General features: G+C 60.3%; 51 protein-coding genes (1 of these 51 cut by a window edge). 30 read left to right on the forward strand and 21 right to left on the reverse strand.

Translation table 11 applies throughout. The features are described from left to right. Positions 1-145 precede the first annotated feature (145 nt). Positions 146-808, reverse strand: a complete 663-nt coding sequence (locus ACIOTN_RS14505; RefSeq protein WP_105657286.1) for a fasciclin domain-containing protein — start codon at positions 806-808, stop codon at positions 146-148. Between the two features lie 279 nt (positions 809-1,087). Here ACIOTN_RS14505 and truB point away from each other — a divergent pair, with 279 nt between their 5' ends. From truB to ACIOTN_RS14560, 11 genes are all read left to right on the forward strand, one after another. Beyond that, the gene (truB, locus tag ACIOTN_RS14510; protein ID WP_105661834.1) at positions 1,088-2,011 is read left to right on the forward strand and encodes a tRNA pseudouridine(55) synthase TruB; all 924 of its coding nucleotides are present in this window, start codon (positions 1,088-1,090) and stop codon (positions 2,009-2,011) included. A gap of 17 nt (positions 2,012-2,028) precedes the next feature. After that, a complete protein-coding gene (locus tag ACIOTN_RS14515) occupies positions 2,029-2,391 on the forward strand; it encodes a hypothetical protein (protein ID WP_105657288.1) in 363 nt (120 codons plus the stop codon). Between the two features lie 10 nt (positions 2,392-2,401). Beyond that, positions 2,402-2,869: a hypothetical protein gene (locus ACIOTN_RS14520; RefSeq protein ID WP_402735560.1), complete on the forward strand. Its 468-nt coding sequence runs from the start codon at positions 2,402-2,404 to the stop codon at positions 2,867-2,869. A 64-nt stretch (positions 2,870-2,933) separates the two neighbouring features. Beyond that, a complete protein-coding gene (locus tag ACIOTN_RS14525) occupies positions 2,934-3,887 on the forward strand; it encodes a bifunctional riboflavin kinase/FAD synthetase (protein WP_402735561.1) in 954 nt (317 codons plus the stop codon). Positions 3,888-3,892: 5 nt separating this feature from the next. Beyond that, on the forward strand, positions 3,893-4,678 hold the full coding sequence (locus ACIOTN_RS14530; protein ID WP_105661835.1) for a class I SAM-dependent methyltransferase: 786 nt from the start codon (positions 3,893-3,895) through the stop codon (positions 4,676-4,678). A gap of 107 nt (positions 4,679-4,785) precedes the next feature. Beyond that, positions 4,786-5,055 carry a 30S ribosomal protein S15 gene (gene rpsO, locus ACIOTN_RS14535; protein WP_013348393.1) on the forward strand — a complete coding sequence of 90 codons (270 nt, stop codon included), beginning with the start codon at positions 4,786-4,788 and terminating at the stop codon, positions 5,053-5,055. Between the two features lie 626 nt (positions 5,056-5,681). Further along, positions 5,682-6,557, forward strand: coding sequence for an ABC transporter substrate-binding protein (locus tag ACIOTN_RS14540; RefSeq protein WP_402696369.1), 876 nt, complete (start codon positions 5,682-5,684; stop codon positions 6,555-6,557). 6 nt (positions 6,558-6,563) lie between these two features. Next, positions 6,564-7,412: an ABC transporter ATP-binding protein gene (locus tag ACIOTN_RS14545; RefSeq protein WP_402735562.1), complete on the forward strand. Its 849-nt coding sequence runs from the start codon at positions 6,564-6,566 to the stop codon at positions 7,410-7,412. Continuing rightward, on the forward strand, positions 7,409-8,251 hold the full coding sequence (locus ACIOTN_RS14550) for an ABC transporter permease (RefSeq protein ID WP_402735563.1): 843 nt from the start codon (positions 7,409-7,411) through the stop codon (positions 8,249-8,251). Before ACIOTN_RS14545 ends, ACIOTN_RS14550 begins: the two co-directional genes overlap by 4 nt. Before the next feature lie 29 nt (positions 8,252-8,280). Next, the gene (locus ACIOTN_RS14555; RefSeq protein WP_133832990.1) at positions 8,281-9,609 is read left to right on the forward strand and encodes an LLM class flavin-dependent oxidoreductase; all 1,329 of its coding nucleotides are present in this window, start codon (positions 8,281-8,283) and stop codon (positions 9,607-9,609) included. 577 nt (positions 9,610-10,186) lie between these two features. After that, positions 10,187-10,744 (forward strand): hypothetical protein, encoded by a 558-nt coding sequence (locus tag ACIOTN_RS14560; RefSeq protein WP_105658233.1) that lies wholly within the window; start codon positions 10,187-10,189, stop codon positions 10,742-10,744. Positions 10,745-10,943: 199 nt separating this feature from the next. Here the strand turns inward: ACIOTN_RS14560 and ACIOTN_RS14565 are convergent, their stop codons facing one another. Continuing rightward, positions 10,944-11,675: a type 1 glutamine amidotransferase domain-containing protein gene (locus tag ACIOTN_RS14565; RefSeq protein WP_133832988.1), complete on the reverse strand. Its 732-nt coding sequence runs from the start codon at positions 11,673-11,675 to the stop codon at positions 10,944-10,946. 304 nt (positions 11,676-11,979) lie between these two features. On the opposite strand from ACIOTN_RS14565, the gene ACIOTN_RS14570 reads away from it, so the two are divergent. Together ACIOTN_RS14570 and ACIOTN_RS14575 are read left to right on the forward strand one after the other, a co-directional pair. Next, on the forward strand, positions 11,980-13,650 hold the full coding sequence (locus ACIOTN_RS14570) for an amidohydrolase (RefSeq protein WP_286172042.1): 1,671 nt from the start codon (positions 11,980-11,982) through the stop codon (positions 13,648-13,650). A 95-nt stretch (positions 13,651-13,745) separates the two neighbouring features. Further along, positions 13,746-14,966, forward strand: coding sequence for an MFS transporter (locus ACIOTN_RS14575; RefSeq protein WP_133832987.1), 1,221 nt, complete (start codon positions 13,746-13,748; stop codon positions 14,964-14,966). 206 nt (positions 14,967-15,172) lie between these two features. On the opposite strand, the gene phnE is transcribed toward ACIOTN_RS14575, so the two are convergent. From phnE to ACIOTN_RS14595, 4 genes are read right to left on the reverse strand one after another with little or no spacing between them, the layout of a single operon-like run. Beyond that, positions 15,173-16,048, reverse strand: a complete 876-nt coding sequence (gene phnE, locus ACIOTN_RS14580; protein WP_286134288.1) for a phosphonate ABC transporter, permease protein PhnE — start codon at positions 16,046-16,048, stop codon at positions 15,173-15,175. Continuing rightward, positions 16,045-16,821, reverse strand: a complete 777-nt coding sequence (locus ACIOTN_RS14585) for a phosphonate ABC transporter ATP-binding protein (protein ID WP_105658231.1) — start codon at positions 16,819-16,821, stop codon at positions 16,045-16,047. Before ACIOTN_RS14585 ends, phnE begins: the two co-directional genes overlap by 4 nt. A 2-nt stretch (positions 16,822-16,823) precedes the next feature. Then, positions 16,824-17,744 carry a phosphate/phosphite/phosphonate ABC transporter substrate-binding protein gene (locus ACIOTN_RS14590; RefSeq protein ID WP_402735564.1) on the reverse strand — a complete coding sequence of 307 codons (921 nt, stop codon included), beginning with the start codon at positions 17,742-17,744 and terminating at the stop codon, positions 16,824-16,826. A gap of 29 nt (positions 17,745-17,773) precedes the next feature. Then, a complete protein-coding gene (locus ACIOTN_RS14595; protein WP_286172040.1) occupies positions 17,774-18,973 on the reverse strand; it encodes a TIGR03364 family FAD-dependent oxidoreductase in 1,200 nt (399 codons plus the stop codon). Between the two features lie 168 nt (positions 18,974-19,141). On the opposite strand from ACIOTN_RS14595, the gene ACIOTN_RS14600 reads away from it, so the two are divergent. The 3 genes from ACIOTN_RS14600 to ACIOTN_RS14610 all read left to right on the forward strand — a co-directional run bounded on the left by ACIOTN_RS14600 (position 19,142) and on the right by ACIOTN_RS14610 (position 21,828). Next, entirely contained in the window at positions 19,142-19,900 is a 759-nt protein-coding gene (locus ACIOTN_RS14600) for a GntR family transcriptional regulator (RefSeq protein ID WP_133833237.1), read from the forward strand. A gap of 13 nt (positions 19,901-19,913) precedes the next feature. Then, a complete protein-coding gene (locus tag ACIOTN_RS14605) occupies positions 19,914-20,621 on the forward strand; it encodes a phosphonatase-like hydrolase (protein ID WP_402735565.1) in 708 nt (235 codons plus the stop codon). A gap of 109 nt (positions 20,622-20,730) precedes the next feature. Beyond that, positions 20,731-21,828: an alanine--glyoxylate aminotransferase family protein gene (locus tag ACIOTN_RS14610; protein WP_105661843.1), complete on the forward strand. Its 1,098-nt coding sequence runs from the start codon at positions 20,731-20,733 to the stop codon at positions 21,826-21,828. 91 nt (positions 21,829-21,919) lie between these two features. On the opposite strand, the gene ACIOTN_RS14615 is transcribed toward ACIOTN_RS14610, so the two are convergent. Next, positions 21,920-22,936, reverse strand: coding sequence for a S66 peptidase family protein (locus tag ACIOTN_RS14615; protein WP_105661844.1), 1,017 nt, complete (start codon positions 22,934-22,936; stop codon positions 21,920-21,922). A 179-nt stretch (positions 22,937-23,115) separates the two neighbouring features. Between ACIOTN_RS14615 and ACIOTN_RS14620 the strand changes: the two genes are divergently transcribed. Beyond that, positions 23,116-23,514, forward strand: a complete 399-nt coding sequence (locus ACIOTN_RS14620) for a DUF4282 domain-containing protein (RefSeq protein WP_105661845.1) — start codon at positions 23,116-23,118, stop codon at positions 23,512-23,514. Positions 23,515-23,583: 69 nt separating this feature from the next. Here the strand turns inward: ACIOTN_RS14620 and ACIOTN_RS14625 are convergent, their stop codons facing one another. Genes ACIOTN_RS14625 through ACIOTN_RS14640 form a run of 4 tightly spaced genes read right to left on the reverse strand, consistent with a single transcriptional unit; the run spans position 23,584 to position 27,103 of the window. Continuing rightward, positions 23,584-23,985, reverse strand: a complete 402-nt coding sequence (locus tag ACIOTN_RS14625; protein ID WP_105658224.1) for a universal stress protein — start codon at positions 23,983-23,985, stop codon at positions 23,584-23,586. After that, positions 23,982-25,568, reverse strand: a complete 1,587-nt coding sequence (locus ACIOTN_RS14630; RefSeq protein ID WP_286134293.1) for a tripartite tricarboxylate transporter permease — start codon at positions 25,566-25,568, stop codon at positions 23,982-23,984. The genes ACIOTN_RS14625 and ACIOTN_RS14630 overlap by 4 nt, the downstream gene beginning before the upstream one ends. Before the next feature lie 21 nt (positions 25,569-25,589). Continuing rightward, the gene (locus ACIOTN_RS14635; protein WP_105658222.1) at positions 25,590-26,093 is read right to left on the reverse strand and encodes a tripartite tricarboxylate transporter TctB family protein; all 504 of its coding nucleotides are present in this window, start codon (positions 26,091-26,093) and stop codon (positions 25,590-25,592) included. Further along, a complete protein-coding gene (locus tag ACIOTN_RS14640) occupies positions 26,090-27,103 on the reverse strand; it encodes a tripartite tricarboxylate transporter substrate binding protein (RefSeq protein WP_105661846.1) in 1,014 nt (337 codons plus the stop codon). Before ACIOTN_RS14640 ends, ACIOTN_RS14635 begins: the two co-directional genes overlap by 4 nt. 229 nt (positions 27,104-27,332) lie before the next feature. Between ACIOTN_RS14640 and ACIOTN_RS14645 the strand changes: the two genes are divergently transcribed. Together ACIOTN_RS14645 and ACIOTN_RS14650 are read left to right on the forward strand one after the other, a co-directional pair. Continuing rightward, positions 27,333-28,943 carry a sensor histidine kinase gene (locus ACIOTN_RS14645; protein WP_105661847.1) on the forward strand — a complete coding sequence of 537 codons (1,611 nt, stop codon included), beginning with the start codon at positions 27,333-27,335 and terminating at the stop codon, positions 28,941-28,943. 10 nt (positions 28,944-28,953) lie between these two features. Beyond that, complete coding sequence (locus tag ACIOTN_RS14650) at positions 28,954-29,628, forward strand: response regulator (RefSeq protein ID WP_400342810.1); 675 nt, start codon at positions 28,954-28,956, stop codon at positions 29,626-29,628. Positions 29,629-29,712: 84 nt separating this feature from the next. Here ACIOTN_RS14650 and ACIOTN_RS14655 read toward each other — a convergent pair whose 3' ends face one another. Both ACIOTN_RS14655 and ACIOTN_RS14660 read right to left on the reverse strand, forming a co-directional pair. Beyond that, on the reverse strand, positions 29,713-31,107 hold the full coding sequence (locus tag ACIOTN_RS14655; protein ID WP_402735566.1) for an NAD(P)-binding domain-containing protein: 1,395 nt from the start codon (positions 31,105-31,107) through the stop codon (positions 29,713-29,715). Between the two features lie 516 nt (positions 31,108-31,623). Beyond that, positions 31,624-32,484: a prephenate dehydratase gene (locus tag ACIOTN_RS14660; RefSeq protein WP_400342814.1), complete on the reverse strand. Its 861-nt coding sequence runs from the start codon at positions 32,482-32,484 to the stop codon at positions 31,624-31,626. 256 nt (positions 32,485-32,740) lie between these two features. Here ACIOTN_RS14660 and ACIOTN_RS14665 point away from each other — a divergent pair, with 256 nt between their 5' ends. Then, positions 32,741-33,835 carry a hypothetical protein gene (locus tag ACIOTN_RS14665; RefSeq protein WP_400342815.1) on the forward strand — a complete coding sequence of 365 codons (1,095 nt, stop codon included), beginning with the start codon at positions 32,741-32,743 and terminating at the stop codon, positions 33,833-33,835. Between the two features lie 32 nt (positions 33,836-33,867). Here ACIOTN_RS14665 and ACIOTN_RS14670 read toward each other — a convergent pair whose 3' ends face one another. Genes ACIOTN_RS14670 through ACIOTN_RS14680 form a run of 3 tightly spaced genes read right to left on the reverse strand, consistent with a single transcriptional unit; the run spans position 33,868 to position 38,482 of the window. Further along, the gene (locus ACIOTN_RS14670; RefSeq protein ID WP_402735567.1) at positions 33,868-34,875 is read right to left on the reverse strand and encodes an NAD-dependent epimerase/dehydratase family protein; all 1,008 of its coding nucleotides are present in this window, start codon (positions 34,873-34,875) and stop codon (positions 33,868-33,870) included. Beyond that, the gene (locus ACIOTN_RS14675) at positions 34,872-37,460 is read right to left on the reverse strand and encodes an alpha/beta fold hydrolase (protein ID WP_402735568.1); all 2,589 of its coding nucleotides are present in this window, start codon (positions 37,458-37,460) and stop codon (positions 34,872-34,874) included. The genes ACIOTN_RS14670 and ACIOTN_RS14675 overlap by 4 nt, the downstream gene beginning before the upstream one ends. Further along, positions 37,457-38,482: a 3-oxoacyl-ACP synthase III gene (locus tag ACIOTN_RS14680; protein WP_013348415.1), complete on the reverse strand. Its 1,026-nt coding sequence runs from the start codon at positions 38,480-38,482 to the stop codon at positions 37,457-37,459. Before ACIOTN_RS14680 ends, ACIOTN_RS14675 begins: the two co-directional genes overlap by 4 nt. Before the next feature lie 417 nt (positions 38,483-38,899). Here ACIOTN_RS14680 and ACIOTN_RS14685 point away from each other — a divergent pair, with 417 nt between their 5' ends. Then, a complete protein-coding gene (locus tag ACIOTN_RS14685) occupies positions 38,900-40,219 on the forward strand; it encodes a YjiH family protein (protein ID WP_402735569.1) in 1,320 nt (439 codons plus the stop codon). An 824-nt stretch (positions 40,220-41,043) separates the two neighbouring features. After that, complete coding sequence (locus ACIOTN_RS14690) at positions 41,044-42,018, forward strand: ADP-ribosylglycohydrolase family protein (RefSeq protein ID WP_402735570.1); 975 nt, start codon at positions 41,044-41,046, stop codon at positions 42,016-42,018. A 22-nt stretch (positions 42,019-42,040) separates the two neighbouring features. Here ACIOTN_RS14690 and ACIOTN_RS14695 read toward each other — a convergent pair whose 3' ends face one another. Next, positions 42,041-42,352 carry a DUF1883 domain-containing protein gene (locus ACIOTN_RS14695; protein WP_166650648.1) on the reverse strand — a complete coding sequence of 104 codons (312 nt, stop codon included), beginning with the start codon at positions 42,350-42,352 and terminating at the stop codon, positions 42,041-42,043. A gap of 473 nt (positions 42,353-42,825) precedes the next feature. Between ACIOTN_RS14695 and ACIOTN_RS14700 the strand changes: the two genes are divergently transcribed. Continuing rightward, entirely contained in the window at positions 42,826-43,428 is a 603-nt protein-coding gene (locus ACIOTN_RS14700; RefSeq protein WP_133832980.1) for a hypothetical protein, read from the forward strand. Between the two features lie 95 nt (positions 43,429-43,523). On the opposite strand, the gene ACIOTN_RS14705 is transcribed toward ACIOTN_RS14700, so the two are convergent. Beyond that, positions 43,524-44,567, reverse strand: coding sequence for an NAD(P)-dependent alcohol dehydrogenase (locus ACIOTN_RS14705; RefSeq protein WP_402735571.1), 1,044 nt, complete (start codon positions 44,565-44,567; stop codon positions 43,524-43,526). A gap of 558 nt (positions 44,568-45,125) precedes the next feature. On the opposite strand from ACIOTN_RS14705, the gene ACIOTN_RS14710 reads away from it, so the two are divergent. Both ACIOTN_RS14710 and ACIOTN_RS14715 read left to right on the forward strand, forming a co-directional pair. Further along, positions 45,126-47,357, forward strand: a complete 2,232-nt coding sequence (locus tag ACIOTN_RS14710; protein ID WP_332731277.1) for a polyribonucleotide nucleotidyltransferase — start codon at positions 45,126-45,128, stop codon at positions 47,355-47,357. Between the two features lie 620 nt (positions 47,358-47,977). Then, positions 47,978-48,859 carry a PaaX family transcriptional regulator C-terminal domain-containing protein gene (locus tag ACIOTN_RS14715; RefSeq protein WP_105658210.1) on the forward strand — a complete coding sequence of 294 codons (882 nt, stop codon included), beginning with the start codon at positions 47,978-47,980 and terminating at the stop codon, positions 48,857-48,859. Here ACIOTN_RS14715 and ACIOTN_RS14720 read toward each other — a convergent pair. After that, positions 48,836-49,579: an alpha/beta hydrolase gene (locus ACIOTN_RS14720; RefSeq protein ID WP_181148899.1), complete on the reverse strand. Its 744-nt coding sequence runs from the start codon at positions 49,577-49,579 to the stop codon at positions 48,836-48,838. The two genes, ACIOTN_RS14715 and ACIOTN_RS14720, sit on opposite strands and share 24 nt — an antisense overlap. A 73-nt stretch (positions 49,580-49,652) precedes the next feature. Further along, positions 49,653-50,141 (reverse strand): cupin domain-containing protein, encoded by a 489-nt coding sequence (locus ACIOTN_RS14725; RefSeq protein WP_105658208.1) that lies wholly within the window; start codon positions 50,139-50,141, stop codon positions 49,653-49,655. A 227-nt stretch (positions 50,142-50,368) separates the two neighbouring features. On the opposite strand from ACIOTN_RS14725, the gene ACIOTN_RS14730 reads away from it, so the two are divergent. Next, positions 50,369-51,403, forward strand: a complete 1,035-nt coding sequence (locus ACIOTN_RS14730) for an MBL fold metallo-hydrolase (protein ID WP_105658207.1) — start codon at positions 50,369-50,371, stop codon at positions 51,401-51,403. Beyond that, entirely contained in the window at positions 51,400-52,875 is a 1,476-nt protein-coding gene (locus ACIOTN_RS14735; RefSeq protein WP_402735572.1) for an MFS transporter, read from the forward strand. The genes ACIOTN_RS14730 and ACIOTN_RS14735 overlap by 4 nt, the downstream gene beginning before the upstream one ends. Before the next feature lie 391 nt (positions 52,876-53,266). Here ACIOTN_RS14735 and ACIOTN_RS14740 read toward each other — a convergent pair whose 3' ends face one another. Continuing rightward, positions 53,267-54,610 (reverse strand): aromatic acid/H+ symport family MFS transporter, encoded by a 1,344-nt coding sequence (locus tag ACIOTN_RS14740; protein ID WP_332489234.1) that lies wholly within the window; start codon positions 54,608-54,610, stop codon positions 53,267-53,269. 113 nt (positions 54,611-54,723) lie between these two features. Between ACIOTN_RS14740 and ACIOTN_RS14745 the strand changes: the two genes are divergently transcribed. The 3 genes from ACIOTN_RS14745 to ACIOTN_RS14755 form a co-directional block, all read left to right on the forward strand. Next, a complete protein-coding gene (locus ACIOTN_RS14745) occupies positions 54,724-55,203 on the forward strand; it encodes an acyl-CoA thioesterase (protein WP_402735573.1) in 480 nt (159 codons plus the stop codon). A gap of 209 nt (positions 55,204-55,412) precedes the next feature. Next, positions 55,413-56,228: a cyclase family protein gene (locus ACIOTN_RS14750; RefSeq protein ID WP_402735574.1), complete on the forward strand. Its 816-nt coding sequence runs from the start codon at positions 55,413-55,415 to the stop codon at positions 56,226-56,228. After that, a protein-coding gene (locus ACIOTN_RS14755) for a thiamine pyrophosphate-binding protein (RefSeq protein ID WP_332595227.1) crosses the window boundary here: on the forward strand, positions 56,225-57,461 show its 5' portion. It continues 416 nt past the right edge of the window; the window shows 1,237 of its 1,653 coding nt (coding positions 1-1,237); it begins with the start codon at positions 56,225-56,227; its stop codon lies beyond the right edge, outside the window. Before ACIOTN_RS14750 ends, ACIOTN_RS14755 begins: the two co-directional genes overlap by 4 nt.

Below are 57,461 nucleotides of genomic sequence, written 5' to 3' on the forward strand. Positions count from 1 at the left end.
GCTAAGCGGCTATCTGCTGTGGCGTGGCGTTTTGCGAAAAGATCCGTCCAAGGGAACCAGGTTCCCGTTGCACCGGCGAAGGTGATGCCTGGAAGGTATTCCATGCACCACCTTCATGCCAGCGGCCTTGATGATTCTTGCTGTACTACTTCTTTGCCGGTGGCATCAGGACGGTGTCCACCAGGTACACGGTTGCGTTGGCGGTCTGCACGCCGCCGCAGATAACCGAAGCCCCGTTGACTTCCAGATCGTCGCCGCTGCCGGTGACTTCCACTTCTTCGCCCTGGACCGTTGCGTGGGTTCCGGGAAGATCATCTGGTGCAATCTGGCCGGAAACGACGTGGTAGGTCAGGATGCTGGTCAGGGTGTCGGCGTCCTTGGCAACTGCGGACAGGTCATCCTTCGGGATTGCCGCGAAGGCGTCGTCAACCGGTGCGAAGACGGTGAATTCGCCGCCATTGAGGGTGTCGACGAGATCGACATCAGGATTCAGCTCACCGGAGACTGCAGAAGTCAGGGTGGTCAGCAGCGGGTTGTTCGAGGCAGCGACGGCCACTGGATCCTGGGCCATTCCGGCTACGGAGCCATCACCGGTCGGGACTGCTTCGGCGTAGGCCGCGCAACCCTTGCCCACAAGATTGCTTGCTGGATCCATTGCCGATTCACTGGCCATGGGCGAGCTGCTTTCCGAGGCGGACGCCGTGGGCGATTCCATGGTTTCCGAACCGGTCGAGCAGGCGCTCAGTCCCATGGCGGCGACTGCGATGAGCCCGAATGCTCCAGCGACTTTGCTGTATGTGCGCTTCATGATTTTCTCCTTGCTTCGCCGCGACTGATGTCGTCGGTCCTTTTCCTGTCCGTGCGGATCAGGTTGTCAATGAGCATTCGGGGCAGGTTGCCCGACGGATTGGATTCTCTTGGAAATTTTTTTGCGTCTTGCTGGCAGGCCGTGAAGCTGCCGGATCCGCGGGCTGGCGGGCCCGGTCCCGGAGCATTGCCGGCTCATGGAAATAGGCTGCAAGTGGGATCTGCCACGCTTGGAACCAGCGACAGCCTTATTCTCTGCACAAGCCATATACTGGAAGGCGTGAGTAAAGCCGGGCAGAACACGCAAGAGCAGGCCTCAGGCCTCGTATTAGTCGACAAAGAGCAGGGAATGACCTCCCATGATGTGGTCGGTCGCATCCGCAGACTTGCAGGGACTCGAAAAGTCGGCCACGCCGGCACCCTGGACCCCATGGCCACCGGCGTGCTGGTTATCGGCGTGAACAAGGCAACCCGGCTGCTGACCTACATCGTCGGCCACGACAAGACCTACACCGCCACCATCCGGCTGGGGCAGAACACCGTCACGGACGATGCCGAAGGCGAAATCATTTCCGAGCGCATCGCCGCAGCGGTCAGCGACGAAGACATCGAGCGCGAGATCGCCCAGCTGCGCGGAGACATCGAGCAGATTCCGAGCTCGGTCTCGGCCATCAAGGTCGATGGCAAGCGTTCCTACGCTCGCGTGCGCGCTGGCGAACAGGTAGAACTCAAGGCCCGCCCGGTCACCATTTCGCGGTTCGAGATCCATGAGGTGCGCCGCGAAAACGGCGGCAAGATCCTCGACGTCGACGTCACGGTATCGTGCTCTTCTGGAACCTACATCCGTGCGTTGGCCCGCGACCTGGGCGAAGCATTGAACGTTGGCGGGCACCTGACGGCGCTGCGCCGTACCGAGGTGGGCCCATACAAGATCGAGCTCACCCGCACCCTGGAGCAGCTGGCCGGGGAATTCGAGATTCTCCCAATCGAAAAGGCTGCTGCCGCGCTGTTCCCGAATCGCACGGTCAGCGTCGACGAAGCCGTGGAATTGTCTTTCGGCCGCACCATTCCCGCCTCGCATCTGGGCATGGACATTGCCGAAGGCCAGACCGTTGCGGCTTTCGCTCCCAATGGCGTGCTGGTCGCACTGCTGGAAGACAAGGGCGACAAGGCGCGTACGGCCTTGGTCTTCACCGCTAAGTAATCCCGAAAGGAACTGGCTTGATTGCCGTCAATGGATTCTTCATCGCCGGAGCGGTGGTCTGCGCACTGGCATTGCTGGTGGCAGTTATCGCAACCGCTATCCGCAAGCACCCGGATGACTGGGCGCTGATCGGTGCGGTGGCCACCGAGCTTTTCCTGATTGCCTACGGCATCGCGGCCGCGATCCGCCAGGTCGGGGGAAATGCGGTGCAAGGCGACCCGGTGGAATTCTGGGGCTACTTCATCACAGCGCTGATCATGCCGCCGGTGGCCTTCTTCTGGGCGATCAGCGAGAAGAGCCGTTGGTCCAACGCCGTGCTGGCCGCGTCGGCCGCCGTCACCTTCGTAATGGTGTTCCGCATGGAACAGATCTGGCAGTAGGAGTACTCACATGGGTGAAAACCCGCGAAATTCGCGAATCATGCAGGCCGCTCAGGCGCGCAGCACCAATAAGGCCCCCAAGCCAAGCCGGTCCACCGGACTGGGCCGGGTGATCATTGCCGTGTACGGCATCCTCGCCCTGGCGGCGAGCGTGCGCGCGGTGTACCAGATCATGAGCAAATTCGACGAAGCGCCGATCGCCTACAGCCTGTCGCTGTTTTCTGGCCTGGTCTATATCCTTGCCACATTCTCGCTGTCTTCAGCCAAGCGTGGTGCCTGGCTGGTTTCGCTCTGGGCGGTAGCCGTTGAATTGGCAGGCGTGATCGTGGTCGGCATCTTGTCGCTGACCCACCCCGAAGACTTCGCCCATCCGTCGGTGTGGAGCGGTTTCGGCGAAGGATACGGCTACGTTCCACTGGTGCTGCCGATTGTCGGCATGTGGTGGCTGTACCGTAACCGTAATGAGCGTCACGCCTAAAGACGTGCAAGAATTACCACGGTGGGTTTTCCATCCACCGCAGCAGAATTTCTGAAGGAGCAAAGTGCACTATTGGAAGGGCTTGGATGCCGTCCCCGCGGATATGGCTCCCACTGTCGTGACCATTGGCAACTTTGATGGTGTCCACCTGGGCCATTGCGAGGTGCTGGATGCAGCTGTCGCGCAGGCCAAAGCACGCTCGGCTCAATCGGTAGCGATCACTTTCGACCCGCACCCGGCGCTGGTGCACCGTCCCGAAGATGCTCCTGAATTGATCATGGGTCTGGCTGACCGCGTGGACACCTTGGCCAGCGTTGGCCTGGATGCCACGCTGATGATCCACTACACCCTGGAATTCGCGGACCAGAGCGCTGAAGAGTTCGTTCGCTCCATCATCGTAGAGAAGCTGAATGCCGTGGCCGTTGTGGTCGGGCATGATGTGCGTTTTGGCCGCGGCAATTCCGGGGACTTCAGCTACATGCAGGAACTGGGCACCAAGTACGGTTTTGAAGTCATAGGTGTCGAAGACGTAGGGGACAAGCGCCGCTTGTCCTCGACCTGGGTCCGTGAAGAACTAGCCGCCGGCAACGTCGAAGCTGCCGCCGCGATCCTCGGCCGGCCGCACCGCATGCGCGGAGAAGTAGTCCATGGCCATGCCCGTGGACGCGAGCTGGGATTTCCCACCGCGAATCTGGACACCGAAGCCACCGGCATCATCCCCGCCGATGGGGTCTATGCCGGCTGGGTGATCGACGAGGCCGAGGTGCGTTGGCCAGCAGCAATTTCCGTCGGGTCGAACCCCACCTTCGATGGCGTCTCCCGAGTGGTTGAAGCCCACGTGATTGACCGCCCCGAAGAAGGCGTGGAAGATTTCGATCTGTACGGACAGCAGATTGTCGTTGAGTTCATTTCTCACCTGCGTCCGATGGTTGCCTACCGCGGCATCGAAGCCCTCATTGAGCAGATGACCGAGGACGTTGACCAGGCCCGTGCGGTGCTGGCTATAGAACGCCACTAGGAATCATGGCTGAGATACCATCATTGCCGCAGCGGGCCTTCGTCGTGGGCGCCCAGCGCCGCGATGAATTAGCTTCCGCTTTCCAAGCCGATGCCGAAAGCTACGACAAGATCCGTCCTTCCTATCCGCAGGAAGCCTTGGAATTCACGCTGCAGCACCGACCGGTGAGTGCCATTGACATCGGCTGCGGTTCGGGGATCTTCACCGAACAGCTCATCCGTGCAGGCCTGGAAGTCAGGGCCGTAGACCCATCGGCAGAAATGCTCTCGGTCCTGTCCAAGCGGCTGCCGGCGATCGAGGTAACCTGCGCCGCAGGTGAAGCGACCGGCTTGGAGGCCGATAGCGCTGGCCTGGTGACCTATGCCCAGGCATGGCACTGGGTGGACCACCCTCAAGCCAGTGCCGAAGCGGCCCGATTGCTCCATGATGGCGGTTGGCTCACCCTGCTGTGGAATCAGCTGGATGTCGCCATTCCCTGGGTTCACCGCTTGGCACGCATCATGCATGCCGGCGATGTGCACCGGCCCGAGCTGGAGCCGCCGTTGGGACCCCAGTTCCAGAAGCCGGAGCATGGCATCTGGCATTGGTCCATGGAACTGGATTTCCACGAGATCGTCGAGCTGACCAAATCCCGCAGCTACTACCGCAAGTCTTCAGAAACTACCCGCGCCAAGGTGGAAGCGAACTTGGCCTGGTATTGGCAGGAGCATCTGGGGCACGAGCAGGACGCAAAGGTGCAGGTGCCCTATCTCACCCATGCCTGGAGGTCCCGCCGGCGCACCCGTCGGTGATATGATTGACGATGGTTCTCGCTGCAGTCCGCGGTTGCGAGTTTCCGCCGTGAGCGTCTCGACGTTCGCACCGACTTATGAACGCGGTCCAACTCTAGGAGTTTGTTATGGCATTGGATGCCACTATCAAGAACGAAATCATCAAGGCTTACGCTACCCACGAGGGTGACACCGGTTCGCCTGAGGTTCAGATTGCCGTCATGTCCCGCCGTATTTCGGACCTGACCGAGCACCTGAAGATGCACAAGCATGATCACCACACCCGCCGTGGCCTGATGGCTCTGGTTGGTCGTCGTCGTCGTATGCTCGGCTACCTGAAGAACACCGACATCGAGCGTTACCGTTCGCTGATCGAGCGTCTGGGCCTGCGCAAGTAGTCCTCTGCTTCAGAGCAAGAAATTCCCCGTCTCCGCTTCAGGAGTCGGGGATTTTTCTTTGCCTCCGGACCTTGGCAACGCCGCTCATGCGTTCGCGATTTGCCGGCACGAATCAAGATCAGTAATCGACAGAGGCAAGAATCGGATGAATTCCTGCTCTCCCAGGCTCATCCCGCAGGCAAGCACATGACGGAACAGGCGTCTGAGAGGCCTTGGACGCACCCGCTAACGTTTCCCCGGATTAAATTCCGCCCCGAATATCTCGGTATCTGACCTTCCTGTGGAGCCACATACCGTTGGGCTAAGGCTAATGAGCCATCCGCGACATCTTCCGAAACCTGAAGGTCACTTTGACCTCAGGTTTCTTCTCGTTTCTCCAGTTTTCCATGCCCTTTCCGCGGCGCCGCCCAAATGGTTGCATGGCTACCAAGCACGGAAAAAGCGCGAAATAGAGGGGAACAGGGATGAATAATTTCAAACGGTTGAACTTTCGAAGCATGGGCACGGCGGCGGGGCTGACGGCAGCAGCATTCTTTTTAGCCTCATGCACTGCGTCAGCTCACGGCACGGATCTTGAGAACCCCGACGGCACAATAACCGTCCGCTACGAAGGAAGCGCCAATACCGTGATCCTTCCGGAGCTGGCTGAAGACCTGGGCTACCTTGACGGTGTGTCCTTGGAATGGGTTGGCAACAACTCCAGCGGGCCCTCGGCGATCCAGAACACAGCCACCGGCGCCACCGAGATCGGCAGCGCGTTCTCCGGAGCAGTGGTGAAGCTGCAGGAAGCTGGATCGCCTGTCACCGCGGTGGTCTCATCCTATGGTTCCAATGCAGACTACTTTGTCGGGTTCTACACGAGCGAAGACAGCGGCATCAAAGAACCGAGGGACCTCATTGGCAAGACAATTGCAGTCAATACTTTGGGCGCTCATTCCGAAGCGGTCGTTAGCAGCTATCTGAAATCCGAAGGCCTGACGCCGCAAGAGATCGAGCAGGTGCAGCTGGTCGTATTGCCACCTACCGACACCGCACAAGCCGTTCGCACCCATCAGGTCGACGTTGGCGCTCTTTCCGGGGCTTCCCAAGTGCATGCGGTGAAGCAAGGCGGCTTGCGAGAAGTTTTCAGGGACACGGAAGTCTTCAGCAACTTTGATGCCGGAGAGTACGTCCTTCGGGATGATTTCATCGCTCAATACCCTGAAGCAGCGCATTCCCTGGCCACTGGCATTGCCAAAGCAGCGGACTGGGCTTCGACGCATCCGCGCGAAGAGGTCATCAAGAGATTCACCGCAATCGTTGAATCCAGGGATCGCGGAGACGACGTTGAAGCCCTGCAGTACTTCAACGGCTATGGCTTGGGCGAACACGCAGCCATCGAAGACGAGGACTTCAGCAGATGGGCGCAATGGCTCAATGACGCGGGGATTCTCGAAGGAGAAATCACCCCCAGCGAGTACTACACCAACGAATTCAACGACCTCGCAAACGAAGGGCAGTAATCGCGCATGTCTACCATTGAGATCAAGAACTTGGGCAAGAAATTCCTCCGCTCCGGATCAAGTGAAGATACTGCCGTCACGGCCATTGAATCACTGGATCTCCGGATCCAGGACGGAGAATTCTTCACCCTTGTCGGCCCCAGCGGATGCGGCAAATCCACTCTTCTGGATATCTTGGCCGGGTTGGCCGCGCCAACTTCGGGCGAAGTTCTCGTTGATGGCGAGCCGGTCTCCGGTCCCAGCCTGGAACGTTCAGTAGTCTTCCAGCAATACGCGCTCTTCCCATGGCTCACGGCAGTGGCCAATGTCGAGGTGGGGCTGGAGAGCCAGGCCCGTCGCGGTCGGGGACTGGACAAATCGGGAAGGCGGATCCGCGCTAACGAATATCTGCGACTCGTTGGCCTGCAGGGTGTGGAAGACAAGTACCCCCACGAACTATCCGGCGGCATGCGTCAACGCGTGGCCATAGCCCGTGCCTTGGCCCATGAACCCAAGGTGCTGCTGATGGATGAGCCGTTCGCCGCCCTGGATGCCCAAACACGCGAACAACTCCAGGACTTGCTGCTAGATATCTGGAATCGAACCCGAACCACGATTGTCTTCATTACCCACGGCATCGAAGAAGCCGTGTACCTGGGGCAGCGGGTAGCGGTGATGTCCTCCAAACCCGGACGAATCAAGGAGATCATCAACATTGAACTCGACGGGCGCCACAATGTTGATGACATCCGCTCGGCTCCCCAATTCAGCGATTACCGCCATCGCATCTGGACGCTGCTTCACGAGTCCGCTCCCAGTGCCGGCAAATCGCCGGTGAGCCACAAGTCGCTCGTTTCTCCAGGAGTACCAGCATGAGTACCCTAGCCGTACCGGACCAGCGCCTGCAGGGCTCCACCGGGGAGTCAAACCGGCCCTCTCCTTTCCTGCGTTTGGCCGGAAGACTGCGGTCAACGCTGTACCGTTCGGGTGCGATCATCGGTTTTCTCCTGGTGTGGGAGCTTGTCCCGCAATTCGTCCTGGAACCATCATCCCGGGTCTTTCTCCCTCCCTTGCATGAAGTCCTGCAGGCACTGGGGAAGATGATTGCCTCAGGGGATCTGGGCACGCACATCCTGGCAAGCCTAGGCCGGGCGGCCGTAGGATTCACGCTCGCTGTCCTCATCGGCGTGCCAGTCGGATTGGTCGTCGCGTGGTTCTCGAAAATCGGCGATTTCCTCAACCCGTTGCTGGAGGTATTCCGAAATACCGCGGCCTTGGCGTTGCTTCCGGTCTTCACGCTCCTTCTCGGTATCGGCGAAGTATCCAAGGTATCGATTGTCGTCTACGCGGCGTTCTTCCCGGTGCTTCTCAACACCATCCTTGGAGCACGCAGCGTAGATCCCTTGCTGATCAGGGCGGCAAAAACCTTGGGGCTCACCAGCTACGAGATCTTCGCGAAAGTTGTCTTGCCCGCCTCCGTACCCATCATCTTCACCGGCGTCCGCATGGCAGGAACGTCATCCGTGCTGGTGCTCATCGCCGCCGAAATGATCGGCGCCAAGGCTGGACTGGGCTTCCTGATCACCAATTCGCAAGCCAGTTTCCTGATCCCGAAAATGTACGCAGCCATACTCACTGTCGCCATCCTAGGCTTCACGGTCAACGCAGCACTTGTAGCGCTGGAGCGCCACTTCTCGCGCTGGGCTCGCGCCTAGACAATCTTCCTACCGAAGGGACTACAACCATGACACGAACTTTGACTCTCAACGCGTTCTTGATGACTACCGGGCATCATGAATCCTCATGGCGCCTGCCGCTGAGCGACCCACATGCCGGAACGGACATCGGCCACTACATCCGTTTGGCGCAGCTGGCCGAGAAAGCGAAGCTCGACGCGATCTTCCTCGCAGACGGCCCCGTGCTTCAAGGGCCGGTCGCCCAACGACCTGCAGGAATCCTCGACCCTGTGACAGTGCTTTCTGCCATCGCCCCGTTGACCCGGCACATTGGGCTGATAGCGACCGCATCAACCAGCTACAACGACCCCTATAATCTTGCCCGCCGCTTTGCAAGCCTGGATGTGATCAGCAATGGGCGTGCGGGCTGGAACGTCGTCACCACAGCAGGCGATGCAGCGGCGAGGAATTTCTCCCAATCCGCCCAATTGGACAGCTCGCAACGATACCGTCGCGCCGAGGAATTCCTGGAGGTGGTCAAGAAGCTCTGGGACTCCTGGGAGCCGGATGCAGTCGTCGCTGACAAGGGAAGCGGGATCTGGGCGGATCCGGGCAAGATACACCCCGCGGCCCACATCGGGGAGCACTTCCAGGTTGCTGGAGCGCTCAATGTCCCGCGGTCGCCCCAGGGGCATCCGGTGATCGTCCAGGCGGGAGCTTCGGCCGCCGGCAAGGAATTCGCCGGGCGATGGGCTGAAGCCATTTTCACCGCTCACCAATCATTTGAGTCTGCCAGGGACTTCTACCAGGAAATCAAAGACAAGGCAGCAGGCAACGGCCGAGCAGCGCATTCGGTCAAAGTCCTTCCAGGAATTGTTCCCATCCTTGGTTCCACGGAAGCCGAAGCCAATGAATTGGCGGATTCCCTGGATGAGCTCATTCTGCCGGAATACGCCAGGAATACTCTGGCCCAGCAGTTGCATGTGGAGCCGGCAATCCTTGACCTGGACCGAGAACTTCCCGCCGAGCTGGAGAATACCGTGGCCAAGGAGAAATCCACCTCCCGAAGAGATCTCATCTTGGATCTGGGTTACCGAAGGAAGCTCACGGTTCGCCAGATCATCCGGGAGCTAGGTCCTGGCCGGGGACACCAGACGTTCTCGGGTACGCCGGAGCAGCTGGCGGACCGGATCGAGTACTGGTTCAAAGCCGGAGCGGCCGATGGATTTAATATCATGGCTCCGGTCTTGCCGGCAGGTCTCGAAGTATTCACGGAGCAGGTAGTCCCGATTTTGCAGCAGCGCAAGCTCTTCCGTACCGAATACGAGCAGAGTACGCTTCGCGGAAACTACGGGTTGCCAGTACCGGCAAATAATCGCCTGGGCTTGGCATTCTAGAGCCTGAAAGTCGTGTACCGAAGGGCGAGAGCCATTGCTCTCGGCCTTCGGTTGCCGGTGGGATCAGGCCCCGGCGGATACCGGTTGCTGGTTCAGCTGCGTCCTCCAGGAATGCCCTGGGTGATCAGCATGGAGAAACCGCAAGGAAAGTACTGGCGAGGGGAGCCGCACGAAGTTGATTCGACAAGGCTCCCACCACGGGCAGCAGCTGGTGAAGAGCAAATCGAAGTAGCGCGATTACTACCCGGCAACGCGCAAGAGCAATAAGAGCTTCATCAGCGCCAAGGGCCTGGCCAAAACCAAGGCTGTCACCCGTGGCAAGAAGGGCAACGGCGTTTGGGCGCTTTCCAGGAACAAAGCAAAATCCCTAGCTGCAGCTACTAAGGACGGCAAGGCGCCAGTTGGACCCGAAATCAGTGGAGGAGGCAAGAAGGGTACATGTGGCACTTCCACCCCAACAAGCGGACCCCTGACATTCATCTCTTCTACGGAAGCTCGACCTGGGAAAGAACTTGCACGAAGCATTGGTGCCGCCAGCTACTGTTGGCGGCACCAATAGTGCTTGAATTGGGGAACTATGACTGACTACCAAGAACTCTTGCAGGCTGCTCGTGCACACTACGGGGTTGGCGCTGCTCCACGCGTGTCGGAAGCTGCAGCACTTCTCACCTCGTTGGGTGGCAAGACCTTCGACTACTCCAGGTTCGCCGGCAACCTCATCGATGAATATGTAGACTCGGCACGTGTAGTTGCAGCCTACGATATTTCCGACCCAGAGCTCCTTGCTTCCCGGTCCTTGCCGGTTGAACGCGAAATGATGGAATGGCCTCCCGAAGAAGATGAAGACAGCTACGACGTTGTGTTCACTAAGGATGAAGAGCTGTGGAACGTCATTCAGAACGAGCTCGGTGGGATGAGGCGAGCAATTGTCTTGCTTGAGCATGCTGAAGGGGATGCAGGCGCTGTAGGCAACTTCCGTGTAGCTGGATTCGCACAGTGGCTAAGGGAGACGCTCTGGGCTGCTACCGGTGTCGTTCCGCGAGATCCAGGCTGGCCGGATGAGAGCGCCACTCTGTATGAGAAGGCTTTTGCGATGCAGGGACGGCCAGGTTGCGAACCAGACCCAATCGATTGACGAGTATTGTCGGGTCAATCCGAGACGCTTTCCAAGCTGCTTGCATCACCAGCCACGCTTTCGGCAAGGGGTGCACGGCGTTGCATGGAGTACGGAATGCGTTATATAAAGTCCAGTAGAAGTCGAAAACGCTTGGATCCGCGAAGCTACACGGATCCAAGCGTTTTTTATGAGATTTCGGGCTGGGTTACGACTTAGCTCATTGTGCCTCGGCCTCGGACTCGGCGGCTGCGGCTTCAGCGGCCTTCTCCTGGTGGATCACTTCGGCCAAGAGCTTTTCCATTTCCTTGGCGACACCTGCGGCGGAAGCTGGGTTCTGTCCGGTGACCAGGCGTTCGGAGACTTGTACATTCTCTTCGAAGTTATCGGCGGCGATATGCGTGGCGCCTTGCTCGGTGAGCTTGTCGGCCAGGAAGAACGGAATGATCTTATCCTTGCCTACGGCCACTTCTTCATCGTTGGTGAATGCTGCAACGGTTTTGCCACTTAAGAGTTTCAAACCATGATGCAGCTCGACATCGAGCAGACCGGCCGGGCCGTGGCAGACTGCACCGACAACGCCGCCCTTGTTGTAGATAGCGCCGACCAGCTTTTGCAGGCCCTCATTATTGGGGAAGTCCCACATGGTGCCGTGGCCTCCCACGAGGTACACGGCGTCGTACTGTTCGGGGTCGACGACTTCAACCCTTGCGGTGTTGTACAAGCCGGCACGGGTCGTTTCGTCCTGGGTGAACTGGACCTGGACCGGGTCGTCCTGGTCCACTGTGTCGCGCGGGGGCTGTCCGCCTTTAATGGAAGCGAAGTCGACGAAGTGCCCGGAATCCCGGAACACCTTCCATGGATGTGCGGCCTCGGCGACGTTGTATCCGGTAGGTTCCTTGTCATTACCGATTTCGGAAACGCTGGTCAGGACCATGAGGATTTTCTTCAAGGTGTGCTCCTTTCGCATTCGTCCTTCCACCCTTGTACAACAGGCAGGCTGTCGCAAGGGCGATGCGCAAGTTGCCAGTTTGCTTTCCGGAATCGTGCTCCGGAGGGAGAACAAGTGGGACGTGGCTCCTGTTTCTAGCCCCGGAGCGAGTTTGGCGTGCGTTGCCAACTAAGCATGCGCCTAAAGCCAACGCCCTTGGGGCGGACTTTGGGAGAATGAATGCACCGGCCGGGATATGCCGTGCATCACTTCTTGAACCTTGGAGAGCCATCCCGGATTGGTATCTTTCGAAAGGATTGCACTCGTGAACACCGCCCCTAGCCTTCTCTTGGTCAACGGCACCATCCATACGCTGGATCCGCATGAACGCATAGTCAATGCGATGGCCGTCCGCGCAGGAAAGATTGTCGCGCTCGGAGAGGATGCGCTGGCGCTGCGTGGGCCGGAAATGGAAATTATCGATCTGGACGGGGCCACGATCATGCCCGGGCTGATGGACGTGCACAATCATCACATGCTTGCCGGGCAGATGGACCTGTTCGAGCTCAACGTTCCGCCAACTCTCAACCTGGACGAGTTCCTGGAGGCAGTCGCGGTCTGGTCGGATAAGCTGGCTGCGGACCAGTGGGTCATCGGTGGCAGCTGGGGTTCGGGCCTGTTGAGCGAGATCAATACGCCCCAGGCACTGGCGCGGCTGGATCAGGCCACCGGCGGCCGGCCGGCCTTGCTCAAGGATGATGCTAAGCACAACCGATGGGTGAACAGCCATGCCTTGGAGCTTGCGGGCATCACCGGCGCGACCCCTCACCCCGAAGGCGGGGAAATCATGCGGGATGCCGAAGGCCGAGCCACCGGCGTGCTGCTGGAAGCCGGCGGGGTCATTGTCGAACAGGTCCGCGAATCAATGAGCCCCACGCCGACTTGGCAGTTGGCCGAAGCGGCATCGCGGGGCATGGAAATACTGCATTCTTACGGCATCACCGGTTTCCAGGATGCTGCCGCCTCCTTGCAACTCATGCAGGCCTTGAAAGAACTCGATGAATCCGGGAATCTGCACGCCTGGGTGGTTTCCAGCATGCAGGCCAATGACTTCATTTTCGGGACCCATCCGCTGGGCGAGGGGATCATTGCCGAGCGCGAGCAAACCAGGTCAACTCATCACCGCCCGGATTTCATCAAGATCTTCCTTGATGGCGTTCCGCCGGCAGGGACCGGAGCCTTCATCGAACCGTATCTGGAGGGTGCGGGATTCCCTGAATGCCATTGCGGCAACACCACAATGCCTCCAGAAGAACTCGAGGGCTGGTTGATGAGCACGGCGCGGCGGGGCATTTCCGCGAAGATCCACTGCACCGGCGATGCTTCGGTGCGCCTGGTCCTGGACACAGTCCAGAAGGTGCGCGATGCAGGTCTGGGCGACCCGAAATACCATATCGCCCACGGCCAGTTCATTCACCCGGATGACCTGCCGCGCTTTGCAGAACTGGGAGTCACCGCGGATATCTCGCCGTCACTGTGGTTCCCCGGGGTGATTACCGAAGCCATGAAACTCGTCCTTCCCGCCGACCGGGCATCCAAGATGCACCCGAACAAGACCTTGCTGGCCACCGGGGCGCTAGTTGCCGGCGGCTCGGACTGGCCGGTGAGCGTTTCCCCGAACGCATGGGAAGGAATCTACGGTCTGGTCACCCGCAAGGATCCTACCGGAGCTTTCCCCGGAACGCTCTGGGAGGAAGAAGCCGTGACCTTGGCGGATGCCTTGCGCATCTACACGATCAATTGCGCCAAAGCGATGGGACTGGATGACCTGACCGGGTCGCTGGAAATCGGTAAGTCCGCTGACTTCATCATGCTCTCGGCAGACCCGTTTGAGGTGCAACTCGAAGAGCTGCCGCAGATCACTGCACAGCAGACCTGGTTCAGCGGGCAAAAGGTCTACGACCGACTCGGATCCTCGAGCGTGCCGGTGCGCTAATCGCCTGCCCAGCACGTTGTTCTCAGCCGGCCAGGGTATCGGCCGGAGCATCATTATTTACCCGCGGCAACTCGCCGCTGTCTCGAAGGGAAGCCATGGACTCGATACTGGCTGGCGCGCGCACAAAAACAGGCGGCGACCGCGGAACCTACATCTACATCGGTGCCTACAGCGCGGTGCTGTACATGGTGCTGCTGACCGCACCGGTGATCGCCTCCAAGCTGGTGGCGCAATTCGGCCTGACGGCTACCCAAGTAGGCGGGCTGCTGTCCATGGAGCTCGGGGCCTTCAGCTTGGCGACTATCCCCGCCTATCTGTGGCTCAAGCGCGTCAACCTCGTGACGGCAACTCGTGTCTTCACGCTGGTTGCCGTGGCCGGAAATGTGGTCTCGGGCTTTGCGGACAACTACGCGCTCTTGGCGGTGTGCCGCATTGTGACGTCCCTGGCTGCTGGCTCGATCACCGTGGTGATCCTGAGCTTGAGCGGCAGGAGCGCGAACCCAGGACGAGCCTATGGGTTATTCGTTGCGGCCCAGCTGGTCATGGGCGCCGTGATTCTGGCGCTCTTCCCGGTGCTCTTCGCGGATTCCGCGGTGTCTGCGATCTACTGGACCATGGCTGGGCTAGCCCTGTGCTGCATGGCGGTTGCGCACCGCATCGATGGCAACGTGCTGTTGGGAAGCGCCGCTGACCCGGCTGCCGATAGTGCCAACTACGGGCACCGGCCGGCCCCGAGATCCAAGGCGTTTCTGGCCCTGGCGGCGGTAATGCTTTTCTACGTAGCGTTGAGCGGGGTGTGGTCGTTCATGGGGCAATTCGCGGCGTCCGCGCAGATCAATTTGGGTACGACGAGCCTGATTCTCGCTGTTGCGACAGTCCCGGGAATTGCTTCCTCCTTGCTGGCCACATTCCTGGGCGACCATCCGCGCCGCCCGCTGTTCCTCATTCTCGGTTATCTGGCGATGCTGCTGTCCATCGGCTTGCTGTTCGGGTTGAGCGGAGCCGTGCAGTTCGCGGCCGCGGCGATCATCTTCAAATTCTCCTGGACCTTCATCCTGCCCTACTTGCTGGCCACGGTCTCCGACCTGGACTCCAGCGGCCACCTGATGAATTCCACGAACTTGATGATCGGCACCGGGTTCGCGCTTGGACCAGTTCTGGGCGGCATGCTCATCGAGGCTGCCAGCGGCTTTGGCGTGCTTCTCGTCGCCTGCAGTGTCGGAGTGCTGCTGTCCATGACCTGCGTGGTTCTCGTCCAGGGCCGCAATCAGCACGGCTTGCCCCAGCGCGTCGCTCCAATGGGAATTCCTGAATAGCAGTGCACGATCCACCACCGGCACATGCCAACCAGTGGAAAACAACGACTTTCCAGGACCTGCGCCGCTGGTAAAGGTGCCGAGGCATCTTCAGGGACCACAACGATTCGCCCAGAGCGCCATGAAGCCCCAGCCGGTGTCCTCGATCCTGTAAGGTTCACGGACACCCGCTGGGGCCCAGGCGCGCTTTTCCGATTGGCGAGGCGCTAGACTGCCAGCTTGCGGCGGATGAATCCGGACGCTTGGTCAACGACGATGATCAGAATCAGCACGATGATGATGTGCGTAAGCATCGTATCGAACTGGAACGACTTGATCGCCTGGTTGATGAGCAAGCCGATGCCGCCAGCACCGACCAGGCCCAGGACCAATGACGATCGGACGTTGACGTCGAAGCGGTACAAGAGCAAGCCAACGAACTGCGGGATCACCAGCGGCAGTGCGCCATGGGTAAGCTGCTGAACCCGTGATGCGCCGGTGGTGGACAGCGCTTCCTGCGGGCCCTGATCGGTTTCTTCCAGGGACTCGGCCCAGAGCTTTCCCATCACTCCCGTGTTGTGGCAGATCAGCGCCAGCACACCTGCGAAGGGACCCAAGCCCACGGCGGTGACGAAGATGAGCGCAAAGACGATATCCGGTACCGCGCGGAAGAAGGACAAGATGCTGCGTGCTGCTTGGTAGGCCAGCGGATGCGGCGTCGTGGTGCGGCATGCGAGCACAGCGAGCACCAAGGCCGTAGGAATGGAGAAGGTCGTGCCCAGCAAGCCGATCCACAAGGTGACCAGCGTTGCCTCCAAGCCAGGAAGTATGACTTTGTCCCAGCTCAGATCCGGCGGAAATGCGTCGCTGATGAATCGTGCCATCCCGCGCCAGCCATCCACGAGCAACGCCGGATCAAAATCAGTTCCCGCGATGGCCAGAAGGTGAAGGACGGCAATCACTGCAACTGCGGTAATCCAAAGGGTACGCCGGGCGGCCTTGTGCGGGTCCCTGGGCAGTGCTGGGGCGGATTTTCCAGCGATCATTTGCGAAGTGCTTTCCACTGCCTGCTCCTTGATGCGAGTCCGGGTATGGAGGCTCATGCTGCAATCCTCTCGGGAGAGTAGAGAACGTCCAGGAAGTCGTCGCCGAGATTCTGGACCGGACCGTTGAAGGCGATACGTCCATGCAGCAACCCGATCGCCCGGTCTGCGTAGCGTTGTGCAAGCTCTGGCTGGTGCAGAACTGCGGCGACTGCAAGGTTTTCGTCGTGCGCCAAGGTAGCGAGCAATTCCATGATGTTCTCGGCCGCATGCGGGTCCAGAGCAGAAACCGGCTCATCGGCAAGCAGCACCGACGCGCGCTGGCACAGGGCCCTGGCGACGGCTACGCGCTGCTGCTGTCCGCCAGAAAGGCGCCCGACCTTGTCCAGGGCGCGGTCGGCCATGCCAACCCGGTCCAGGCAGGCCATTGCTTCTTCCCGCAGTTCGCGCGAGAAGAAAGCGGGGGAGAATGAGGCCAAGCCGGTGACACGGGCCAGGGCGCCTGCGCAGACATTGTCCAGTGCTGTGCGGCGGGGCACCAGATGGATCTTCTGGAACACCATGGCTGCCCGGGATCGCGCACGGGCTAGATCACGGCCATGGAGATCGGCCAGGTGGATGCCATCCAATTCGATGCTTCCCGAATCCGGCGTGGCCAATCCCGCGACGCACTTGAGGGTGGTGGATTTTCCGGAGCCGTTGGCACCCAGAAAGGCCACGAGCTCGCCGCGGTTGACGGTGAAATCGACATCATCAAGCACGCGGCGCTGGTTGAAGGTCTTGGCCAGGGACTTCACCGAGAGGGCCGGACGGGCCAATTGCGTGGTGTCCATGGTTAGATATCGTCCTCGGTGAGGCCCATTTCGGAAGCCAGGTCGAACAGCGGGCCGTAGGTTTCCTTGGTGACTTCCAGCAATGGGCCCGGAGGGGTCACATCCAGGAAAGCTCCTACCTGGGCGATATCTTCCTCCGACAGGTTCAGCAGCGCGTGCTTTACGGCCTTCTTCAGTTCGGGATCGGCATCGGCGCTGATGGTGATCGGGTCATTCGGGATGGGTTCCGAGGTCCAGATCTGGCGGTAGTCTTCCGGGTTGAAGGTGCCTTCTTCTTCGGCGACTGCCTGGGTCTGCGAGTTGAGCTGGGCGGCGTCGACGGTTCCGTTGGCCAGGGCCAGCAGCGCTTCGGGATGGCCGCCCGCGTAGTTCAAGTTGACTTCCGACTCGGCAATGCCGGCAGTCTTCAGTGCGTAGCGGGGCAGGACATCTCCGGAGGTTGAGCCCACGCCGCCAAGTGCGAAGTCCTTTCCGCGCAGGTCTTCGAGGGTCTTGATTTTCGAATCCTTCGCAACCCAGATGCCGCCGGTGTAGGTGCTGAGCTCACCTTGGGAGGTTCCGAAGGACACCAGCGGTTCAGCGCCGGCCTGCTGGCTGGCGAACACGTATCCCACGGGACCGAACTGGCCAAGATCCAGCTTTCCATTGCGCATTGCCAGTACCTCGGCGGCGTAGTCCTCGACAACTTGTACCTCGACTTCGCATCCGAGCTCGCGCTCCAATGCGTCGGCGAGCACGCCGTACGCCGGTTCGAGCTTGGCTGGTGCTTCGTAGGGCTCGATGCCGAAATTGATGGGCCCATCGGCGCAGAACGCGGGGGCAGCGGAGTCGGCCTGCTCATCCGCCTGGGCGGACCCGCAAGCGGTGAGGGCCAGCAGGCCCAGCGAGACGGCAGAGAATTTAAATGCCTGAGAGATCTTCATGGTTTGCTCCAATGCGTGGTGTAGCTAAGCTAGGCGGTGATCGACGAAGCCATGGCCGGCTTGGCGAGGTTCTTGATGTTCTTGTCGGCCAGGCCGAAGGACAGGGTCATTCCGACTCCGGCGGTCACGGAGACGACGGTAATGGCGTCGGCGGCATTGCGGATGAGCAAGGGGCCGATAGCGCTGGAGGCATAGATTCCTTGCCAGCGTTCAATGACTTTCAGCTCGGTGCCACTCATGTAGTCCCCGATGGCCGAGAGCAATGTTTGCGAGGTCGCTTCCTTGAGGAAGGGAGCTTGGGTTGCGGCGTAGCTGTGCGAATCTCCCATGAGCAGGGTGCCGTCGGGCCTTTGGGTGAACATGACATTCGCCTGGATATCCAGCAGCTCCGGGTGCTCGGCGAGAACTTCAGCCTGCAGGGCCTTGGCTGCTGGCACTTCGGTGAAGGCCTCGTAGCGCAGCATGGAGGTGGCGGTGAGGACGGCCGGCTTCAATTCCAGGTCTTCGGAAGCTTCTGCGCGGAGCATCTGCAGCGCGCACCGGGTGATCTGGTGCTCCTGCGCGATCTGCGGGAAGAGGTAGTCCACGTCGTGGCCGACGCAAACGAAAACCTGGTCGGCTTCGAAGGCGCCGCGATTAGTTTGCACGCTGGCCCGGCGATGCCGGCCGGCACCGAATCCCAAGGCGCTGGTGCTGAACTGGACGCTGCCAGCAACATGGGCGTTGACCCACTGGCCCAGCTTGGCCACCGTGGTGCGCGGGTCGACGCGCAGGTCATCACGCAGGAACGCGCCGCCGAGGAATCCTTCGGTGCTTTCGCGTCCGAGCTGTTCTGCGATGTCCTGCGCGTTGAGCATCTCGACCTGTCCGGTTTCGCGGCGTGCGGACAGTTCGCGCAGGACCTGCAATTCCGTTTCTGTCGAGGCCACCACGACAGCTCCCGATTCAACGGCCCAGAAGCCAGCGCGTTCAGCGTAGTCAAGCCACAAGGGACGTCCTGACTGCGCCAGGTCGTAGAGTTCGCCGGACTGCGCGGTGATGCAGCAGTGGCCGAAGTTGCGGACCGATGCGCCGATGGCCTCATGGTCACGTTCCATGACGATTACCGAGAGGCCGGCGTCCAGGGCTCGAGCGGCATGGGCCAGGCCGACAATGCCGGCGCCGATCACCAGCACATCTGCGTGGTTGGCGACTGGCCGGGTCTGCGGGAAATTTTTTTCGTTGCTCACGACAGTGATCATCCATGCCCGGGATGAGCGGATTCAACCCGAAATGGCACTTGTTTGAACAAGTTTGCCTAGAGTTCAGAATGGGGTCCGTCTATTCACTTTCAGTTCACTGGAATGTCTTGTGAATCGCTGATTTCACAATAAAACCACTTGTATGATCAAGAGGTGATGGAGAACAAGAAGCAACCCAAGTACCAAGCCCTCACCACCTGGTTGCGGCAGGAAATAGCGGTTGGCACATGGCACGAAGGAGATGTCCTGCCCAGCGAGGCAGAACTCTGTGCCCGCGCCAATGCCTCGCGCGGCACCGTCCGGCATGCGCTCGCCCAGTTGCGTTCGGAGGGCCTCATTGCGGGGGGACAAGGCAAGCCGCCAATCGTGGCGCAACAGGTGCAATCCCAATCGTTTACCACCTTCATGTCCTTTACTGATTGGGCGCGCTCCATCGGATTGGAGGCTGGACAGGAAACGCGGGAATTGGCGCAGCGCCCGGCCGATGCCCTCGTGGCCGAGCAGCTCGAACTCGAAGAAGGTGCCAAGGTGGTGCAGATCCTGCGCCTGCGCTTGCTCGATGGGAGCCCGGCGATGCTGGAGCGGACTAGCTTTACCCAAGAAGTCGGTCGGCTGCTCTTCGAATTCGATGCGGATGACGGTTCGATTTTCGAGTACCTGCGGGAGCAAGGCGTAGACCTCTACCGAGGCAAGCACACCATCGACGCGGTGGCGGCCGATGAACTGGACGCGCAGCTGCTGGGTGTCCGGCTCGGCGCCCCGCTCCTGCGCGAACGGCGCGTGACTTCCTCCAAATCGGGGCAGAAACTTGAGTACTCCGATGATCGGTATTTGCCGGATCTGGCCAACTTCACCATTGAAAACACCAGCGAGCATCGCGCCTCATTGAGCCGTGTGCGAAGCATTGCTGTCTGAACAGGAAAACACGATGAAACGAGAAGACATGTTTGAACTCATTGCCTGCGATATGGCTGGAACGACCATTGACGAGCATGCCGATGTGTACCGGGCTCTGGAAAATGCGGTGTGCGAATTCGGTGTTGAGGTCAAGGAGGAGGATCTGCAGCATTGGATGGGCGCCGAGAAGAAGGAAGCGATCAAAGCGCTGATTGAACTTGGCGGAGCTGTTGCCAGCGACGAGCAGGTGCAGGTGCAGTTTGACCGTTTCCGCCATTTGCTGCTGGGGTATTACCAGGAGAATCCGCCCGTCGCATTGCCAGGTGTCGTGCAAGCGCTGGAACGCTTGGCTGCCAGCGGCAAGAAGATCGCATTGACAACGGGGTTCTCGCGCGATGTTGCCGATATCATCCTCGATGGCTTGGGGTGGAAGGTCGGTCCTGGCGAACTTCTCGACGCAGTGGTTGCCGGCGATGAAGCCGCAACGGGACGCCCCGCGCCGTACATGATTCATCGAGCCATGGAGCTGACGGGAATTCGCGATGTAGCCAAGGTTGTTGCCGCAGGCGACACCGCCAACGACCTGCTGGCCGCGCATCACGCGGGAGTGCATGGGATCGGTGTGCTGACCGGGAAGCTGGGCCGCGAAGAGCTGGACCGGTTCCCGCATGCCGCCATCCTCGAATCCGTGGCGGAGCTGCCGGATTATCTCGAGGCGATCGAGCCCGCGGCCGTGTAGTTCGACCCGAGTAATTTTGCAATGCGGAAGATATGTTTCGTTTCGGATTGGGATGCGGGATATGCTGAGCTCTAGTTGGAACATCCCATTGAGATGAAAGAGAGTCGTCATGAGCAAGACTGTTCTTCAGCGCCACCTGTTCGGACCGGGTCCATGCAACCCGTATCCCGAGGCAACGGCAGCGCTCGGCCTTCCGCTGCTGGGCCATCTGGATCCGGAGTTCATTGCACGCATGGATCGCGTTGCTGATGGTTTGCGTACTCTCTGGGGAACCGGAAACTCCCGTACCTTGCCTTTGAGCGCCACGGGCTCAGCTGGCATGGAAGCCGCTTTCGTCAACACCATCAACCCAGGCGACGTAGCGGTCATCGCGATCAACGGCTTATTCGGCGAGCGCATGTGCGAAGTTGCTGCGCGCGCTGGCGCTGAAGTAGTCCGCGTCGAGCATGAATACGGCACGCCGATCGATGCCGAACGCGTTGCCGCGGCGCACCCGAACCCAACCGTCATTGCCGGCGTGCATGCTGAAACCAGTACCGGAGTTGTTTCCGATATAGCCGCGCTGGGCGCAATCAAGGGCGATGCACTGCTGATCACCGATGCAGTGACCTCCATTGGCGGCATGCCGGTGCTGGCTGATGAATGGGGGATTGACGTTGGCTATGCCGGCACGCAGAAATGCCTCGGCGTGGCTCCGGGATTGGCACCATTTACCATTTCAGACCGTGCTTTCGAGCGCCGCGTCCAGAAGCCCCAATCCTGGTATCTGGATCTAGGCTTGCTCGGCGGCTACGCCACAGGTTCCACCGGGGGCCAACGCACCTACCACCACACCGCACCGGTCTCGATGGTCGCATCGCTGGAAGCCGGCATCGACCGCATCCTGGCTGAGGGCCTGGACGCGGTCACCGCCCGCCATCAGGAAGCGGGAGGCTTGCTGCAAGATGGCTTGCAGGAAATGGGCCTGGAGCTATTCGCCCAGGAGGGGTACCGCCTGCCGCAGCTGACGACGGTCTACGTTCCTGAAGGCGTTGATTCGGCGAAGGTCCGTGGATACCTGCTCGACCGCTTCAATATTGAAATCGGCGGCGGTGTCGGCAAGTACGCGAGCACCGTTTGGCGCATCGGCATGATGGGCCCCAACGCTAATCCGGGATCGGTGGCGCTGCTGCTGGCTGCGCTGAAGGAAGCGATCGGCAAGGCCTAGGCGCGCAAGGGCCGTGGTCCTCTGAATGCAAAGCGAGGCGGGACTAACCAGGGGATTCTGGTTGGTTCCGCCTCTTGCTGTTGCCCATGGGCTAGCTCAGCTGGTCCTGTGAATGCGCAAAATGCAGCTGCACTGAATCAGCACTGGTCGAAATCATGGCGTAGCCGCCAATCGGCAACGTGAACATCGGGGAGGTATGGCCGAAATCGAGGTTGGCCACAACCGGGATGCCCTGCAGGATCGGGTGCTTTGCGATAACTTGCTCCAGCAGGCTACGGGTGATTCCGGACTGCTGCTGGAAGCGCCCGATGGCCAGCCCGGTAATGCCAGCCGCGCTGGGGGACTGCAGGAACGAGGCGAGCTTCCGGGCGATTTCGTGGATGTCTTCTGAGGAGTCATCCTCGATGAAGAGCATTGCCCCGTCCAAAGATGGCATGAAATCGCCGCCCAGCAATAAATGCAGCGTGCCCAGATTCCCGCCAATTACCTTGCCCGTGGCCACCCCCTGGTTCAGGATCCATGGTCCGCTGGATGCTTGGACGGACCTGTTGTCTTGATCCATGAACCACAGATCGTCGGTGAATTCGCTGGCGTGCTCGATGGTCCACGAGTGCTCGTGGGTTGCGGTCCGGAACCACTGGCCGGTCGGTTCAAAATGATCGCGCATGCCGAAAGAGGACCAATGCGCACCGACATAAGTTACCAGGCCGGTCTTGGCGTGCACGGCGTTAGCCAGGGCGGTGAAATCCGAATAGCCGCAAAAGACCTTGGGATTGGCGGCAATGAGATCCCAGTCGAGGTAGGGGAGCAGCTCGTTTGAATTGAAGCCGCCAATGACCGAGATGATTCCGGCGACAGATGGATCGGCAAATGCGGCGTGCAGATCGGCCACGCGCGACGGGATCGGCGAGCTGTCGAAGTCATCGTTCTCGTCTACGTGATCGCCGAATTCCTGCTTGAGCCCCATGGCCTCGAAGCGTTCAGTGATCCACTTCGTATTGTCGTATTCCATCACGAAGGCGCGGGAGCACGATGGCGCAATGGCCCTGATGGTGTCTCCGGATTGCAATCGGGCTGGGACAATCGTCGGCTTCTCATGGCTTGTCATGCAATCAGTCTAGGGTCTGGCTTGGCAGGGGATAATAACCCGCACGCAGTCGCAGGCGACTAGTTGGCGAAATTTTCGCAACAAATGAAGATATTCCGCTCCAGCTACTGGGAGAATACTGCGAAATTCGATAACGTGGGCGGGACAGCGCAATTTCTCTAAAGAAAGAAGCAAATAAGGTGAAGTCCCTCTTCGACTTGGAATTCAAACAATTCATCACGCCATCGATCATCAAGATCGTTTACATCCTGATCATGGTCCTGTTGGCGATCGGCTACCTCGGAATCGTGATTTCCGGGTTCATGGCTGATGCAATGCTCGGCTTCCTCATGCTCCTGATCGTGGGTCCTTTGGTGTCCCTAGTCTATTTGGTACTGGTCCGTGCAGGACTCGAATCCTTGCTGGCACAGATCCGCACGGCAGAGAACACCACTGAACTCGTTCGTCTGGCCGGTGGCATCCCGCCGGCAGAAGGCGGCTACCGCCCGCACCCGGGTAATCCTCCTGCTCCCCAGCAGCCGCAGGATCCAACCGCCAATGGCGGCGGCACTCCGCCAGCCAACCCTTACCAGAAGTAAGTCCAACGGCCAATGGCCCGCACCCGTGGTGCGGGCCATCGGCCGTTGTTGAGCGAACAGCGTGCAGAACTACCAGTCGCTGGACGCTTTGAGCGACAGCACCGGGCAGGAGGCCTGGAGCAGAATCCTTTGCGCGTTGCTCCCCATGAGGAACTTGCCCATTGCCGTCCGCTTGCGCAGGCCGATCACGATCAGCTCGGCTCGTTGGGCCTGGGCTATATGCAGGATCTGGTCTGCCGCATCGGCACCCTGGGTGTGGCGCTCAATCCAGAAATCGATGCCGGCATCAGAAAGGCGGGCTTCCAGCTCGTGGTACTGCTTCGCGTCAATGAGCCTGTCGTCAACGAGCTGATCGCCCTTCGAAGAGTTCACTACGATCAATCGCACCTCGCTGCGCCTGGCTTCGAGAATGGCTCGTTCCAAGGCGGCTTCGCCTTCTGGCGAGGGAATATAGCCCACTACGATCGTCATGATTCATTCCTTTCAGCAGCCTTGCTGTTCTCATTTCCGTGGCCAGGCTTCGCCTGTTCCGGCTCGGGGCCGCCAGCTGCATCGTCGCCCAGCAGGGCCTCGGCGGCGGCAGACGCTGTCCCGCGTTTGCGCCGAATAACGGAGATCAGCACTGGCAGCAGGAGCAGGACGGCGATGAGCACGTAGATGCCCACGGCCAGCGGCTCGCTCCAGAGACCTGAGACTTCACCAGCAGAAAGCTGGAAGGTCTTGCGCAGCTGTTCCTCGGCCATGGGGCCGATGATGACACCAAGGATCAGCGGAAGCACTGGCAGGCCGAAGCGGCGCAAGGCAAAGCCCAGCAAACCGATCAGCAGCAGCAGCCAGAGATCAGCTACCTGCATGTTCACCGAGAAGGCGCCCAGCGTTGCGAAGAACAAGATGCCTGCGTACAGGTAGGGGCGCGGGATCTTCAGCAGCTTCGCCCACAGCGGCGCTAACGGCAGGTTGATCAGCAGCAGCAACGTGTTGCCAATGAACAAGCTGGCAATCAGGGCCCACACCAGGTCTGGTTCATTCTCGAAGAGCAGCGGACCGGGCTGGATGCCCTTCATGGTCAAGAACGCCAGCATCACCGCAGCGGTGGCATTGGTGGGCAAGCCCAAGGCGAGCATTGGAGTCAGGGTGCCAGCGGCAGAGGCATTGTTCGCGGCCTCCGGGCCGGCAACGCCCTCAATGGCGCCGTGGCCGAACTCCTCAGGATGCTTGGACAGCTTCTTTTCGGTGACGTAGGACAGGAAGGTCGGAACTTCGGCACCGCCGGCAGGCAGCGCGCCGAAGGGGAACCCAAAGGCGGTACCGCGAAGCCAGGGCTTCCACGAACGCTTCCAATCTTCCTTGCCCATCCACGGGGCACCCACCGGAATGGTGCGGGCCGGGCTGGTGCGCAAGTGCGCGGCAATCCACAGCGCCTCGCCAATGGCGAAGATCGCCACGGCGACCACCACGATGTCCATGCCGTCCACCAGGGGCGCGAAGCCGAAAGTCAGTCGCTGCTGCCCGGAGACCGGGTCCATGCCGACCAAGCCAATGGCCAAGCCCAAGCCCAGGGAAGCGAACCCGCGAATCTTGGAAGAGCCCAAGACTGCGGTGACAGTTACCAAAGCGAGGACCATGATGGCGAAGTAGCTCGGTGCGCCAAGGCTCACCGCGAACTTCACGACGATCGGGGCGACGGTCACCAGCAGCGCGGTACCGATGGTTCCTGCAACGAAGGATCCAATGGCCGCGGTGGCCAAGGCCTGTGCCGCACGGCCGGCCTTGGCCATCTTGTGGCCTTCGATGGCTGTGATGACTGTTGCCGATTCCCCCGGGGTGTTGAGCAGGATCGAGGTGGTTGACCCGCCATACATCCCGCCGTAGTAGATGCCGGCGAACATGATCAGTGCGCTGGAAGTTTCCATGCCGAAGGTCAATGGCAGCAGCAGTGCCACAGCCATGGCCGGGCCGATGCCCGGGAGCACTCCTACAGCGGTTCCCAGGATGACACCGGCGAAAGCGAAGAGCAGGTTAATCGGGGTCAGCGCCGCGGCGAAGCCGCCCATCAATAAATCCAGAGTTTCCAATTAGAGCACCCCCGAGAGGATTCCGGCCGGAAGCTTGATGCCCAGGCCCAGATAGAAGCCGTAGAACGAACCAAGCGCCAAGGCAAGCGAAATAACCAAGGTCAATACCCAGCGCCGCGCACCCAGGCAGGTAGCCGCGCCGAAGAACATGATGGTTCCCGAGATGACCCAGCCAGCCCAATTCACGATCAGCAGGTTCAGCACGAAGATGCCGATCAGCGGGAGCAGGACCTTCCAATCCGAAGGCTGGCTCAGGTCCACGTCTTCGCCTTCTTCGCCCGCAGCAAGGTTGCCACGCATGACGGTGATGGCCAAGGCAATGGACGAAAGAATGAGAATGCCCGAGACGACGTAAGGCAGGGCCTTGGGACCTACAACGTCTGCCTGGGAGTACGTCACATGAAGCTGCGACGCGTCAACAAACACGATGATTCCGACGATAAGAAGAAACGCGGCGAACAGGAGTTCGACGCGTTTCTTCTTTGCGGTGGCTACTTCGCTCACGCCAGGCCCAGGGTCTTCAGGACGCTGGCAACGCGCTCGTCCTGGTCGGTGAGGAAGGCGGAGAATTCGTCGCCGGTCATGAAGGCGTCGCTCCAGCCGTTGGTCGCCAGAGCTTCCTTCCACTCGGCCGAATCATGCATTTCGGTGACCAGGTTGACCCACTTGGCCTTGTCCTCTTCGGAAATCTCAGGTGGAGCCACCAGACCGCGCCAGTTGGAGAACACCAGATCAATATCCGATTCCTTCAGGGTCGGGGCATCTACGCCTTCCAGGCGCTCTTCGCCGCTGGTGGCCAGTACGCGAACAGAGCCCTCTTCGATCTGTTGCATGTACTCGCCGGCACCGGAGGCAGCGAAGGCCAGCTTGTTGCCCAGGATGGCCGGCAGCAAGTCGCCGCCGCCATCGTACGATACGAAGTTCACGTCCTTGGGATCAATGCCCACGGCTTCGGCCAGCTGCATTGGCAGCAGATGGTCCGGGCCGCCAGGGGAGGAGCCGCCGCCGACCGAGAGCTTGCTTGGGTCGTCCTTCCAGGCCTTGACCAAGTCGTCAATGCTCTTGTACGGAGAATCCTTGGAAACCATGATCGCTCCGGGCTCTTCGATGAGCTTGGCAATCGGGGTGGTATCGGTCAGCTTGGAGTCGGTTTCGTTGGTGTAGCTTGCACCCACCACGCCCAGGCCCATGAGCATGGCCAGATCGCCATTGCCCTTCTCATTGACAATGCGGGCCAAGCCGACGGTGCCGCCGGCACCGGCAAGGTTGAAGACTTCCGGGTTGCTGGCCAGCGATGCGTCATCCATGACCTTGGCGGCAACACGGGCAGTGGTGTCGTAGCCGCCGCCTGGGGTGTTTGGCACCATGATGCGGAGGTTCGCGATGGGGCCCTTGGACTCTGCGGCGTCAGTGCTGGAAGACTCTGATGTCACGCCGCAGCCCGTGGCGGTCAGGGCCAGTGCAGCGGCAGCTGCCAGCGCGCTCAGCGCACGGAACGACTTGAACGGTTTCATGGGGATTCAGCCTCTTTGCTTTCATCGGGGTTGCGAGTGATACCAACTTACGTGCCATCGTGAGCCGGGTCACTCTTGCGTACTCAAAGAAAATACTGTTCATTGTGTAACCGGAAATTGTGATCTGAACCATTCGAATCTTCGGTAAGGTAGCACAGTGCCCGGATGCAGGTGCCAGCAAGGACCTGCCGGGTGCAACGTGGATTTCTGGAATATTGGGGGCGAGGCAATGGGTGCCGTGCGTTTCTGGCTCGCTAATCTGTACACGCGCCGCAAGCTGACCCTTGCAGGGCAGTACCTGATACTGCAATTGCTCATTATCGCGGTGGTGCTGGCAGGGGTCATCACGGTATCGCTGACTCAGGCCACCAATAACTTCGAAAAAATCGAGGGGCGCCGCAGCCTCTCGGCCGCCGAATCGCTGGCTGCAAACCCCCTGCTGCGCGTGCTCCTGCCCGAGGCGGAGCCGGAAATGGGTTCGGCGTTGCCTGCCATGGGCGAATCGGTGCGCAGCACCTCGGGTCTCCAATTCGTGACCATTGCCGATCCCCGGGGAACGGTCGTCACCTCCAGCTATCCGGATGAAGTCGGAACCTCGATACTGCACCCTGAATCCGCCGTCACCGAAGGCCGCGGATGGACCGGGGAAATCTGGCGCAATGGCAACCATGTATTGATTGCGCAGGTTCCGGTGCTGGATGACGAGGGGAAGATGGTCGGCATCGTCAGCGCCGGCCAAAGCTATCCCAGCACCGGTGAGATGATCCAGGAGATCGCCCCCAACGCCTTGTTCACCCTGGTCATTTCCCTGCTGCTGGGGACCGCCGGCTCAGTCTTGCTGGCCCGCCGGGTCAAGCACCAGACCCGCGGGCTTGAACCCCGGGAAATTGCAGAGCTTTTCGAGCATCGCGAAGCCCTGCTGCACGGAGTCAAAGAGGGAATCATCTCGGTGTCGCCGGATAGCCGGGTGATGCTGGCCAATGATGTCGCCATCGAGCTGCTCCAGCTTCCCAGCCACTGCGTGGGCAGGACCCTGGACGAATTGGATGTTGTTCCGCAGGTGCGCCATGCACTGACCACCAGCCAAGAGCTGCCCGACCGGCAATTCCTTGTCGGCGAGCGGGTATTGGTCTTCAACCGGATGCCGGTCAAGACCGCCAGGCGGGATTTGGGATCGGTCACCACCTTCCGAGACAAGACCGAACTGACCCTGCTGGAACAAGAACTTGGAGACAGCAAGGCCACCGCCGACATGCTCAGGGCGCAGACCCATGAATTCGCCAACCAGCTGCACGCAATTTCCGGGTTGATCCAGCTCGGGGAATACGACGAGGTCGTGGGCTTCATCGATGGCGTGAGCTTCAGCCGGAGCAAGATCTTCGAGGACGTCTCCGCATGCATCGCCGAACCCACGATTGCCGCGTTGCTGATTGCCAAGTCCAGCGTGGCCGCCGAGCGAGGGGTGCACCTGAAGATGGCGCCTAGCTCAACCTTGGGCAGGTGCGAGGACCAGCTGGCGCGGGATCTGACCACCGTGATCGGCAATCTCGTCGATAACGCGATGGACGCGGCCGCTGCGGCTGCCAATCCGGAAATCCAGGTCGGGATCGAGGAAACCAGCGAGCTGGTGCGAATCACCGTGAGGGACAATGGAGAAGGCATCGCGGAAGATGCCATGGACGAGATCTTCACCCAAGGTTTCTCCACCAAGGACAGCGCGGTTTCCGGCGGCAGGGGCTTCGGCCTTGCCATCAGCCGCCTGGTTTGCCGCCGCCGCGGTGGAGAGCTGGCCGCGGCCAATGCACAAGGTGCCCGGTTTACCGCCACGCTCAGGAAGTAGGAAGCAAGAAGTGATCAAAGTACTGGTGATCGACGATGATTTCATGGTCGCCAAGGTGCACGCTGGATTCGTCAACAGCGAACCGGGGTTCACCGTGGTCGGCGTGGCGCACTCCGCCGGTGACGCGATCAAGGCCGCCGGCGCGCTCTCGCCGGATCTCATCTTGCTCGATATCCATTTGCCGGACATGAACGGCCTGGACCTCTTGCAGCGCCTGCGCGAAGTCCAGCCGGAGCTCGATGTCCTGGTGATCAGCGCGGCGCGGGAAATGGATACCGTGCGCCGCGCGCTTCGTGGCGGCATCGTCCACTATCTGATGAAGCCCTTCTCGCGGGATGACCTGCGCGAACGGCTGGAGCACTACGCGAAGGCCTACCAGCCGCTGGGCGAAGCAGCGGACCAGGAATTGCAGCAGGCCGATGTGAACATGCTCTTCGGGCTCGGCGGACAAAAGCGCCGGCCTCTTCCCAAAGGCTGCAGCGCCGAAACCATGGAACTGGTTGAGAGCATCGTCAAGGAAGCTGCCGAACCCATATCGGCCACCGAAACCGCGCAGAAGCTGGGCACGTCCCGGGTGAGCGCTCGCCGGTATCTGGAATACCTGGCAGAGGAAAACCTGGCTCAGGTGAACCTGCGCTACGGGGGAGTCGGCAGGCCCGAACGCCGCTACTCATGGAGGAGCTAGCCCCGGAACCTGGGTTTTGCAGATCAGGAAGCACTGTGGCTGCGTCCAAAAGCACGCAGCCACAGTGCGCGGTTCCGCTCAGCGCTACTTTGACGTGGCCTTTTCAGTCGCGGCCAAGTCTTCCACGCTTTCGGACGGAACGGGAGCCATGTAGCGTTCCAAGCTGTCGTCCAATTCGCTGAGCCACGGCGTATGGTGCGTGGCTGCCATGGTACCGGTCATGACCGAAGGATAAACCTTGTCCCGGTAGGTCATGATGTTTTTCTTCTTGTCGTTCTTCCATGCCATGAAGGTACGGGTGACCTCATCCAGGTCGAACATGGGGTAATCGGTCTGCTCGATGAGATCGCGAATGTAGTCGGCCTGGAACTTCACTTCGTCTTCAGCAGTTTCAATGGCATTGAAACGCCTCAGCCACGCATCGATGCTCATCCGCTGGTCGCCCGCTACGGGGATCGAGGCCTTCCCGGTAATCAGATCACGGACGTACCATGCTTGGGCATCGAACATGTTGAAGGTGAACCACTGGTCCTGGGCGCCCAGGTAGTACAGCTTGTTGTTGTTCTCGGATGCGACACCACGGTACAAGGTATCCGGATAGACATTGTTCGGCGAGTCCAGAGCCAACCCGGAGGGCAAGAACGGGTAATGGTGGAGGTAGCCGGTGCACAGGATTACCGCATCGAACTTGCGTGATACGCCATTGCTGAAATGGGCCGTGGACCCTTCGAAGCGATCGATGAGCGGAAGCTCCTCAATGCCCTGGGGCCAGTCGAAGCCCATCGGAGCGGTGCGGTAGCTGTAGGTGACCGAGCGCGCACCCATCTTGAAGGACTGGACGCCGATGTCCTCGGCAGAGTAGCTGGCGCCGATGAGCAGGATGTCCTTGCCGGCGAAGCGCTCGGCTCCACGGAAATCGTGGGCATGCATGAGCTCGCCGGGGAAAGTGCCTATTCCTGCGAATTCAGGAACGTTAGGGAAACTGAAGTGGCCGGTTCCGACCACGACATGGGTGAAGTCGCTGGACGCAGTCTTGCCGGTTTTCAGATCTTCGGTGGTGACGGTGAAGAGCTCGGTGCTTTCGTTGTAATCTACCCAGCGGACCACGGTGGCAAAGCGCACGTACTTCTTTATATCGGATTTCTCTGCGCGGCCATTGATGTAATCCCAGAGCACGGCTCGTGGCGGATAAGACGAAATCGGCCCGCCGAAATGCTCATCGAAGGTGTACTCGGCGAATTCCAGGGCTTCCTTCGGGCCATTGGACCAGAGATTGCGGTACATGCTCGAGTGCACTGGTTCGCCGTATTTGTCGATCCCGGAGCGCCAGTTGTAGTTCCACTGGCCTCCCCAATCATCCTGCTTTTCGAAGCAGACGATTTCTGGGATATCTTGCCCTGTTTTCTTGGCAGAATCGAAAGCCCGCAGCTGGGCGATGCCGCTGGGTCCTGCTCCAATGATTGCGACGCGTTGAGTCAAGCGTTCCTCTCCGGCCTGTAAGCCTTGAAAATCTCGCGCAGGCCGCAGTACCGGAATCCGGGATATTTGGCCGCGCGTTACAACAAATGTGCTCTAAACCAGTTCTCTAGCCGTGCGGACGGGAGGTGCAGATTTCTATATGAAAACCTTCCATAGGCACAGGCTATAAATCCCCATTCTACCAGCCGTCAATTATATGGATCTTGAATGCAGAGGTCAGTGGGTATTTTCGGAATGAGTCAGCCGGAAGAATAGCGTGCAATCGAATGCCAAAGAGGGTGGTCAGGAGTTGGTACAGAGCAGAAGTGAACGCTGTGGTGCAGCCCCGATGGAACCCGGATCAGCTGCACAGCGGAATGCGGGTGCTGGAACTTTTGCGAGAGTCTGAAAATACAGGGGCGCAACGTTGAAAACCGCGCGTAATCATCTCGTTGAAAGGGGAGCTGTGGCAGGGCTGAAGGGTCCAGCAGCTTCGTCGCGGTGCCGGGACCTGTCCGGAGGAATTAGCTCCAGGGATCAAACGAAGGACGCTACAGTATTCTGTCGGTGCTCGCTGGCCGGATAGGAGCCGAGGATCTTGATTTCCCAGGTGAAGAAGTCCAGCTCCTCCAGGGCTCGGCGTACCGGAAGATCGTCGGGGTGTCCTTCGATATCAACCATGAAAGTTGTGGCCGCGAAGCCGGAACCCACCATGTAGCTTTCCAAGCGGGTGAGGTTCACGCCGTTGGTAGCGAAACCGCCCAGGGCCTTGTACAGCGCACTAGGAACGTTGCGAGCCTGGAAGACCAATGTGGTGATCACTGATTCTGGCATGGTGGAGCGACTCGGGAGATCCTGCCGGCGTGCAAGTACAACGAAACGAGTTGTATTGGTCTGGTCATCCTCCACCCCTGTAGCCAGCGCTTCCAAGCCATAGAGTTCTGCTGCCAGAGGTGGCGCCAAGGACAGCTTGGTGGGATCATTCCAATCGCGCACCTCGCGCGCGGAACCTGCGGTATCCCCAGCGATGATCGGAGTGAGCTGATGCTCGCGAATGATCTTGCGGCACTGGCCCAGCGCATGGATGTGGCTGTGCACTTCAGTAGCGCCCGAAATGGTGCTGCCTGGCAGCCCCAGCAGATCGAATCGGATTCGCAGGTAGTGCTCGGCCACGATCTGCAGCTGCGATTCGGGCAGCAGGACGTGGATATCGGCAACGCGTCCGGCCAGCGAATTCTCGATGGGGATCATGGCCAACTCAGCTTCGCCGTTTTCCACCAGGGCGAAAGCATCCTCGAAGCTGGCGCAGGGCACGGCTTCCATATCGGGAAAAAGTTCTGTGCAAGCCATATTGGAATTGGAACCGGCTTCGCCCTGATAGGAAATCTTGTTGCGCATTGAATCAACATAACCCAGTGCCCCTTTCCTGATGAAGAACTTGTGTCAAGGTTGCGGGGACGGGGCTTCTGGACGTCGAGGGCGCGACACCTGACGATGCTTGCGCCCCTTGCCGAACGGAGCTTGGAGTGCTGATGAATTACGGCAAGGTATGCGGATCGGCGACGAATTTTCACGCGAACATAGTTCCGTTCCTCTGCTCCTGGGCCAATTGCGGTCGTTATGCTGTAGACCACAGTGCAAAGGAGCATCAACCATGGCGAGCATATTGGTTCGGCAAGATGACGGGGCATGGTTTGAACCCCAAAAAATTGGGTATGCCTTGGAATCAGAATTACAGGAGATCCTTGCGAACCACCCGGAACTGATTCCAGGCGTGAGTTCCGAAGCGAAAGCCTGTCGCGAATTCCAGTCCGAGGTCGGCCCCGCAGATATTGTCGTGGTGGATGCCGGAGGGGAAGTCACCCTCGTCGAATGCAAGTTGGCGTCTAATCCGCAGATCAGGCGTGAAATCGTTGGCCAGATGTTCGACTATGCCTCGCGTCTATGGAAGATGGACGTCGACGAATTTGCGCAGCGCTGGAGAGACCGTTCTTCCACGCCGCTTTGGGATGAAAATACTGAGACGGCGACGACACTGAAAGAGTCCCTTGCGCTGAACCTGACGCAGGGAAATTTTCGAATCGTGCTAGCGGTCGATGCAATCAATGCCCAGTTGAGACTCATGGTTGAATACTTGAATATGATGGCCGGCCCAGGGACATCGATCGTTGCAGTCGAATATGCCCGGAGGCGGCATGGGGAGCTTGAACTCCTGTTGCCTCACGTATTCGGCGAAGAATTGGCCAATGCGAAATCAACACCGGAGAATCGCCAGACCACCCGGTGGGAAGCAAGCAGCATCCGCTCCTGGCTTCTTGAGAGTGACAGGCAAAGCCTGGAAGCGTTCGACGAACTGATTAATTCTGCGCTCAAGTCGGAATTGCCATTCCTAGGGTCGAGGTCAAAATACCCCGCGGGCACGATTCCCATTTTCGATTCAATGGGAACTCGGCTTGGCACCGTATCGATATTCTATTTCAGTGTGCAAGGGCTGTCCCTGGAATTCAATTTCAAGCCTGTTTCCCAGTTGCCACTCGAAGAAGCGCCTGAATCTGAGGCCAGAGAATTCTTCTTGAATGAGCTGATTGGAATCCCAGGACTGGAAGAGGTCGGAAGGAGCCTGCGGCGCAGCAGCTTTGCCAGTCGAAAGCCTAACGTTCCGCTCTCGCAGATTCCCCCGGATTCGGTGCAACGCGTCGTCAATGCGCTAAGGATTTTTACAAGCTTTGGATCGCAGCAATCCTATTGAGCTGGAGCTTTTCCTCCGGAGGAAAAGCTTGCTCACCGCCGGTAGTGCTCCGCCAGCTTCTCCAGACCCTCGTCAATGCCTACCGCAGGTTTCCAGTCCAGGACTTCATGGGTTTCGCGCTGGTCGAACCAATGCGCGGTAGACAGCTGCTCGGCCAGGAAACGGGTCATCGGCGGCTCATCATGAACCAAGTTGCGCGAACCGGCTGCCAACCACAACTTCTCGATCACCGAACCGGCCGCACGGGCCAGCCAGCCCGGAACGTTGAGCTTCGGAGCCGGGGCGCCGCCAGCCTTGCAGATGCCGGCGATCAGCTCGCCCACCGGCCGAGGTTCGCCATTGGTGACTACCAGGGCTCGCCCGTGGGCGTGGTCCATGCGTTCCAGGCCGCGGACAATCGCCGCAGCGGCATTGTCGATATAGGTGGTGTCGATCAGCGCTGCGCCCTGGTCCAGCAGGGGCAGCCGTCCGGCCTTGGCCCGCTGGATGACGCGTTCCACCAGCTGGGTATCGCCGGGCCCCCACACAACGTGCGGGCGGATGGCGGTGACGCGAAGTGCTGGCGAATCGGCGCCCAGGGCATTGAGCTCGGCCGCTGCCTTGGAGCGTGCATAGAATCCATGCGCCTTGGCCGGATCGGCCTCACCCGCACCGGCGCCCGCCAGCGAATCGCCGAAGTGCGCCACGGAAGGGGAAGAGACGAACACGAAATCCTTGATTCCTGCGCGCTTGGATGCTTCGAGCAGATTGCTGGTTCCCGCGATATTGGTGGCGGCGAAGTCTTCCCATGCACCGGTGAAGGAGACCTTGGCTGCCAGGTGGATGACCGCGTCCATGGACTCCACGGCCGCGGCGACAGCCTGCGGATCCGTGAGCGAGCCGCGGACTTCATCAGTGGCTGATGCCGAGCTGCCGCGCTGGAAGGTGCGCACATGGTGGCCCTTGTCGCGCAATAGCTGGGCTACAGCGCCACCCAGCATGCCGCTGGCTCCGGTGACCAGAACGCGACGGGCAGCGTCTTCATTTTTCGATGGGCTCACGGATTGCGGATCCTTCCACCTGCGAGGGTCGCGGCAGCCCAGTGGGCGAGCGCGGCCCGGTCAATCTTGGAGTTGTGCCGGATATCGGTGGGCAGGCTTGGGACTACCAGGACCGCTGCCACCTCGGTGCCGGTGGCCGCGACCGCGGCGCGAACCTGGCGGGCCAGATCGCTGGCGGCCGGACCGGATTTGCGGGCCGCGGGCACCGTTTCCATGACGACCACCGCGGCCTGGGTTCCGTCAGGTCCCACGCCGACCAGCGCGGCACGGCCAGCGCCAGCAACCGACTCGACAGCATGTTCGGCGGCCACCGGGGTAATCGCGCCCTTGGCGGTGCGCAGTACGTGGCCAAGGCGTCCTTCGACCCACAGGCGTCCCTGCTCATCCAGATGCCCGACATCGCCGGTGCGATGCCAGCCGGGGATGGAGACGCTGAGCTGTTCGGTGATCCACAGCCGGTCGTAGCGGTCCTTGACGTGCGGGGCGCGGACCAGGATTTCGCCGGTGGCATTCGGGGTGTATTCCGGCTTGTCTCCGGCCACGCCCAGGGCGTCAATCGGTGCGATGGCGACGGTGGCTCCGGCGACTGCGGTGCCCACGCACACGCCATTGCCCGCTCCGGCAGCGCGGATGCCGGCCAAGTCGATATCGGTGACTGGCAAGGCCTCGGTCATGCCGTACGGGGTGTGGACCCGGGCATTGGGAACCAGGTCCTGCACCTTGGCCAGCAGATGCTCGGGAATCGGGGCGCCGGCGGACAGCATCAGCGAGACGCCTTCCAAGGTTTCCCGCTGAGCCTGGTTCAGCGCATCCTGGGTTTCCAGGACATTAGCCAGCGCGGCGGGGGAGGCGAAGACGGTGGTTGCATCCACTGCGAGGGCGGCGTCTGCCAACGCGGCGGCAGTCAAGGTCCGCGGTGCGGTGACGTCCATGTCCGGGGTGACCGAGGTGGCACCCAAAGCAGGGCCCAGCAGCGCGAACGGCGCGAAGCCTGCCACCAGCGCAGAGCCGGCCTTGAGGTTGTAGGTTTCACGCAGGGTATCGCGCATGGCGGCCAGTTCGCGATGCGTGTACACCACTCCCTTGGCCGGACCGGTGGAGCCGGAGGTGAACAGGACCGCCGCATCGGCATCCGGATCGGATGGCTCGAAAACCCTGGACCCGGAAGCGGCCTGGCTGCCGGCTTCATAGAGCTCGGGCAGGGTATGGGCTACCCCCAGCAGCTTGCGCTTCGCAGCAGGCAGGTCTCCAGCGGCAATCCTGGTTCCCGGCCAGCCGAACAGCCGCGCACCGGTGAGCGCACGGTCGATGCCAATCAGGTAGCTCGGGCCAGCGCCCTTGATGGCTCGTCCCATGCCCTTGGTGCCAAGGCCGGCATCGGCCACCACAATGACCGCACCCAGGCGCAGGCAGGCGTAGATCAGGGTGGTCAGTTCAATTCCCGGTGGAACCAGCAGGTTCACCCGGTCGCCGGCCTCCACTCCGATCTGCCGCAACCCTGCGGCCAGGGCATTCACGCGCTCGCCCAGTTCGGCCCAGGACAGCGATCGCGCAGGATTGATGTCCACCACCGCGGCCGATTGGTCCTCGGTGCGCGAATCGAGTTCGGCAAGCATCGGACGGTATTCGCCCAGGGATTGGGCACGCGAGGTGTTCTTGGAACTCTTCTCGCCGGCAAGCCACTGGAAGATCGGGGTGGCAATATCGTTGTCTTCGCCCACCAAATGGCTGGAGCCTTCAAAGCGGTGTACCTGGGCGTGGGGCAGTCGCGACATCAAATCGCGCAGGTAGCGGTCGGAGAAGACCGGGTCCTTGGGTCCCCAGAGCATCAGGGCCGGGACCTTCAAGGAGCGCACTGCTTCCGAGATCTCGTCCAAGGCCGGACGGCTTGGGTGATCCTGGGAGAACGGGATATCGGCGACAAAGTTGGCTACGCCCTCGCGCTTTTCAGCGTTGGTGTACGGGGCCATGAAGGCCTTGCGGATATCCGGGGCCAAGGCCGGCTGCGCCAACGAGTGGGTTACCTGCAAGAAGGCAGGGGAAGTCTTGGTGCCCCAACCGTGCACCGCGGGATGGGACGCGAGTTTCAGCGCGGCGGGAAGCTCGAAGCCTGCAGGGTGGATTGCGGTGTTGGTCAACACCACGTTCTCCAGCTGGTCCGGGTGGGAGACGGCCCAGCCCAGGGAGATGATGCCGCCCCAGTCATGGCCTACGGTGGTGATTTTGCCGGTTAGCCCCAGTGCGCCAGTCAGATCGCCGAGATCGTTGACGCGGTCGGCCAGGCGGCGGAACTTGCCGCTGCGCTCGGAGAAGCCCATGTCCAGCTGGTCCACTGCCACCACTCGCCACAGCAGCCCGTGCTCGGACACGTGGTTCAGCAGGCTGCGCCAGAGGTAGGACCAGGTGGGGTTGCCGTGCACGCAGAGCAAGGTGCCGGCCGGCTCAATTCCGCGTTGCTTCAGTTCTTCGTTGTTATCCAGGACGTGCCACCGGTGCCTAGTGCCCGGGGAGTCCACCTGCGACGTGGACGGTACTTCCAGATACTTAGAATAAATGGCATCTACACCGGGGAAAAGCTCGGTCACCAGGCAATCTCCATCATCGCGGTGTTCAGGCCGGAACCCACACCCATGCACAGCACCCGGTCGCCCTTCTTCAGCGAGTCGGCTTCTTGGGACAGGGTCATGGGCAGGGAAGCCGGTCCGACATTGCCCCACTTGGAGAAAGTGATTGGCACGCGGTCCTTGACCAGGCCGACGGCCTTGATAATGGCATTGGTGTAGGACTTGGAAACCTGATGGGTCACGTAGCGGTCCATGGACTTCCAATTCCAACCGGATTGATGGGCTTCATCCCAGGCATCCACGACCAGTTCGAGGCCGTTATCCAGCAAGCCCTTCGTGTCCGTGTACATGCCCGAGGGTCCGCCGACACACAGCTCGTGGTGCTCGGTGCCGGCACGCGATACGCCGCCGACGATGCGGTGCGCTTCCGGGTGCGCATCCGCTGGGCCAATGACCGCAGCGGCGGCGCCGGAACCCAAGGTCAGCGTGGCGAATTCACGCATGTAGTCATCGCGCGTGGAAGTTTCAGCGTTCAGCCGCTGGAAAGTGGTTTCCTGCGTTGGCTTGGCGTCTTCGCCGGCAACAATCAGGGCGTACTTGATCTGGCCGGAGTCGATCATGTTCGCTGCCAGGCTCATGCCGTTGACGAAGCCGAGGCAGGCGTTGGCCACGTCGAAATTCATGGCGGAGGATGGCAAGCCCAAGCCGTTGTGCACCTTGGAAGCCACCGACGGCTCCAAGTTGCGGCGGGTGACCGAAGTGTTGATCAGCAGGCCGATTTCGCTGGCATCGACACCGGCCTGGGCCAGCGCCTTCTTGCCGGCAAGAATTGCAGCGTCGTCGAATTCAACGCCATCGGACCACCAGCGGCGTTCCTTGACCCCGGAAACTCGTTCCAGAAGCTTCTTGGACAGGCGAAGGCGTTTCAGGCTAGGAGCAAGTCGCTCGTCGAATTCTGCAGAGCTCACCACCTCGGGTGCGAGGACGCTGTTCACTGATAAAAGCGCAACGTTGTGGTGCTTAAAGGTGGCATTGCCGTTCAAAATGGTGCCTTCGTTTCTGCTGGACTATCTATGTGCTGCGTGCTGCATTGAAACGTCGTGGCCGATGGGTGTGCGCCATCGGTTGCGTATGTGTTCTCCCTAGGTTATTCCCTGCATGACGCCAAGACCTATTTGAGCGCATGTTTTCAGCCGAAAGCTGGAATCAGTGCCTATGCAGACTATATCGATCCTACAGACTAGTCCTATGAGAATCATGGCAAGTGGGGGCGATCGTTCTGTGGGCCTGCTTCCATCTGCGCAGCCACAGGAAGCGCGCAGAAGCGCTCATCTGCGCGAAGTCTGAAACTCCGGACAATAAAAGCGATCCCCGTCACATTGCTGGGCCAGAGTCGCGTTGTATGGATAGCGCATCAAATCACGCTGATGCCCTCGCCCTCATCGACAAGGCGGTATCCAATGACAACTTCAAGCGTTGAAGCACAAAGCACTCTTCCGGTCGTTCTGCGATTCGTGATCTATAGCCTTATCGGTATCTTGTTCTTCTTCCTCCCCATCACCATCAACGGCAAGAGCACCATCCCGTTGGATCACTTGGTGACGTGGATTCAAACTGCCGCGGCACCGGTCGTTCCGTACATTATCTTGCTGATGCTCATCTGCGGGACAGTTATTCCCTTCGTCACCGGAGGATGGAAGGCATCCAAGGTACGTGGCATATTCGCATTCCTGAACATCTTCGGGCTGGCTGTCGGCTGTTCGCTGCTCTTCAACTTTGCCCCGGCGTGGCTCAGCGATCCGGACATGGGTCCTTTTCTGCTGGACAAATTGGTCATTCCCGTTGGCTTGATCGTTCCAGTAGGTGCCATCTTCTTGGCCTTGCTAGTTGGCTACGGGCTGATGGAGTTCCTTGGTGTCTTCTGCCAACCGGTCATGCTTCCAATTTGGCGCACCCCGGGACGTTCGGCCGTGGATGCCGTGGCTTCCTTCGTGGGAAGCTACTCGCTGGGTCTGCTGATCACCGACCGCATGTACCGTGGCGGCCGCTACACGGGTCGCGAAGCTGCCATCATCGCTACCGGTTTTTCCACGGTGTCAGCCAGCTTCATGGTTATTGTTGCCAAGGCGCTGGACCTGATGGACCACTGGAGCCTGTACTTCTGGCTGTCGCTGGTAGTCACCTTTGCGGTGACCGCCATTTCGGTGCGCATTCCGCCTTTGAGCCGGATTCCAGACACGACGTACCTGGGCATGGAACATGACAAGGAAAAACTGGTCACGGGCAATCGTGCACGCGTTGCCTGGAGCGAAGCCATGGGAGCCTCGCGGCGAGCGCCATCGCTGCTCAAGAATGTCGGCGCCAACGTATGGGATGGGCTGAAAATGGCCATGGCAATTTTGCCGTCCATTCTCTCTGTCGGATTGCTCGGACTGGTGGTTGCCCGCTTCACTCCAGTTTTCGACTGGCTAGGATACCTGTTTGTCCCATTTGCCTGGATCGTCGGGCTGGATGACCCGTTGCTGGCTGGCAAGGCTTCGGCTACCGGCATTGCTGAAATGTTCCTTCCAGCAACCCTCATTGCGGGACACGAATCCATCGAGCTGCGCATGGTGATCGCCATCGTTTGCGTCTCTGCAATCATCTTCTTTTCAGCATTGGTGCCATGCGTCCTGGCGACGCAGATTCCGCTGAACATCCCGCAGATGGTAGCTATCTGGTTCGTGCGCGTTGTCCTGACCATCCTCATCGCGACACCAATCGTGCGCATGCTGCTATAGGTCGGCTGCGCTGGCGCACGGCAGCTTGCGAAACCAATGGGTTGAACCGAGTGATGCTTTCCGATTCGACGCGACCACGCCATGTCGCGGCACTGTTGCAGCTTTGCGATTCCTGAATGCCGTTGCAAGGCGGAGACGATCCGTCGTTGAATGGTCGAACCGATACGACGGAAAGCAGGTTCCAATGAATCACTTACACGAATCAGGTGCTCCGATGCAGGGTGATCCGAGTATTCCCGACCAGCCAGAACCGCCAGCGCAACCGCCGACACCAGATGCTCCGCCAAGCCCGGCGCAGCCGGACGTACCACCAAGCCCTTCGCATCCGGATGGGCCGATCCCGCCCCCGGGCCCGCAGGATCCCACTGAGCCGGCGCCGGGGCACCCAACTGACCCCACGACTCCGCCACCGCCTGCATTCGCCTAGGCGCAACGACCGAGGCTGGCGACATCCAATGCCCTGCAGGAACCTGGTTCCTGCAGGGCATTGGCCATAACTGCAAGAAGTTGGGTCAAACGCCTATCGAGATCAAGGAGATCTGCCTCCGCTCGGCGATGCCCGTGAGCGCTTGCAGCAAGCCGGGACAGCGACGAAGCCAACCGGGTGAGCTATTTGCCGAAGTCGGGATCGCAGGTAGAAGCGGAACGGTTATCGTGACCGCATCAATGTCCTCGTTCGCTATTCCGGTCGACGACGCAAGGACGCAAATCAACCGTGGGAACGCTATCGGGGCCGCTCAGGTAGCTCTACTGTCGCCGCGCATCGGTACAGTGGATCCAAGCAGTATTACTCTGCATTGGCGACCACCCTGTGAAAGGCGCAAATGGCACATTCAGTACAGGTGAAAGATCGAATTCGTGGAGTCCTGACCGGGATGGCTGCCGGAGATGCCCTGGGCGCGGGCTACGAATTCAACGCACCGTTGCCCGAATCCGCCAAAATTTCGATGATTGGTGGCGGGTTGGGCGATTTTGCGCCCGGGGAGTGGACCGACGACACCTCAATGGCCATAGTCATTGCCCAGGGCCTGCTGGATTCCAACGGCAAGCTTGATGGTGACGCGAGCAACTACATGGTTCGGGAATGGGCCAAATGGGCCACGAACGCACCGGACGTCGGCAACCAGACGCGGGCTGTACTTGCCCACGCCCAGCATGTTGCGTCTGCTGACGGAAGAGCCGAGCCGACCGCTGATGATGCGCTAGCTGGTTCTGAACAGATTCACCGGAGAACTGGCCGCTCCGGCGGGAACGGCAGTCTCATGCGCACAGCGCCCGTGGCGCTGGCTTATCTGTCTGAACCGCCTGCTGCCGCATTCGAAGCTGCGGCAGCTATCAGCAAGCTGACCCATTTTGATGATGAAGCCGCTGAGGCCTGCGGGCTTTGGACAGTAGCCATTCACCACGCTGTGCTCACCGGCGAACTAGATATTCGCAGTGGTCTTGCGATGCTTGAACCAGAACGCGCACAAGCATGGGAGCAGCGCATCCACCAGGCCGAAAACCATCGACCTCGGGACTTCACAAATAACGGTTGGGTCGTTGAAGCATTCCAAGGTGCTTGGAGCGCGATCGCCACCGCCGAACCGGAAGACGGGAACGCTCGCTTGGTTCCGGTGCTGGAAGCGGCTGTTCGCGGAGGCGTGGATACCGACACCGTGGCAGCCATCGCCGGATCGCTCATTGGCGCAGCTTCAGGGTTCTCGAGTGTTCCGGCGCAGTGGGTGGATATGGTCCACGGTTGGCCCGGAATGAGGATGCAACAGCTTGTCGATATTTCGAGTGCGCTCGCGGGCTAAGTTCTCCTGCGGGATCTTGCTTCTAGTCCCGGGCTGGTCGTCGAGCTTCCAGCTTCTGTGGCAGCACGATGCTGACTTCGTGGCGCACCCCACGCGCACCGAGGCCAGTCAGATCAATCGCTAGAAACCAGGGTCCGGAATGGGGCACCTTGATTCGGTATGGAGCACGGCGTGCCAGTCCACCGTATGCTTCGAATTCTTCTCCGTCCTGGAATGCCGCGAAATTTTCCGGATCCATCAACCGCAGATGAGCCGGTCCACTGAGAGTCACTACCAAGATGCTTCCCCGCTCAATGAAATCCCAATAATGTTCAGCAAAATTAGGCTCCGCCAATGCCAGCCTCCTCGATCCCAGGTGATCCGCCGAGCAGCGGATCCAGACCCATTAACTCAAATTCAGGCCAGTGTCGCCAACGCACCCGAGGCAAGAGCACTGTACCGGTTCGGGCATTTGCAACGGCAAAGCTGCAGGAGTCTGGAGAACGGGGTCTTCTGGTCTTTGGGGTGCGTCGCGTTGCCACCTCAACCGATGCCAGATCCGCGATCGCAAGACGGCTAGTGGCAATTACCATTCGAGCTGCCGGCAGGTGGCATGAGCCGATCGCTGCATTGGACGAGCCGGAAGCCATCGGCTATTGGGTCCCGGATACCGGGGCAAGGAAGCAATATGACGACTCGAACGATTCGATCTCAACCGGATTGACGTGCTAGGCGGCAATTAATCCGCTGCTCGCGATAGCGTACCTAAGTGGGATGAAGTAACGCACAACTTGGGTCATGGCGGCCCAGAGCAATGAGGCAAAGTTCATGGATTTACTGACGGGCATTGGCCTGGAACAACTGCGAATGTGGATTTGGATTCTGGTCATTGGTTTTGCCGTGGCGGCGGGGCTATGGCGGCGGCACCAGCTAGTGGCGGTCGCCCTGGCCTCGGTGCTCTTATTCGCCGCTGCCAGCGCCGGTGCCGGGATCTATATCCTGAAGCGGCCAGGTGATCCGCGATGGACCATGGGCGAGCCTCCGGTGAATGCCCCTGATCTTTCCGGAATACCAGTTGTGGGCAAGCAACTGGCTCCCGTGGAATCTGCATTGGAATCGATTGCCGGGGGAGTGAATTCCTTCTGGGAATTCAATCAGGCCCTGCCGGTGGCCCTCGACTTCTTTGAACGCAGCGGCTGGGCCCTGCTCGCGGCCATTCCGCTGATCATCGCCATGATGATCAAGACTTTCAGGGCTGCCAGCCGCCGCAGGCAGGAACTGAAGAACCTCAGTGGTGCCGTGGCGCAACTCCAATCCGAGCTTGCCGCGATCAAGGGGAATTTGTCTGAGCAGGGCACTGCGGCCGAGGCTCCAGAACAGGGCAGCCAACGGGAGAACGCAGGCACTCGTAGATCGCGCCGGGGCGAATGAACGTTAATTAGCCAGACGCGAAACGGCGCCGGATCTGTCCTGCACTGCTGGACAAGACCGGCACCGTTCTCTGCGACCCGAGTGAGCTGGGGTAACTAGGCCAACGTCGCGGTATCGATTACGAAGCGGTAGCGGACATCGGATGCCAGCACGCGCTCGTAAGCCTCATTGATCTGCGTGGCACCGATGACCTCGATCTCTGCGCCAATGCCATGCTGGGCACAGAAATCCAGCATCTCCTGGGTTTCCTCGATGCCGCCGATCTGCGAACCTGCGAAGGAACGGCGTCCCCCGATCAGTGCGAAGGCATTGACAGGCAACGGTTCTGCCGGAGCACCAACGTTGACCATGGTGCCGTTCACGCGCAGCAGTCCGAGGTAGGCGCTGACGTCGATGGAAGCGCTGACGGTGTTGATGATCAGGTCGAACTTCTTCTGCAGATCCTTGAAGGTGTTCTCATCGCTGGTGGCCCGGTAGTCGGTTGCGCCCAGCTTCAGTCCATCATCCTTCTTCTTCAGCGACTGCGACAGAACGGTGACCTCAGCGCCCATGGCACTGGCGATCTTGACCGCCATGTGGCCCAGGCCGCCGAGTCCCACGATGGCAATCTTCTTGCCCGGCCCTGCACCCCAGTGCCTCAGCGGGGAGAAGGTGGTGATGCCGGCGCAAAGCAGGGGCGCGGCAACATCCAGATCGATGCCTTCAGGAATGTTCAGGGCGAAGTTCTCGGTAACCACGACATGCGTGGCGTAGCCACCTTGGGTCATGCTGCCATCACGGTCAAGAGCACCGTAGGTACCAACACTCTGCTCGCAGAATTGCTGGTCTCCGGCAAGGCAGTTCTCGCATTCCATGCAGGAATTGACCATGCAGCCCACGCCAACGCGGTCGCCCACCTTGTGCTTGGTTACCTCTGGCCCGACTTCGGCAACGATGCCGGCAATTTCGTGGCCCGGGACCAGCGGATAGTTCTGGTTTCCCCATTCTCCGCGCACCGTGTGGATGTCGGAGTGGCAGATGCCGGAGAACTTGATATCAATCAAGACATCGTGCGGACCTACTGCACGACGTTCAATCTGCGTCGGAATGAGTCCATCAGTCGCAGAGTGCGCTGCGTATGCATTGACCATAGTTGCCATCAGGTTTTTCCTTTGTCTTGCGGGTTGCGACTGGAAATGTTCTGGACTGCGGCGATTGCCGCGGTCCGTCAGGGCAAAGCCCATGGAGAACAACAATCGACAGGCTATGAATAATCCCGGCTGGAGAAAATTTCCTTCCGCAGGTTTCCCTGCCTAAATGAGGATCAACGCGCACCGTGCTGGTTGCGCCCGGGGATCGCCAGGGCAGCAGCGCCGCATGATCTTCGCTGGTTGCCCAGGCTGCAAGGCCGCTCTCAAACGATGAATGGCAGCGACGCAAGCGGCTGGCACGCGCCTATCGCCCAAGAACTGCGTCTTTTGCCAATTCCCGGTAGGCTAGTACCTGGGTCTGCATGTTCTATGCGGGCCCCAAAAGAAAATAACTCCCAGGGCTGACTGACCGTTGGTCCCGACCGCCAGTTTCGCGGTCCTCGGTAGTGACTTTCGCTAGGGCAAATATGCGCCTCAGCGCGGGTCTCGATCGAAGACCAGATCTGGGTAGGGCCACACGGTTCGCTCATCCACCACGTGGGAGCGATCGAAAGGAGCACCCCCTTAATGGAGGGTCCAGAAATCCAATTCGCCGAAGCACAGATCGACAACGGTCGCTACGGCACCCGCACCATTCGCTTCGAAACCGGCCGCATTGCCAAGCAGGCTGCAGGTTCGGCAATGGTCTACATCGATGACGAGACCGCACTGCTCTCGGCAACTACCGCTGGCAAGCACCCACGCGAAGGCTTCGACTTCTTCCCACTCACCGTGGACGTTGAAGAGCGCATGTACGCAGCCGGCCGCATCCCAGGCAGCTTCTTCCGCCGCGAAGGCCGCCCATCGACCGAAGCCATCCTGGCTTGCCGCCTGATGGACCGCCCACTGCGCCCAGCCTTCGTCAAGGGCCTGCGCAACGAGGTCCAGGTTGTCGTCACCGTGCTGTCCATCGAGCCAGATGAGCTGTACGACGTCGTAGCGATCAACGCTTCGTCGATGTCCACCCAGCTTTCGGGTCTGCCATTCTCCGGCCCAATCGGCGGCGTTCGCGTTGCACTGGTTGATGACGGAAACGGCGCACAGTGGGTTGCCTTCCCACGCCACTCCGAGCTGAAGAACGCTGTCTTCAACATGGTTGTTGCCGGCCGTATCGCTGGCGACGACGTTGCCATCATGATGGTGGAAGCTGAAGCTACCGACAACGCTTGGGAACTGATCAAGGAACGCGGCGTCCAGGCTCCAACCGAAGAGGTTGTCGCTGAGGGCCTTGAGGCTGCGAAGCCATTCATCAAGGTCCTGTGCGAGGCCCAGGCCGACCTGGCTGCTCGCGCTGCCAAGGAAACCGTTGAATTCCCGGTCTTCCGCGATTACGAAGAAGATGCCTTCGCCGCTGTCGAGGCTGCTGCTTCGACCCGCTTGACGGAGATCTACACCATCGCTGACAAGCAGGAGCGCGACAACGCTGCCAGCGCATACAAGGAAGAGATCGTTGCATCGCTGGCTGGCGAAGGCAACGCTTTCGCAGGCCGCGAGGGTGAAATCTCCAAGGCATTCGGCGCTGTTACCAAGCACATCGTGCGCCAGCGCATCCTGACCGACCAGATCCGCATCGACGGCCGCGGCCTTGCTGACATCCGCCAGCTCTCCGCCGAGGTCGAGGTTCTGCCTCGCGTTCACGGTTCGGCAATCTTCGAGCGTGGCGAAACCCAGATCATGGGCGTCACCACCTTGAACATGCTGAAGATGGAACAGCAGATCGACTCGCTGTCGCCGGTGAAGACCAAGCGCTACATGCACAACTACAACTTCCCTCCATACTCGACCGGTGAAACCGGCCGTGTTGGTTCGCCTAAGCGCCGCGAAATCGGCCATGGCGCACTGGCTGAGCGCGCACTGGTTCCAGTGCTGCCTAGCCGCGAGGAATTCCCATACGCAATCCGCCAGGTCTCCGAGGCATTGGGCTCCAACGGCTCGACCTCCATGGGCTCGGTTTGCGCATCGACCCTGTCGCTGCTGAACGCTGGCGTGCCACTGAAGGCTGCCGTTGCAGGCATCGCCATGGGCCTGGTTTCGGACACCGTAGACGGCGAAACCCGTTACGCTGCCCTGACCGATATCCTCGGTGCCGAAGATGCCATGGGCGACATGGACTTCAAGGTTGCAGGTACCTCCGAGTTCGTTACCGCGATCCAGCTGGACACCAAGCTGGATGGTATTCCGGCATCGGTTCTGGCCGCCGCGCTGACCCAGGCTCGCGAAGCACGCCTGCACATCCTGAACGTTCTGAACCAGGCTATCGACGCCCCGGATGAACTGAACGTCAACGCTCCACGAATCATCTCCGTGAAGATTCCAGTGGACAAGATCGGCGAGGTCATCGGCCCTAAGGGCAAGATGATCAACCAGATCCAGGAAGACACCGGCGCTGACATCTCGATCGAAGATGACGGCACCGTGCTGATCGGCGCAACCAACGGCGAGTCCGCTGAAGCCGCCCGCTCGGCCATCAACGCTATTGCCAACCCTCAGGTTCCTGAGGTCGGCGAGCGTTACCTGGGTACCGTCGTGAAGCTGACCACCTTCGGTGCGTTCGTTTCGCTGACCCCGGGCAAGGACGGCCTGCTGCACATCTCCGAGCTGCGCAAGATCAACGATGGCAAGCGTGTCGAGGACGTCGAAGACGTCGTCGGCGTTGGTCAGAAGCTGCAGGTGGAGATCACCAAGATTGATGACCGCGGCAAGCTGTCGCTGGCTCCAGTCGTCGAGGAAGAAGCTGAAGAAGCAGTTGCTGCTGAGTAGTCTTTAGATTCTTGCTGAAAACCCCGATTCGCTTGGCGAATCGGGGTTTTTGCTTATTCTTGCCCGGGAGCTGGTTCCTGCCAAAGTCTTTGGCGGTCCTGGTTGGAGGCAAGACCTGATGACGCAGCCCATTGGACTCTCGCAGATCTTCTTCATATTCCAAAGCGCGTGCCGCTTGGCGGAGAGAACCTATCGCGGGGGCTCACGCTTCCAATTCAAGAAGCATCTGCAGTGCCTCGCGAGAAATTGTGCGCAAGGCATTTCCACTGCGCCGCGCTGCCCTTTCGGACGACCTCAGTGGAGTTTCTCAGGCGCTAGCTGCCAGCCTGATACCCAGTACCTTGCGGGCCGCAGCTAGCGCCGGACAACACGTGCTGTACCCCATTGCCGCTTTCCAGCCACGTTGGCTTTGGGCGGAGGCAAGCACTGACCTTAACCAGATAAAACCATCTGGGTCAGATGGACTGCGGAGAGTTGAACCAGCGGTCCTAGTGTCCAGAGTGTACTCGTTCCGGTTCGCTCAGGCGCAGAGCCGCAGGCGGGAAGGCGCTGATACCCCTGATTCGATCGCTGGCCACCTAGGATAGGAACGAGGAATAGAAAAAGTAGCCGTAGCGCAAATGAAGGACGTTGAACCAGTGGATATCGGGGGAACGAAACTGCAGCATCAGAATCTGCTGGTGACGCTGTACGGCCTGTATGGCGAATCGGCCAGTGGCTCTTTCCCTGTTTCTATCATCGTCGAGATGTTCGATGCCTTGGGTATCAGGTCGCAAGCAATCCGCTCCACCATTTCAAGGTTGAAAAGCCGCGGCGTGCTAATTAACGAACGCGCAGGGAACGAATCCCAGTACCAGCTCTCCGCCGAGGTTATGGACAGCTTCCGGAAGGACGACCAACGGATCTTTGCTCCTTCGCGTTCAACCTCCGGGGACTCCTTGGTGCTGGCTATTTTTTCCGTACCCGAGAGCGAGCGGAATCGCCGGTACGAACTGCGCACCGAGCTGGCTAGCTTAGGGTTCGGGATGGTCTCCGGAGGAGTGGCCGTGGGGCCGCATCTGGCATTCGAGCAGGCTAAGGTCCGCTTGGATGCGCGAGGATTGTCCAAGTACGTCGAGTTCTTCAAGGCTGACTACATGTCCCCTGCCGATATCCGGGACAAGGTTGCCCAATGGTGGGATCTTGAAGCACTGGACCATCAGTACACCGACTTCCTCCAGTTGTATGTCGGACGCTTAGGAACGTGGCAGCAACGGCTAGCTGATCCCGTCGAGTCAGCCGAGCAGCGCTCGGAACTGGAGCGGGCGGCTTTCGCCTTCTATATTCCGATGCTCACGCGCTGGCGGCGTTTCCCTTATCGGGATCCGAATTTGCCCTTCGAATACCTGCCTGATGGGTGGAAAGCTCCGCAGGCCAAGAAGACCTTCCTGGCGTTGCACGCGCTGTTGTCCCCGCATGCGGAGCTATACGCGAGTCGGCTACTCGGCTCGCGCGTCGACTAGTACCTGCCGCATCCAGGTCTGCACGGCCTGCCAATGATGCTGCTGCGGGTCGATGATTTCAAAGTGGTCCAGCGACCGGTGGATCATTTGTTCCGGCAGAACGTGTCCGGCCAGGGAATCCAGGTATTCCCGCGTGTGCTCCAGCGGTACCCGGTCGTCGTTGAACCCGTGGACCAAGAGCGTTGGCACCGAAGGCGGTGGGGCCTGGATTGGCGAAGCATCGTGGTAGATTGCCGGAATCCCGGCCGGAGAATCGCCGAAATATTCCATTGCTGCACCATCGCCGAGGGATTCTGCATGCACCTTGGAAGCATCGGTGACTGGAGCGAGGCCTACCACGGCATCGGCGAAATTGGAGTTCAGCAGCGCCAATTGACCGCCGACCGAATGTCCGATAAGAATAGCTGCCTCGGATTGGCCCTGGTATCGCAACGTGCTGCGCACGAGCTGGATTGCCGCGGCCACATCGAAAGATGGGGTGGGCCACGGGTGGTCCGGACCGCGCCGGTATTCCACGTTGGCCACGCTCCAGCCAGAGCGCAGCAAATCGTCAGCCATCGGTTGCATCACGCTGGCGGTGATCCGCTGGCGCCAGTAGCCGCCGTGGACCAGGACCGCAGTGCCCAGGGAAGGCTGTTTGAACGGGTGCGCCAGGATGAAATGCTGGTCGGGATGATCCCCGTACTTGAGCAACTCGGACTCTCGCGTATTTTGCGGCACTGCGCTTTTTCCTTCCATCCTGCGGCGGCCGGCAGGAGTATCCCTGCCGGCCACGTAGTAATTCCTGCCAATGCTAGTCTGCGCCGGGTACGGATCCCGGTGGCAGGAAGTCCACGTCACGCAGTGCTGAGAGGCGGACAACTTCCTCCGGGTCAGACAAGTTGTGAAGCTCATCGAAGAGCGTGGACAGTTGTCCCGAAGGGCTTACCCAAAAGAGCGATTTGCCCGGTGCGCCATCCTTGACGTAGTAGGCGTGAGGAAGTCCCATGGGCATGCGGACGGTATCGCCAGGCCCGGCCTTGAACCATTCGCCGTCCAGGTACAGGGTGTAAGTGCCTTCCATTATGTAAATGTGCTCATCTTGCTTAGGGTGCACGTGCGGAGGCACACCGGTTCCAGTGGGATCAAGGGAAAGCCATGCAAAGCTGCTGGAACTCTCGACCTTGGAGAGATAGGTGTGGCCGAGGACATTCCACGTCTTGTTGCCCATTGATTCACTGGCCAAAGTTATGCCCTTGGGCAGATCGCCCAGAATGATTTCTTGGCCTTGCTGCTGTTCCATGATGACTCCTTAGCGGGTAGATGGCTGGTGCGTCCAGCATGGCATGAATCACATTAGATATGCAATAGGTCTTGCGATCGCAAAATTCGGTGTATATGATTTCTATCACTTCGGCCTATGCTGCCGGACTCTTCACTACCCTCGCAATTCACGCATCGCGGTCGATGGGACCCGTTGCTGCACTCTACGAGTAAGGCACCAATGTGAATACCACTCAGGTAAAAGGAATGAGCGTCTACACGCTTGGCACCGGAGGCGGCCCGATCGTTTCCAGTTCCCGTGCTGGCACCAGCACGGCGATTAGGGTCGATGGGGCAACCTACGTGATTGACTGCGGCATGGGAAGCATCCGCAATTACCGGTCGCATGCCGAATGGGGCGAATTGCGCGCGGTGCTGCTGACCCATCACCACTCGGACCACATCTACGATCTCGGCGCCTATCTGGTGACCGGGTGGCAGGTCCCGGGGGAGTCTTTCGCCCGGCCTATCCAAGTTTTCGGCCCTGGACGTCCCAATCGCATCCCCGCCCTTGGCCCGGAGCACGAGCAGCAGATCGCTTCGCGCGTCGCCGAGCGGGAAATGACCAGCACCGAAGAAATCGTCGATGCGCTGCTGGACAAGGTCTTCTCCTCCGACGTGTTGATCCGCATGGCCGATGAAGGCCGCGACGAACCCCACGAATGGATCCAGTCGCAGAACATCCAGATCCCCGAGGCATCCGGGGCCTGCGCAGTTGAAAACCGCCACCCGGAAATGGAGCCCTTTGAGATCTACCGAGATGAGCTGGTGGCGATCTCCGCGATTCTGGTCGACCACCGCTTGTGCTTCCCGGCATTCGCTTTCCGGATCGACTCGCGCTACGGTTCCGTCGTGGTCTCCGGAGACACCGCCTACTCCGAGAACTGCATCAGGCTCGCCCGCGGAGCTGACTTGCTGCTGCATGAGGTCATCGATCTGCCTGGCATCCTGGCGACATTCCCGGACGGCCCGACGCGCGATGGCATCGAAGTGCATTTGCGTGAATCGCACACGCCGTACAGCGAGGTGGGCAAGGTCGCCGCGAAAGCCGAAGTCGGCGCGCTGGTGCTGCATCACATCGTTCCCAACACCCCCGGTGCCGCTGATCTGGAAGCTATGCTGGAGACCGCACGCGGTGATTTCGCGGGGAATGTATCCATCGCCGAGGACAATGACGTCTTCAGCATCGGCCCGGCGGCGCTGGAACTCTCCGCGGCCGATTCCAAGGGGAGCTTGGTATGAGTACGACACAGAATCTCGCGGACCACACCTTGCGTGCGGCCATTGCCAACGGCAAAATGAACCGGCGCGCCTGGATGGTGACCGGCATGCTGGTACTCTTCCAGATCGTGAACTTCGCCGACAAAGCTGTCCTGGGGCTCGTGGCTGATCCCGCCATGCGCGAACTCGGGTTGACTGCCGGTCAGTTCGGCTTCATCGGCAGCGCCTTCTTCTTCCTCTTCGCCATTGTCGGCGTTATTGTCGGCTTCCTGGCCGGAAAGGTATCCACCCGCTGGATCTTGCTGACCATGGGCATTGCCTGGGCAGTCCTGCAGTTCCCGATGCTCTTCGGCGGAGGCGCGGCAATCCTGCTGGTCACACGCATCCTGCTGGGTGGAGCCGAGGGGCCGGCGACCCCCATTTCGCTGCAGCATGCCCACGGCTGGTTCAATGCGAAGGAACGTGGGCTGCCCAGCAGCGTCATCGCTGCCGGTTCAACCCTGGGGCCGATCCTCGCGGCTCCTGCCCTTGCATGGATCATCGCCAACCCGGCCCTGGGCTGGCGCTGGGCCTTCGGTTTCCTGGGGATCTTCGGGCTGCTCTGGAGCGTAGCGTGGCTGCTTCTGGGCCGCGACGGCCCGTACAGCCATTCCACGGCGGGCAAGGCACAGGCGAAAGCCGGTGCCATCTCGTTGGCGGAGGACCAGCAGCAGGCTGGGCAGAAACCGGAACCGGTCGCCGAATTCGACCTGCAGGGCAAGGGGAGCATTGCGGATTCCTCCGATCTGCTGAAAATCGTGCCGATTCGACGAGTCCTGGGCTCGTGGATGTTCGTGGCAGCGGTGCTCGCAGGTGCCGGCTGCTTCTGGGCGCAGGGTTTCTTGACCACGTGGTCCCCGAAATATCTGGGATCCGTCGTTGCCCTGACACCGGAAATGATCGGTTTGGTCTCCACCTTCCCCTGGGTGATCGGCGCTATCGCGCTGCTGGTTTTGGGCTTCGGCTCCCGCTACCTGATGAAGCGCGGCGTGACGGTTCGCTGGGCCATGGGCGCCCTGTTCGGCGCAACGTTGCTGATCTCCGGGATCTGCTTCTCGATCCTGCCCTTCCTCTCCGGCTACGCCGCCGTGGCGATGCTGACTCTCGGTGCCGGTACGGCAATGATCTATCCCTTGGCTCCCACGGCAATCGCCTTCAGCGTCTGCTCCAGGCAACGCGCGGCCCTCATGGCCACGCTCACTGGACTGGCTTCGGTGGGCGGCGTGGTCGCTCCCGCAATGGTCGGTGGCCTGATGGACAGCGCGGGCTATATTCCCAGCCCTAAGGGCGTGGCTGACTCGGCAGAGATGGCCGAGCTGCTGGCTCAGGGCATGAATGCCTCATTCGGGATGATCGGAATCTACCTGGTTGGTGTTGGCATCTTCTGCGTCTTGATGCTCAATCCGGACCGGACAGCGCGCAAGCTGCAGACCAGCTTCACGTTCACCGGCTAGCCAAGATCGCCCCGGATCGAGCTGCAGGATCCCATCGGCCAAGTCGCAACGGCCGATGGGATTCTGCTGCACATGGCGATCCGCGGCCTAGCTCCTATGGATGCCGGTGGGAGTGATGGCGCAGGAAGCATGGCCGCACTCAGGGCAGGCATTCATGGAATGCGCTGCAATGCCTGCATGGCTGTTTCGCCTTTTGGAAAATCCCTTTGCATTCCACCCGGCCATCGTTTCCCCGGTGCCAGCGCACTTGCATTTCGCAAGTGCGATCTTGCCGGCAAGCGGACCCTTGGCAGGCCTGGGGGTGCTGGAAAAGGATAAAACCGTGGCACACCGCTGTGCGCGGTGTGCCACGGTTCAGGACGTTCGTGCTGGAAGGTGCGCAGAGCCAGGGCTAATCGGACGCGAAGGCCTGCTTGGCCTTGGCAGATCGGGCAGCATCTGGTTTGATGCGTGGTGGAATCATCGCCACGGAAATGGCGGCGACTACGCCGACGATGGCGAAGAATACGAAATTGAACTCGAAGCTGATGCCCGAAGCCGCGATCCAGCCGCCGATGATGGGGCCGGAGATGGCGCCGATGCGGGCGAAGGACAATGCCCAGCCCGTGGCCGTGCCGCGCTGCGCGGCCGGGTAGTAATCGGCAATGTATCCGGTGAGAACCAGCGACGTGGAAATCGAGCCGATGCCGGCGAAGGCCACGAAGAACAGATTGACCAGCATAGTATTGGGGAACATCAGCAGGAGGATGCCTCCCGCACCGAGCAGGTAGAAAATCACCAGAATGGTCTTCTGCCCGTACTTGTCGGCGAGGAAGCCCAGGGCCAGTCCGCCGGCGGCTGAGGCGAGGGAGAAGACCAGCAGGAATGTTAGCGAGGAACCGAGGTTGTACCCTGCGCTGCGCATGATCTGCGGCAGCCAGGTATTCAAGCCGTAGACCAGGACCATGCCGCAGAATAGCGAGATCCAGAAGAAGATGGTTGATCGCAAGTACGTTGCGGAGAACATGGAAGCCATGACCTGGCGCCAGGGGGCCTTGCCGGTGCGAACCGGTGGCGCCACGGGCTCGTAATCGGGGATGCTGTGCCGGGCGGCCAGTGCTTTGGCTTCGCTGATCCGCCCCTTGGATACCAGATATTCAAGGGATTCGGGAAGCATCCAGGCAACTAAGGGAAGTAGAACTACAGGTAATGCGCCCACCGCGATAACCCCGCGCCAACCTATCGCGGGCAGAAGCGACATAGCGACCAAGGCAGCGGCGACGATTCCCAGGGAATAGCCTGAGTACATGATGCCGTAGTTAAGTGAGCGTTTCTTGGGTGGCGAATACTCGATGGTCAGCGCGGCGGCCACCGGGATGATGCCGCCCATACCCAGTCCGCCGATCAGCCTGAAGAGGCCGAATATCTCGGGAGTAGGAGCTAGCGCGGCACCGGCTTGGGTGATTGTGAAGACTAGCATGGCCAGCAGGAGCATGCGCTTACGGCCGATGATGTCGCTGAGCGTGCCGATGAACAGTGCGCCGAAGAGCATGCCCACCAACGCGTAGGCTCCGAGGCCGCCGAGCTCCATGGGACTCAGCGACCATTCCTTGTATTCGGCCAATGCCGGGAGCACTGCACCGAGCACGCCGACGTCGTAGCCTTCGGCCAGGATGGCCAGCCAGCAGGCGAAGAGCACCATTGAAGTGGTTCGTTTGGGGATTTTCCAATCCGCGGCTGCGGGGGATTTCGGCATTTGTTCAATCTCCTTGTGTGGGTAGGGCGGAGTTCTTGGAACACCAATAGGATTATCACGTTAAAGTGACGTGCGTTACAATAGCTATACACTTTTTAATTAGGGGGATCTTGATGCCTACATTCGCGGGAATGGACGAATCCGGGCAGTTGTTGCAGCAGCTCGCCGCAGACTTCATTGCGTCGGGAATCGCAGGAACGGCGTTGGAGCGAACCATTGAATGGGTTGATACCGATGCTGCGGGGCATCATCATAATTCAGCCATCTTGCGCTTCGTCGAGGCGGCCGAAGCCAAACTGTTTCGCGAGGCTGGCGCGGAGTCCTACTTCGCCATCTCGCCACGAGTCCGCCATGAGGTCGACTATCGGGCCAAGCTGTATTTCGGCCAAGCGGTGACCACCGCGATTCGCGTGGAGAAGGTCGGGGCCAGTTCGATGTCATTCGGATTCAAGGTCTGGGGGAGTGCGCACCAAGGGCGCGGGTTCGCGCTGGCCGCTGAAGGCCGTTTCGTGACAGTGTGCGTTCCAGTTGGCGGTGAGTCATCTGCCCCCTGGCCCCGTGAAATCCTCGCTGGCATTGATGCCGGTTCCTGAGCGCGGCACCGCGCTCCGTGCGAGCTGGTGGATATATGTGCGAGCCAGGTTTGCGGAACTAGGTCTTCGCCCCTGGTTCTCCTTCGGGTGACCTGTTGGCTAGCAGAGGTGGTGCTGGTAGATTGAAGCTAATTCCGCGAATGTGACGACCGTCAGGATCTCTCTATCGTCGGAATGTGTCCTGGACCGTCTCTGCCCAAGGAGAAACAATGCCTGCTGCCGAAGAAACTTGCACGAGCGCGATATTGTCCGCTCTGGCCTCCGGGACTGTCCAAGTCCATGACCTGACTGCCCCGCTGTCGGACAGGACTGCAACCTTAGTACTGCCCGATCCGTTCTCGAACCTCATTGATTTCAGTCTCGAAGAGGTCTCGGCCTACAACGAGCCCGGACCATACTGGAAGCACCACAATATCCATACTGGTGAGCACATCGGAACGCATATAGATGCGCCGATCCACTGGATTTCGGGACGAGGAGGCAAGGACGTGTCGCAGATTGATCCGCAACGCCTGGTAGGTCCGGCCGTCGTGTTGGACTTCAGATCCTTAGCAGCAGATGATCCGGATGTTCTCATCGATGTGCACCATTTGGAAACGTGGCAATCGGAATATGGGCGGTTTCCTTCCAAAGCGTGGCTGCTTTTCCGCACCGGATGGGAGCAATACGGTGATGACAAGACAGCTTTCCTGAATGTCGATGCCACCGGATCGCATACTCCCGGGTTTACTGCGGAGTGCGCCAGATACATTGCCGAGAAGCTGGACATTTCCGGCATCGGCGTGGAAACGGTGGGGATCGATTCCGGCAATGCCGGAGCACTGGAGCCGCCATTCCCCATGCATTACTTCCTGCTCGGTGCAGACAAATACGGGATCACCTCGCTGAAGAACTTGGACAAGCTGCCCGTGTTCGGAGCGATGCTAGTGGTTGCCCCTCTGCCCATAGTTGGCGGTACCGGCGCACCGACCCGGGTGCTGGCATTAGCGCCCCAAAACACCAAGAAAATGGAGGCACAATCGTGAACGTTGCTGAACTGGTCGGCAAGACGCTGGCAAACTTGGGCGTAGGGCACGCTTTCGGCGTGGTGGGAAGCGGGAACTTCGATGTCACGAATGCACTGATTGCCAACGGGGTGCCATATACCGCAGCGCGGCATGAGGGCGGCGCAGCAACGATGGCCGATGCCTACTCACGGACCAGCGGCCAGATCGGCGTGGTCTCGGTGCACCAGGGGTGCGGCCTGACCAACGCGGCCACCGGCATTGGAGAAGCCGCCAAGTCACGCACCCCGATGATCGTGCTGGCCGCCGAAGCCGCCCCGAGCGCCGTGTATTCGAACTTCGCCATGGACCAGGGCTCCTTCTCAACCTCCGTCTACGCCGTCTCCGAACGAATCCACAGCGCCCGCACGGCAGTGGCCGATACAGTTCGCGCCTACCGCAGAGCAGTGAACGACCGGCGGACGGTTGTACTGAACCTGCCATTGAACATCCAAGGGCTCGAAGCTCCGGAATCCCCGGTGGCAGCCGAGGTGGTTCCGGCGGAGCCGGTCCGCCCCTCGCGTGCCGCGGTGCGAGCGCTGGCGGTACTGATCGAAAATGCCCGGCGCCCGGTGTTCGTCGCAGGGCGCGGCGGACGCGGGGCCAAGGCCGAAATCCTGGCGCTGGCCCGGCACAGCGGGGCGCTGGTGGCGACCTCGGCGGTGGCCAAGGGCCTGTTCAACGACGAGGAATTCAGTCTCGGGATCTCCGGCGGGTTCTCGTCGCCGCTGGCCGCCGAGTTGATTGCTGGAGCAGATCTGATTGTGGGCTTTGGCTGCGCGCTGAACATGTGGACCATGCGCCACGGTCGGCTCATTTCCGAGGGCACCAAGGTAGTGCAGGTGGACCTGGAAGAGTCCGCCCTGGGGGCGAACCGGCGCATCGACTTGGGCGTGATCGGCGACTCGGCGCAAAGCGCACGCGATGCGCTGGAATATCTGGAAGCGCAGAAGATGCCGGCGCGCGAAGGCTACCGCACCTCCGCGGTGAGCCAGCAGATCGCCGAGGGGGCCAACTGGAGCCAGGTAGCCTACCGGGACCTGTCCACAGACGACCGCATCGATCCGCGAACTCTGACCAAATCGCTGGATGAGCTGCTGCCGGCCGAGCGCATCGTCAGCGTGGACTCGGGCAACTTCATGGGATACCCGAGCCAGTTTCTCGCCGTTCCAGACGAGCACGGTTTCTGCTTTACCCAGGCGTTCCAGGCGATCG

Origin of the sequence: Glutamicibacter sp. NPDC087661 (genome assembly GCF_044743275.1) — a bacterium.
GTDB lineage: Bacteria > Actinomycetota > Actinomycetes > Actinomycetales > Micrococcaceae > Glutamicibacter.

What these genes read in the sequence shown, in the direction of transcription:
- ACIOTN_RS14590 (WP_402735564.1), bottom strand. Translation starts at nt 17,744, where the DNA reads ATGAAGATCTCTCAGGCATTTAAATTCTCTGCCGTCTCGCTGGGCCTG.
- ACIOTN_RS14600 (WP_133833237.1), top strand. Translation starts at nt 19,142, where the DNA reads ATGGAGAACAAGAAGCAACCCAAGTACCAAGCCCTCACCACCTGGTTG.
- ACIOTN_RS14545 (WP_402735562.1), top strand. Translation starts at nt 6,564, where the DNA reads ATGTCTACCATTGAGATCAAGAACTTGGGCAAGAAATTCCTCCGCTCC.
- ACIOTN_RS14700 (WP_133832980.1), top strand. Translation starts at nt 42,826, where the DNA reads ATGGATTTACTGACGGGCATTGGCCTGGAACAACTGCGAATGTGGATT.
- ACIOTN_RS14710 (WP_332731277.1), top strand. Translation starts at nt 45,126, where the DNA reads ATGGAGGGTCCAGAAATCCAATTCGCCGAAGCACAGATCGACAACGGT.
- ACIOTN_RS14520 (WP_402735560.1), top strand. Translation starts at nt 2,402, where the DNA reads ATGGGTGAAAACCCGCGAAATTCGCGAATCATGCAGGCCGCTCAGGCG.
- ACIOTN_RS14685 (WP_402735569.1), top strand. Translation starts at nt 38,900, where the DNA reads ATGACAACTTCAAGCGTTGAAGCACAAAGCACTCTTCCGGTCGTTCTG.
- ACIOTN_RS14505 (WP_105657286.1), bottom strand. Translation starts at nt 808, where the DNA reads ATGAAGCGCACATACAGCAAAGTCGCTGGAGCATTCGGGCTCATCGCA.
- ACIOTN_RS14730 (WP_105658207.1), top strand. Translation starts at nt 50,369, where the DNA reads ATGAGCGTCTACACGCTTGGCACCGGAGGCGGCCCGATCGTTTCCAGT.
- ACIOTN_RS14575 (WP_133832987.1), top strand. Translation starts at nt 13,746, where the DNA reads ATGGACTCGATACTGGCTGGCGCGCGCACAAAAACAGGCGGCGACCGC.
- ACIOTN_RS14745 (WP_402735573.1), top strand. Translation starts at nt 54,724, where the DNA reads ATGCCTACATTCGCGGGAATGGACGAATCCGGGCAGTTGTTGCAGCAG.
- ACIOTN_RS14735 (WP_402735572.1), top strand. Translation starts at nt 51,400, where the DNA reads ATGAGTACGACACAGAATCTCGCGGACCACACCTTGCGTGCGGCCATT.
- ACIOTN_RS14725 (WP_105658208.1), bottom strand. Translation starts at nt 50,141, where the DNA reads ATGGAACAGCAGCAAGGCCAAGAAATCATTCTGGGCGATCTGCCCAAG.
- rpsO (WP_013348393.1), top strand. Translation starts at nt 4,786, where the DNA reads ATGGCATTGGATGCCACTATCAAGAACGAAATCATCAAGGCTTACGCT.
- ACIOTN_RS14585 (WP_105658231.1), bottom strand. Translation starts at nt 16,821, where the DNA reads ATGGACACCACGCAATTGGCCCGTCCGGCCCTCTCGGTGAAGTCCCTG.
- ACIOTN_RS14705 (WP_402735571.1), bottom strand. Translation starts at nt 44,567, where the DNA reads ATGGCAACTATGGTCAATGCATACGCAGCGCACTCTGCGACTGATGGA.
- ACIOTN_RS14690 (WP_402735570.1), top strand. Translation starts at nt 41,044, where the DNA reads ATGGCACATTCAGTACAGGTGAAAGATCGAATTCGTGGAGTCCTGACC.
- ACIOTN_RS14750 (WP_402735574.1), top strand. Translation starts at nt 55,413, where the DNA reads ATGCCTGCTGCCGAAGAAACTTGCACGAGCGCGATATTGTCCGCTCTG.
- ACIOTN_RS14630 (WP_286134293.1), bottom strand. Translation starts at nt 25,568, where the DNA reads ATGGGCGGCTTCGCCGCGGCGCTGACCCCGATTAACCTGCTCTTCGCT.
- ACIOTN_RS14660 (WP_400342814.1), bottom strand. Translation starts at nt 32,484, where the DNA reads ATGCGCAACAAGATTTCCTATCAGGGCGAAGCCGGTTCCAATTCCAAT.
- ACIOTN_RS14615 (WP_105661844.1), bottom strand. Translation starts at nt 22,936, where the DNA reads ATGACAAGCCATGAGAAGCCGACGATTGTCCCAGCCCGATTGCAATCC.
- ACIOTN_RS14740 (WP_332489234.1), bottom strand. Translation starts at nt 54,610, where the DNA reads ATGCCGAAATCCCCCGCAGCCGCGGATTGGAAAATCCCCAAACGAACC.
- ACIOTN_RS14530 (WP_105661835.1), top strand. Translation starts at nt 3,893, where the DNA reads ATGGCTGAGATACCATCATTGCCGCAGCGGGCCTTCGTCGTGGGCGCC.
- ACIOTN_RS14555 (WP_133832990.1), top strand. Translation starts at nt 8,281, where the DNA reads ATGACACGAACTTTGACTCTCAACGCGTTCTTGATGACTACCGGGCAT.
- ACIOTN_RS14610 (WP_105661843.1), top strand. Translation starts at nt 20,731, where the DNA reads ATGAGCAAGACTGTTCTTCAGCGCCACCTGTTCGGACCGGGTCCATGC.
- ACIOTN_RS14625 (WP_105658224.1), bottom strand. Translation starts at nt 23,985, where the DNA reads ATGACGATCGTAGTGGGCTATATTCCCTCGCCAGAAGGCGAAGCCGCC.
- ACIOTN_RS14645 (WP_105661847.1), top strand. Translation starts at nt 27,333, where the DNA reads ATGGGTGCCGTGCGTTTCTGGCTCGCTAATCTGTACACGCGCCGCAAG.
- ACIOTN_RS14560 (WP_105658233.1), top strand. Translation starts at nt 10,187, where the DNA reads ATGACTGACTACCAAGAACTCTTGCAGGCTGCTCGTGCACACTACGGG.
- ACIOTN_RS14640 (WP_105661846.1), bottom strand. Translation starts at nt 27,103, where the DNA reads ATGAAACCGTTCAAGTCGTTCCGTGCGCTGAGCGCGCTGGCAGCTGCC.
- ACIOTN_RS14665 (WP_400342815.1), top strand. Translation starts at nt 32,741, where the DNA reads ATGGCGAGCATATTGGTTCGGCAAGATGACGGGGCATGGTTTGAACCC.
- ACIOTN_RS14550 (WP_402735563.1), top strand. Translation starts at nt 7,409, where the DNA reads ATGAGTACCCTAGCCGTACCGGACCAGCGCCTGCAGGGCTCCACCGGG.
- ACIOTN_RS14715 (WP_105658210.1), top strand. Translation starts at nt 47,978, where the DNA reads ATGAAGGACGTTGAACCAGTGGATATCGGGGGAACGAAACTGCAGCAT.
- ACIOTN_RS14605 (WP_402735565.1), top strand. Translation starts at nt 19,914, where the DNA reads ATGAAACGAGAAGACATGTTTGAACTCATTGCCTGCGATATGGCTGGA.
- phnE (WP_286134288.1), bottom strand. Translation starts at nt 16,048, where the DNA reads ATGAGCCTCCATACCCGGACTCGCATCAAGGAGCAGGCAGTGGAAAGC.